At 71.0% G+C, this 57303-nt stretch carries 52 protein-coding genes, 2 tRNA genes and 1 riboswitch (2 of these 55 cut by a window edge); of the genes, 36 read left to right on the forward strand and 18 right to left on the reverse strand.

Annotated features, from left to right (window positions below; genetic code table 11):
* Positions 1–1063, reverse strand: partial view of a GAF domain-containing protein gene (locus ACFWQG_RS00840; RefSeq protein WP_378505675.1) — the 5' portion only. The gene continues 233 nt to the left of window position 1, outside the view; the window shows 1063 of its 1296 coding nt (coding positions 1–1063); it begins with the start codon at positions 1061–1063; the stop codon falls past the left edge of the window.
* A 160-nt stretch (positions 1064–1223) separates the two neighbouring features.
* On the opposite strand from ACFWQG_RS00840, the gene ACFWQG_RS00845 reads away from it, so the two are divergent.
* Complete coding sequence (locus tag ACFWQG_RS00845; RefSeq protein ID WP_378505676.1) at positions 1224–3047, forward strand: flavin-containing monooxygenase; 1824 nt, start codon at positions 1224–1226, stop codon at positions 3045–3047.
* A gap of 25 nt (positions 3048–3072) precedes the next feature.
* On the opposite strand, the gene ACFWQG_RS00850 is transcribed toward ACFWQG_RS00845, so the two are convergent.
* The gene (locus ACFWQG_RS00850) at positions 3073–4242 is read right to left on the reverse strand and encodes an aminotransferase class V-fold PLP-dependent enzyme (protein ID WP_378505677.1); all 1170 of its coding nucleotides are present in this window, start codon (positions 4240–4242) and stop codon (positions 3073–3075) included.
* Positions 4243–4400: 158 nt separating this feature from the next.
* On the opposite strand from ACFWQG_RS00850, the gene egtA reads away from it, so the two are divergent.
* From egtA to egtD, 4 genes are read left to right on the forward strand one after another with little or no spacing between them, the layout of a single operon-like run.
* Positions 4401–5630 carry an ergothioneine biosynthesis glutamate--cysteine ligase EgtA gene (gene egtA / locus ACFWQG_RS00855; protein WP_378506030.1) on the forward strand — a complete coding sequence of 410 codons (1230 nt, stop codon included), beginning with the start codon at positions 4401–4403 and terminating at the stop codon, positions 5628–5630.
* Positions 5623–6933 (forward strand): ergothioneine biosynthesis protein EgtB, encoded by a 1311-nt coding sequence (gene egtB, locus ACFWQG_RS00860; RefSeq protein ID WP_378505678.1) that lies wholly within the window; start codon positions 5623–5625, stop codon positions 6931–6933. Before egtA ends, egtB begins: the two co-directional genes overlap by 8 nt.
* The gene (gene egtC / locus ACFWQG_RS00865; RefSeq protein ID WP_378505679.1) at positions 6926–7696 is read left to right on the forward strand and encodes an ergothioneine biosynthesis protein EgtC; all 771 of its coding nucleotides are present in this window, start codon (positions 6926–6928) and stop codon (positions 7694–7696) included. Before egtB ends, egtC begins: the two co-directional genes overlap by 8 nt.
* Positions 7693–8670, forward strand: a complete 978-nt coding sequence (gene egtD / locus ACFWQG_RS00870; protein WP_378505680.1) for an L-histidine N(alpha)-methyltransferase — start codon at positions 7693–7695, stop codon at positions 8668–8670. The genes egtC and egtD overlap by 4 nt, the downstream gene beginning before the upstream one ends.
* A 72-nt stretch (positions 8671–8742) precedes the next feature.
* Here the strand turns inward: egtD and ACFWQG_RS00875 are convergent, their stop codons facing one another.
* Entirely contained in the window at positions 8743–8877 is a 135-nt protein-coding gene (locus ACFWQG_RS00875; protein WP_378505681.1) for a hypothetical protein, read from the reverse strand.
* A 490-nt stretch (positions 8878–9367) separates the two neighbouring features.
* Between ACFWQG_RS00875 and ACFWQG_RS00880 the strand changes: the two genes are divergently transcribed.
* Positions 9368–9694, forward strand: a complete 327-nt coding sequence (locus ACFWQG_RS00880) for a hypothetical protein (RefSeq protein ID WP_378505682.1) — start codon at positions 9368–9370, stop codon at positions 9692–9694.
* Positions 9695–9728: 34 nt separating this feature from the next.
* On the opposite strand, the gene ACFWQG_RS00885 is transcribed toward ACFWQG_RS00880, so the two are convergent.
* From ACFWQG_RS00885 to ACFWQG_RS00910, 6 genes are all read right to left on the reverse strand, one after another.
* A complete protein-coding gene (locus ACFWQG_RS00885) occupies positions 9729–10217 on the reverse strand; it encodes a GNAT family N-acetyltransferase (protein ID WP_378506031.1) in 489 nt (162 codons plus the stop codon).
* A 25-nt stretch (positions 10218–10242) separates the two neighbouring features.
* Positions 10243–10929, reverse strand: a complete 687-nt coding sequence (locus tag ACFWQG_RS00890; protein WP_378505683.1) for a hypothetical protein — start codon at positions 10927–10929, stop codon at positions 10243–10245.
* A gap of 173 nt (positions 10930–11102) precedes the next feature.
* Positions 11103–11729 carry a DUF2461 domain-containing protein gene (locus ACFWQG_RS00895; RefSeq protein ID WP_378505684.1) on the reverse strand — a complete coding sequence of 209 codons (627 nt, stop codon included), beginning with the start codon at positions 11727–11729 and terminating at the stop codon, positions 11103–11105.
* Between the two features lie 69 nt (positions 11730–11798).
* Positions 11799–12779 (reverse strand): ribose-phosphate diphosphokinase, encoded by a 981-nt coding sequence (locus ACFWQG_RS00900; protein ID WP_378505685.1) that lies wholly within the window; start codon positions 12777–12779, stop codon positions 11799–11801.
* A complete protein-coding gene (gene glmU / locus ACFWQG_RS00905) occupies positions 12776–14251 on the reverse strand; it encodes a bifunctional UDP-N-acetylglucosamine diphosphorylase/glucosamine-1-phosphate N-acetyltransferase GlmU (RefSeq protein ID WP_378505686.1) in 1476 nt (491 codons plus the stop codon). Before glmU ends, ACFWQG_RS00900 begins: the two co-directional genes overlap by 4 nt.
* Positions 14252–14322: 71 nt before the next feature.
* A tRNA-Gln gene (locus tag ACFWQG_RS00910) sits at positions 14323–14393 on the reverse strand.
* A gap of 208 nt (positions 14394–14601) precedes the next feature.
* Here ACFWQG_RS00910 and ACFWQG_RS00915 point away from each other — a divergent pair.
* From ACFWQG_RS00915 to ACFWQG_RS00995, 17 genes are all read left to right on the forward strand, one after another.
* Positions 14602–15192, forward strand: coding sequence for a TetR/AcrR family transcriptional regulator (locus ACFWQG_RS00915; RefSeq protein WP_378506032.1), 591 nt, complete (start codon positions 14602–14604; stop codon positions 15190–15192).
* 53 nt (positions 15193–15245) lie between these two features.
* Positions 15246–16553, forward strand: a complete 1308-nt coding sequence (locus ACFWQG_RS00920; protein WP_378505687.1) for a lipase family protein — start codon at positions 15246–15248, stop codon at positions 16551–16553.
* A complete protein-coding gene (locus ACFWQG_RS00925; RefSeq protein WP_378505688.1) occupies positions 16550–17785 on the forward strand; it encodes a Tat pathway signal protein in 1236 nt (411 codons plus the stop codon). Before ACFWQG_RS00920 ends, ACFWQG_RS00925 begins: the two co-directional genes overlap by 4 nt.
* 93 nt (positions 17786–17878) lie before the next feature.
* Complete coding sequence (gene mfd, locus ACFWQG_RS00930) at positions 17879–21562, forward strand: transcription-repair coupling factor (RefSeq protein ID WP_378505689.1); 3684 nt, start codon at positions 17879–17881, stop codon at positions 21560–21562.
* Positions 21559–22224 carry a MazG family protein gene (locus ACFWQG_RS00935; RefSeq protein ID WP_378505690.1) on the forward strand — a complete coding sequence of 222 codons (666 nt, stop codon included), beginning with the start codon at positions 21559–21561 and terminating at the stop codon, positions 22222–22224. The genes mfd and ACFWQG_RS00935 overlap by 4 nt, the downstream gene beginning before the upstream one ends.
* An 11-nt stretch (positions 22225–22235) precedes the next feature.
* On the forward strand, positions 22236–22955 hold the full coding sequence (locus ACFWQG_RS00940) for a lytic transglycosylase domain-containing protein (RefSeq protein WP_378505691.1): 720 nt from the start codon (positions 22236–22238) through the stop codon (positions 22953–22955).
* A 67-nt stretch (positions 22956–23022) separates the two neighbouring features.
* On the forward strand, positions 23023–24309 hold the full coding sequence (gene eno / locus ACFWQG_RS00945) for a phosphopyruvate hydratase (RefSeq protein ID WP_378505692.1): 1287 nt from the start codon (positions 23023–23025) through the stop codon (positions 24307–24309).
* 14 nt (positions 24310–24323) lie between these two features.
* Positions 24324–25031, forward strand: coding sequence for a septum formation initiator family protein (locus tag ACFWQG_RS00950; RefSeq protein WP_378505693.1), 708 nt, complete (start codon positions 24324–24326; stop codon positions 25029–25031).
* Positions 25028–25609 (forward strand): DUF501 domain-containing protein, encoded by a 582-nt coding sequence (locus ACFWQG_RS00955; RefSeq protein ID WP_378505694.1) that lies wholly within the window; start codon positions 25028–25030, stop codon positions 25607–25609. Before ACFWQG_RS00950 ends, ACFWQG_RS00955 begins: the two co-directional genes overlap by 4 nt.
* Positions 25606–26550, forward strand: coding sequence for an exopolyphosphatase (locus ACFWQG_RS00960; RefSeq protein WP_378505695.1), 945 nt, complete (start codon positions 25606–25608; stop codon positions 26548–26550). Before ACFWQG_RS00955 ends, ACFWQG_RS00960 begins: the two co-directional genes overlap by 4 nt.
* 26 nt (positions 26551–26576) lie before the next feature.
* Positions 26577–26650: transfer RNA gene (locus tag ACFWQG_RS00965), tRNA-Leu, on the forward strand.
* Positions 26651–27201: 551 nt separating this feature from the next.
* On the forward strand, positions 27202–27876 hold the full coding sequence (locus ACFWQG_RS00970) for a M23 family metallopeptidase (protein ID WP_378505696.1): 675 nt from the start codon (positions 27202–27204) through the stop codon (positions 27874–27876).
* A gap of 115 nt (positions 27877–27991) precedes the next feature.
* Positions 27992–28771 (forward strand): M23 family metallopeptidase, encoded by a 780-nt coding sequence (locus ACFWQG_RS00975; RefSeq protein ID WP_378505697.1) that lies wholly within the window; start codon positions 27992–27994, stop codon positions 28769–28771.
* Between the two features lie 45 nt (positions 28772–28816).
* On the forward strand, positions 28817–29497 hold the full coding sequence (locus ACFWQG_RS00980; RefSeq protein ID WP_378505698.1) for a nitroreductase: 681 nt from the start codon (positions 28817–28819) through the stop codon (positions 29495–29497).
* A 19-nt stretch (positions 29498–29516) separates the two neighbouring features.
* Positions 29517–30644, forward strand: a complete 1128-nt coding sequence (locus ACFWQG_RS00985; protein WP_378505699.1) for a class I SAM-dependent methyltransferase — start codon at positions 29517–29519, stop codon at positions 30642–30644.
* A gap of 141 nt (positions 30645–30785) precedes the next feature.
* Entirely contained in the window at positions 30786–31631 is an 846-nt protein-coding gene (locus ACFWQG_RS00990; protein ID WP_378505700.1) for a Bax inhibitor-1/YccA family protein, read from the forward strand.
* Between the two features lie 93 nt (positions 31632–31724).
* On the forward strand, positions 31725–32087 hold the full coding sequence (locus ACFWQG_RS00995; protein ID WP_378505701.1) for a hypothetical protein: 363 nt from the start codon (positions 31725–31727) through the stop codon (positions 32085–32087).
* A 57-nt stretch (positions 32088–32144) separates the two neighbouring features.
* On the opposite strand, the gene ACFWQG_RS01000 is transcribed toward ACFWQG_RS00995, so the two are convergent.
* Complete coding sequence (locus tag ACFWQG_RS01000; protein ID WP_378505702.1) at positions 32145–33014, reverse strand: hypothetical protein; 870 nt, start codon at positions 33012–33014, stop codon at positions 32145–32147.
* A gap of 151 nt (positions 33015–33165) precedes the next feature.
* Positions 33166–34383, reverse strand: coding sequence for an acetyl-CoA C-acetyltransferase (locus ACFWQG_RS01005; RefSeq protein WP_378505703.1), 1218 nt, complete (start codon positions 34381–34383; stop codon positions 33166–33168).
* Positions 34384–34550: 167 nt separating this feature from the next.
* Here ACFWQG_RS01005 and ACFWQG_RS01010 point away from each other — a divergent pair, with 167 nt between their 5' ends.
* From ACFWQG_RS01010 to ACFWQG_RS01050, 9 genes are all read left to right on the forward strand, one after another.
* The gene (locus tag ACFWQG_RS01010) at positions 34551–35936 is read left to right on the forward strand and encodes a cystathionine beta-synthase (RefSeq protein ID WP_378505704.1); all 1386 of its coding nucleotides are present in this window, start codon (positions 34551–34553) and stop codon (positions 35934–35936) included.
* A 24-nt stretch (positions 35937–35960) separates the two neighbouring features.
* Positions 35961–37109, forward strand: coding sequence for a cystathionine gamma-synthase (locus tag ACFWQG_RS01015; RefSeq protein WP_378505705.1), 1149 nt, complete (start codon positions 35961–35963; stop codon positions 37107–37109).
* Between the two features lie 89 nt (positions 37110–37198).
* Positions 37199–38401: a threonine ammonia-lyase gene (ilvA, locus tag ACFWQG_RS01020; RefSeq protein WP_378506033.1), complete on the forward strand. Its 1203-nt coding sequence runs from the start codon at positions 37199–37201 to the stop codon at positions 38399–38401.
* A gap of 186 nt (positions 38402–38587) precedes the next feature.
* On the forward strand, positions 38588–39904 hold the full coding sequence (locus ACFWQG_RS01025; RefSeq protein ID WP_378505706.1) for an NlpC/P60 family protein: 1317 nt from the start codon (positions 38588–38590) through the stop codon (positions 39902–39904).
* A 74-nt stretch (positions 39905–39978) separates the two neighbouring features.
* Entirely contained in the window at positions 39979–40971 is a 993-nt protein-coding gene (locus ACFWQG_RS01030; RefSeq protein WP_378505707.1) for a histone-like nucleoid-structuring protein Lsr2, read from the forward strand.
* A complete protein-coding gene (locus ACFWQG_RS01035; protein WP_378505708.1) occupies positions 40968–42845 on the forward strand; it encodes an SEC-C metal-binding domain-containing protein in 1878 nt (625 codons plus the stop codon). Before ACFWQG_RS01030 ends, ACFWQG_RS01035 begins: the two co-directional genes overlap by 4 nt.
* A 37-nt stretch (positions 42846–42882) precedes the next feature.
* Positions 42883–45384, forward strand: coding sequence for a YecA family protein (locus tag ACFWQG_RS01040; protein WP_378505709.1), 2502 nt, complete (start codon positions 42883–42885; stop codon positions 45382–45384).
* Positions 45385–45421: 37 nt separating this feature from the next.
* A complete protein-coding gene (locus ACFWQG_RS01045; protein ID WP_378505710.1) occupies positions 45422–45625 on the forward strand; it encodes a ribbon-helix-helix protein, CopG family in 204 nt (67 codons plus the stop codon).
* Positions 45622–45999, forward strand: a complete 378-nt coding sequence (locus tag ACFWQG_RS01050) for a type II toxin-antitoxin system death-on-curing family toxin (protein ID WP_378505711.1) — start codon at positions 45622–45624, stop codon at positions 45997–45999. The genes ACFWQG_RS01045 and ACFWQG_RS01050 overlap by 4 nt, the downstream gene beginning before the upstream one ends.
* Positions 46000–46006: 7 nt before the next feature.
* On the opposite strand, the gene ACFWQG_RS01055 is transcribed toward ACFWQG_RS01050, so the two are convergent.
* The 4 genes from ACFWQG_RS01055 to ACFWQG_RS01070 form a co-directional block, all read right to left on the reverse strand.
* Positions 46007–46810 carry an ABC transporter ATP-binding protein gene (locus ACFWQG_RS01055; protein WP_378505712.1) on the reverse strand — a complete coding sequence of 268 codons (804 nt, stop codon included), beginning with the start codon at positions 46808–46810 and terminating at the stop codon, positions 46007–46009.
* On the reverse strand, positions 46803–47603 hold the full coding sequence (locus ACFWQG_RS01060) for an ABC transporter permease (RefSeq protein ID WP_378505713.1): 801 nt from the start codon (positions 47601–47603) through the stop codon (positions 46803–46805). Before ACFWQG_RS01060 ends, ACFWQG_RS01055 begins: the two co-directional genes overlap by 8 nt.
* Positions 47581–48591: an ABC transporter substrate-binding protein gene (locus ACFWQG_RS01065; RefSeq protein WP_378506034.1), complete on the reverse strand. Its 1011-nt coding sequence runs from the start codon at positions 48589–48591 to the stop codon at positions 47581–47583. The genes ACFWQG_RS01060 and ACFWQG_RS01065 overlap by 23 nt, the downstream gene beginning before the upstream one ends.
* Before the next feature lie 8 nt (positions 48592–48599).
* On the reverse strand, positions 48600–49304 hold the full coding sequence (locus ACFWQG_RS01070; protein ID WP_378505714.1) for a TenA family protein: 705 nt from the start codon (positions 49302–49304) through the stop codon (positions 48600–48602).
* Positions 49292–49387, reverse strand: a riboswitch (TPP riboswitch). Its footprint overlaps the gene before it by 13 nt.
* A 130-nt stretch (positions 49388–49517) precedes the next feature.
* On the opposite strand from ACFWQG_RS01070, the gene ACFWQG_RS01075 reads away from it, so the two are divergent.
* Complete coding sequence (locus ACFWQG_RS01075; RefSeq protein ID WP_378505715.1) at positions 49518–51572, forward strand: SEC-C metal-binding domain-containing protein; 2055 nt, start codon at positions 49518–49520, stop codon at positions 51570–51572.
* Between the two features lie 249 nt (positions 51573–51821).
* On the opposite strand, the gene greA is transcribed toward ACFWQG_RS01075, so the two are convergent.
* A complete protein-coding gene (gene greA, locus ACFWQG_RS01080) occupies positions 51822–52316 on the reverse strand; it encodes a transcription elongation factor GreA (protein ID WP_378505716.1) in 495 nt (164 codons plus the stop codon).
* A gap of 245 nt (positions 52317–52561) precedes the next feature.
* Positions 52562–52987, reverse strand: a complete 426-nt coding sequence (locus tag ACFWQG_RS01085) for a DUF4307 domain-containing protein (protein WP_378505717.1) — start codon at positions 52985–52987, stop codon at positions 52562–52564.
* Positions 52988–53202: 215 nt separating this feature from the next.
* On the opposite strand from ACFWQG_RS01085, the gene mca reads away from it, so the two are divergent.
* Genes mca through ACFWQG_RS01100 form a run of 3 tightly spaced genes read left to right on the forward strand, consistent with a single transcriptional unit; the run spans position 53203 to position 56496 of the window.
* Complete coding sequence (gene mca, locus ACFWQG_RS01090) at positions 53203–54114, forward strand: mycothiol conjugate amidase Mca (RefSeq protein ID WP_378505718.1); 912 nt, start codon at positions 53203–53205, stop codon at positions 54112–54114.
* Positions 54111–54425 carry a hypothetical protein gene (locus ACFWQG_RS01095; protein ID WP_378505719.1) on the forward strand — a complete coding sequence of 105 codons (315 nt, stop codon included), beginning with the start codon at positions 54111–54113 and terminating at the stop codon, positions 54423–54425. Before mca ends, ACFWQG_RS01095 begins: the two co-directional genes overlap by 4 nt.
* Before the next feature lie 10 nt (positions 54426–54435).
* Positions 54436–56496 (forward strand): thioredoxin domain-containing protein, encoded by a 2061-nt coding sequence (locus ACFWQG_RS01100; protein ID WP_378505720.1) that lies wholly within the window; start codon positions 54436–54438, stop codon positions 56494–56496.
* Here the strand turns inward: ACFWQG_RS01100 and ACFWQG_RS01105 are convergent.
* On the reverse strand, positions 56493–57303 hold the 3' portion of the coding sequence (locus ACFWQG_RS01105; RefSeq protein ID WP_378505721.1) for an alpha/beta hydrolase. The gene runs 209 nt beyond the window's last position; 811 of the gene's 1020 nt are visible here — the last part of the coding sequence; the start codon falls outside the window, past its right edge; it ends in the stop codon at positions 56493–56495. The genes ACFWQG_RS01100 and ACFWQG_RS01105 overlap by 4 nt on opposite strands.

The raw sequence follows: 57303 nt of genomic DNA on the forward strand, positions 1-57303 counted from the left end.
GGCCGGTGCTGAGGTCGGCAACGGACAGGCCGTCGCGGCCGCTGTGGTGCAGGAGCAGCAGGATCTCCGCGTGCCTGCCCGACAGCGGGGCCCGCCAGGTGGCGTCGTCGCCGGTCACGACGACGACCGGCGGGCCGGACAGGTCCAGTTCCATCGTGATGCGGGTGTCCGGGCCGGCCTGCCGCACCAGCCAGCCGTCGCCGACGCGTTCGGGCGTGCAGACGCCGAGCCCGGGGACGGTCAGGGTGCGGTCCGCGCTGGGAGCCGGGATCCGCTTGGTCGCCGCGACCCCGGCGCAGTGCGCGACCCAGCCGTTATCGTCGACCAGCAGCACCGGCCCCGACGTCGACGCCAGCGCGGGCGCCGCAACGGCGCGCAGCCGGTCGAGCCGCGCCTCGTGATGCCGCCACAGCTGCGCCTCCGCGAGCCGCACCGCGGTCTCGACGAGCGCGGTGACCGCCGGGTGCAGGGTCAGGGCCGGGCCGCTGACGTCGACGACGCCGAGCAGGTCGCCGGTGCGAGGGTCGTGAATCGGGGCGGCGGTGCAGTACCAGGGGTGCTGCGTCTGCTCGAAGTGCTCACCGGAGAACAGTTGCACCGGTGCGCCTTCCGTGAGGGCGGTGCCGATCGCATTGGTGCCGACCGTTCGTTCCGTCCATTCGGCGCCCTCCAGGAAGCCGAGCGCGTCGGCCCGACCGCGGACCCTGGCCGAGCCGGACCGCCACAAAATGATGCCGTCGGCGTCGGCCACCACCATCAGCATGTGCGACGCCTCGGCGACCGCGGCGATCACCCGGTTGAGGTCGGCGATCACCTCGGCCAGCGCGGACCGGCGCCTGCGGTTTTCGATCTCGTCGAGGGGGAGCAGCGTGCGGGTGTTGCCGCCGTCCGGTGCGAGCCCGGATTCGAGGACCCGACGCCACGACCGCTGCACCACCGCGCGCGGCCGCAGTGCGGGGCGGCCGCCTCCGATCACGGCGTCGTGCATGCGGACCAGGTCGCGCGCGTGCCGGGACAGGTCCGTCCCCGGCGTGATCGCGCCGAATCCGCGTGCGCCGACCATCCCCACGACCTCCGCCTTCGTTGGTGGTTCCGCGAGCATATGCCCGCCCTGTGTCGGGTGTCACATGCCTCGCGCCGGTGCTGCAACGCGCTGCAACGCTTGTCCGCCGCCGCGTTCGAGAGTGTGCTCTGCATCACAGCACCAACGGAAGGATGGCGTCATGACCCAGACACTCGATCCGGTCACCACACCCGGCACCGGCACCCCGCGGGAGCGCGTCGACGCCTGGCTGGCAGCGTTCGAGACCGCGCTCGCGGCCAGGAACGTGGCGGCCGCGGCAGGCCTGTTCGCCACCGACAGCTTCTGGCGCGACCTCGTCTCGTTCACCTGGAACCTCAAGACGGTCGAGGGGCGCGAGGGCGTCGCGGCGATGCTGCGGGACCGGCTCGACGACACCGATCCGTCCGGCTTCCGCGTCCTCGAGGAGCCGACCGAGGCGGACGGGGTGGTCACCGCCTGGATCGCATTTGAGACCGCCACCGGCCGCGGGGAGGGACACCTGCGCCTGCGCGACGATCTCGCGTGGACGCTGCTGACCACCCTGCAGGAGCTGAAGGGGCACGAGGAGGGTCAGGGCGCGCGCAGGCCGAAGGGGGCAGCGCACGGCGCCGACCGGGACCGGGTCACCTGGGCGGAGCAGCGGGAGATCGAGGACCGCGAGCTCGGATACACGGCGCAGCCGTACGTGGTGATCGTCGGCGGCGGGCAGGGCGGCATCGCGTTGGGGGCGCGGATGCGTCAGCTCGGGGTTCCGACGCTGGTGCTCGACAAGCACGACCGGCCCGGCGACCAGTGGCGGGGCCGCTACAAGTCGCTGTGCCTGCACGACCCGGTCTGGTACGACCACCTCCCGTACCTGCCGTTCCCCGACAACTGGCCGGTGTTCGCGCCGAAGGACAAGATCGGTGACTGGCTGGAGATGTACACGAAGGTGATGGAGGTGCCGTACTGGTCGAAGACCACGTGCACGTCCGCGTCCTACGACGAGAAGACGGGCACCTGGACGGTCGAGGTGGAACGCGACGGTGAACCGATCACGTTGCGGCCCAAGCAGTTGGTGCTCGCGACCGGGATGTCGGGCAAGGCGAACGTGCCGACCTTCCCCGGGATGGACAAGTTCCGGGGCGACCAGCACCACTCCAGCGCGCATCCCGGTCCGGACGCCTACGCGGGCAAGAAGGCCGTCGTGATCGGTGCAAACAACTCCGCCCACGACATCTGCGGGGCGCTGTGGGAGCACGGCGCGGAGGTGACGATGGTGCAGCGGTCCTCGACGCACATCGTCAAGTCGGATTCGCTGATGGACCTCGGCCTCGGTGACCTGTACTCGGAACGAGCCCTCGCCGCCGGAATGACCACGCACAAGGCGGATCTGACGTTCGCGTCGCTCCCGTACCGGATCATGCACGAGTTTCAGATTCCGATCTACCAGGCGATCCGCGAGCGGGACAGGGACTTCTACGATCGGCTCGAGGCGGTCGGCTTCGACCATGACTTCGGCGACGACGGTTCCGGGCTGTTCATGAAGTACCTGCGGCGCGGGTCCGGCTACTACATCGACGTCGGCGCCGCCGAACTCGTTGCGAACGGCGACATCGCGCTGGCACACGGCAACGTCCGGGAGCTCACCGAGACGTCGGTGATCCTTGAGGACGGCACCGAACTCGAGGCCGACGTGGTGGTCTACGCGACCGGCTACGGCTCGATGAACGGCTGGGCCGCGGACCTGATGGGGCAGGAGGTCGCCGACCGGGTCGGCAAGTGCTGGGGTCTCGGGTCGGACACCACGAAGGATCCGGGTCCGTGGGAGGGCGAGCAGCGCAACATGTGGAAGCCGACCCGGCAGGAGGCGCTGTGGTTCCACGGCGGCAACCTGCACCAGTCGCGGCACTACTCGCTGTACCTGGCGCTGCAACTCAAGGCCCGGTACGAGGGCATCCCCACCCCCGTGTACGGGCTGGCGGAGGTGCATCACCTCAGCTGAGGCGGGGCGCGGCCGTCGCGGGTGGCTACAGCCCCGCGACGGCCGCGACCAGGCGTTCGAGGTCCTCGAAGGTGTTGAAGTAGTGCGGCGACGCGCGCAGGACACCGTCGAGTCCACGTCGGGTCATGTCCACGTAGGTCGAGCCCCGACCGCTGACGGTCACCGTGATGTTCTTCTCCGCCAGCATCTCCCGTGCGGTGGCCGGATCGACGCCGTCGACGGTGAACGAGACGATGCCGCTGCGATGGCCGCCGAGGTCGCGGACGGTCACCCCGGGGAGCGAGGCGAGCTCGGTGCGGGCGAACTCGGCCCGCGCCGACACCGCGGCCGCGACCTCGTCGACGCCGAGGGCGAGCAGGTACCGCACCGCCGCGCCGAGCCCGAGACGCCCGGCGACCGAGCACTCCCAGAATTCGAACCGGGACGCGTCCGGGGCGAGCCGGTAGCCGGACGCCTCCGCCCACTGCGCGCCGTGCAGGTCGAGCGCGGCAGGCTCCATCGTCCGGGCCAGTTCGGGTCGCAGGTACAGGAACCCGGTGCCCCGCGGGCCCCGCAACCACTTCCTCCCGGTGGCGGACAACGCGTCGACCCCGAGGACGCCGACGTCGACCGGGATCTGGCCGACGGACTGGCAGGCGTCGAGCAGCACCAGGGCGCCGACCGCGTGCGCGAGATCGACGACCTCCCTGACGGGATTGAGCAGTCCGCCGTTGGTCGGGGCGTGCACCAGGGAGACGATCCGCACCCGCTCGTCCAGCATCCGATGCAGCGCGTCCAGGTCGACGTCGCCTGCCGGGGTGGACGGCACCACCTCGACGCTTGCCCCCGACGCGCGGGCCCGCTGCAACGCGGCGATCGCGTTGCTCGCGTACTCGACCTCGGTGATCAGGATCCGGTCGCCCGCCGTCAGCGGGACCGCGTAGAAGAAGTCGGACCAGGCCCGGGTTGCGCTCTCGACCAGCGCGAGGTCGGACGGCTGCGCCCCGAGCAGCCGGGCCAGCGCGAGCTTGACCTCGGCGAGGTCGTCGGCGCGTTCGGCGGCGGCCAGGTAACCTCCGATCTCCGCCTCGCGCCGCAGGTGCGCGACCGTTTCCTCGAGCACCGGGGTCGGGGGCAGCGACGACCCCGCACTGTCGAGGAACACCCGATCCAGACAGCCAGGGGTGTCGGTACGGACGCGGTCCTGATCGAGCATCGGGTCCTCCCACGCTGGTCGCCGGCTGGCATCGACGCTACCCGCGCGTTCCGGGTGGCGCGGGTGACACGGACGGCGGAACCGGTCTAGTGTCGGTCACGTTCTGCGATCCGTACTGCCGCACGAGTGCCGTCCGATGATCGGAGCAGGCGATGACCATGGCGACCCACACGGGACCCGGTCGGCTCACCACCAGGGCCGCCGCGGAGGCCTATGTCGGTGGCGTCTGCTTCAAACTCGGCCCGCCGCGCCTGATCGGGGCCGAACTGGAATGGCTGACCCGATCACCCGACGGCCACCGCCCTGCCCTCGCCGACTTCCGGGCCGCGCTCGGATCGCACGCCCCGACCACCGTCGATGCCCGCTCGCCTGCGGATCCGCTGCCCGCGGGTAGCCGCGTCACCCTCGAGCCGGGCGGCCAGATCGAACTCTCCAGCCCCCCACTGCCGTCGGTGGCGGAGCTGTGCGAGGCCCTCGCCTCGGACACCGCGCACCTGCGCGGACTGCTCGACCGGTCCGGGATCGCGATGCATGATGCGGCGGCGGACGTGGAGCGGCGTGCCCAGCGGATCCTTCCCGCCCCCAGATATTCTGCGATGCAACGACGTTTCGACCGGATCGGTCCGTTCGGTCGACTGATGATGTGCAACACCACCGCCACCCAGATCAGCGTCGATGCCGGCGCGGATCCGGCGGACGTGGCGGCCCGCTGGACGGCACTGCACGCGATGGGGCCGGCGTTGCTCGCCGCGTTCGCGTGTTCCCCCAGGCTGCGGGGGGCTCCCGACGGCGAGTGGGCGTCGCAGCGGATGCGGACCTGGTTCGAGCTCGACCACGGCCGCACCTCCCCACCCCCGATGGCAGAGCCGATCGCGGGCTACGCGCGGTGGGCGCTCGACGCCCCACTGCTGTGCGTGCGAAACGGGTGCGGCGGCCGCGGTGACGACTGGTCGCTCGACCGGGACGCCAGCTTCGCGGCGTGGCTCGACGGGGAACTCGACGCGGAGATCGGGCGGCGACCCGATCGCGACGACCTGGACTACCACCTGACCACCCTGTTCCCTCCGGTGCGCGCGGGCGGACACGTCGAGGTGCGGTATCTCGACGCTCAGCCCGGCGGCCTGTGGCGGGTGCCGATCGCGGCGCTCGGTGCCCTGCTCGGCGATCCGCGGACGGTCGCGGCGGCGACGGTGCTGGCGTCGGGGACCGTCGGACGCTGGCGGGATGCCGCCGAGTTCGGCCTCCGGGATCGGGAGATTCGTTCCGTGGCAGCGGATCTCCTCGACCTCGCCGCGGAAGGAGCGGAGTCCTGTGCCGGGGACCTCGCCGCAGCGGCCCGCCGATGTCGTCGCGGTCGCTCGGTCGCCGAGGCGGTCGCCGATGCATGACGAGACGGCGACACCCGAGCGGATCAGGGCGACGCTCGCCGGGCACCTGGCCCGGGCCCGCGACCGCAGTCGAGCGCTGACCGAGTGTGTCGACGATCGGGACCTGATCGCGCAGCACTCCCCGCTGATGTCCCCGCTGGTGTGGGATCTCGCGCACATCGGCAACCAGGAGGAACTGTGGCTGGTTCGGGACGTCGGCGGGCGTGCTCCGCTGCGCCGTGACATCGACGACCTCTACGACGCGTTCCAGCACGCGCGCTCCGCGAGACCGTCACTGCCGCTGCTGGATCCGGGTGAGGCACGCGGCTACGTCGGGCAGGTGCGGGAGATGACGTGGGACGTTCTGGACCGCTCACCGCTGGCGGGCCGACGCCTGGAGCGGGACGGGTTCGCGTTCGCGATGATCGCCCAGCACGAACAGCAGCACGACGAGACGATGCTCGCCACCCACCAGTTGCGCAGCGGCACCCCGGTGCTGACGGCGGCCCCCGCCCCCGGCGCGGTTGTGGACGTCGCCGGAGAGGTGACGCTCCCCGGCGGCGAGTTCGAACTGGGCACCTCCACCCATCCCTGGGCGCTGGACAACGAACGGCCCGCGCACCGGGTCTCGCTGCCGCCCTTCGTGATCGACGCGGCTCCGGTGACCAACGCCCGCTACCTGGAATTCATCGCCGACGGCGGCTACGACCGCCCCGAGCTGTGGAGCACTCGGGGCTGGGCGCACCGGTCGGACGAGTCGCTCGAGGCGCCGCAGTTCTGGGAACGGGACACCTCCGGCACCTGGTGGCGTCGGGTGTTCGGGGTGATGACCCCGGTGAACCCGCGGCAGCCGGTGACGCACGTTTGCTACTTCGAGGCGCAGGCCTTCGCGCGGTGGGCGGGGGGTCGACTGCCAACGGAGGCGGAGTGGGAGTTCGCCGCCCGGTGGGACCCGGCGACGGGACGATCCCGCCGATTCCCCTGGGGCGATGCCGAACCCACCGCGGAGCATGCGAATCTCGGGCAGCGGCACCTTGAGCCGGCGGAGGTCGGTGCCTACCCCGGCGGGGCGTCCCCGTCCGGCGTGCACCAGCTGATCGGCGACGTATGGGAGTGGACGAGTTCGGACTTCCGCCCCTATCCGGGATTCGCGGCGTTCCCGTATCGGGAATACTCGGAGGTCTTCTTCGGCGGCGACTACCGGGTGCTGCGGGGTGGGTCGTTCGGCACCGACCCGGTGGTGTGCCGGAGCACCTTCCGGAACTGGGACCACCCGATCCGCAGGCAGATCTTCGCCGGCTTCCGGTGTGCGCGCGATGTGTAGGCATCTGGCGTATGTCGGCCCGCCGAGGTCGGTGGCCGAGGTGATCACCGGCGGCACCCACAGCCTGCTCCGGCAGTCCTGGGCGCCGACCGACATGCGGGGCGGCGGCACGGTCAACGCCGACGGATTCGGCGCGGCGTGGTGGCCGGACGGCGCCGCCCCCGCGGTGGCGTACCACAACGCGAGCCCGATCTGGTCGGATCCCGCGGTTGTCGGGGTGCTCGCGCAGGTGCGGTCGTCCGCGGTCGTCGGTGCGGTCCGGTCGGCCACCGAGGGGATGCCGCTGTCGCGGGAGGCGTGCGCCCCGTTCCTCCACGAACGGTGGGTATTCAGCCACAACGGGCGGATAGCCGGGTGGCCGGGGTCCGTCGCGGCGATCGCGGAGTGGCTGCCCGCGGTGGAGTTGCTGACGATGCCCGCGTTGACGGATTCGGCGTTGCTGTGGACCCTGCTGCGGCGCCGCCTCGCGGTGTCGTCGCCCGCGGACGCGCTGCGCGAGCTGGTCGTGGAGGTCGTGGCGGCGGCGCCGCGCTCGCGGCTGAATCTGCTGCTCAGCGATGGTACCGGGGTGTGGGCGACGGCCGTCGATCATGCCCTGTCCGTGCGGGTGGACGAGTCAAGCGCGGTGGTGGCGTCGGAACCGACCGATGACCGCGACGGCTGGGTTGCGGTGCCGGACGGGCACGCGGTGCAGGCGCGTCCGGGGCACCTGGAGATCACCGATCTGGCGATACCGGAGTGGGAAGGGGCGGGACGGGCATGATCGAGCCGACGATCGAGGTGCACCTGGTGCCGGAGCAGGTGGAGGCGAACCTGCGAACCGACGCGCAGATCGGGTTGACGGCGACACCGAAGTGGCTGCCACCCAAGTGGTTCTACGATGCGCATGGCAGCGAACTGTTCGAGGAGATCACCCGGTTGCCGGAGTACTACCCGACGCGGACCGAGCGGGAACTGCTGCGGGTCAGCGCCGCGGACATCGCGGCGGCCGCCTCGGCAGAGGTGCTGGTGGAATTGGGGGCGGGGTCGTCGGAGAAGACCCGGCTGTTGTTGGCCGCGCTCACCGACCACGGAACCCTGGAGCAGTATGTCCCGCAGGACTTCTCGGTGGCGGCGCTGGAGTCGTCGGTGCACGAGCTGGCGCGTGACTTCCCGTCGCTGGCGGTCCGGGGGGTGGTCAGCGACTTCACCGACACCCTGAACACCCTGCCGCGGGCGCGGGACGGCAAACGGATGATCGCGTTCCTCGGGGGGACGCTGGGCAACCTTGTTCCGGACGAGCGTGCCGAGTTCCTCGCCTCGGTGGCGGGCGTGCTCGACGAGGGCGAGCAGCTGCTGCTCGGGGTCGGATTGGCGACCGACCCGGCGGTGATGGTTCCGGCCTACGACGATGCGGCGGGGGTGACGGCACGGTTCAACCTGAACGTGCTGGCGGTGCTCAATGACCGGCTGGGTGCGGACTTCGATCCGGACCGGTTTCGTCATGTGGCGCTGTGGGATTCACGCAACGAGTGGATCGAGATGCGGGTGGAGGCGCTCGCCCCGATGCGGGTGCGGATTCCGGCGCTCGACCTGGACGTGAGCTTCACGGAGGGGGAGCAGATGCGGACGGAGATCTCGGCGAAGCTGCACGTCGACGGCATCCGCAAGGAACTCGACGTGGCGGGCTTCGCGGGTGATCGGGTGTGGACCGATCCCCGGGAGCGCTTCGCGCTCGTCCTCGCCGATCGGGTCTGATTGCACCGAGGCCGGATCCGTCGTCGCTGAGGGGGCCTTCGACGGATCCGGCTCGGGGACTCAGACCACGGATCAGGCTGCGCTGAAGGAGGTCAGCGCGATGCCAAGGCCGACAACGGCGCCGAGGCCGACGATGACGCCGCCGACGCCACCGATGACCTTCTGCAGGTCGCCAGCGAGCTTGAGGTCTTCAGCGGTCGATCCCATGTGATTTCTCCTGTGATGTGGGGGTTGGTGACGCAGGTCTCATCGGCCAGCGCCGGGTAATTGGTATCACGGTTTGGGCACGGTGATAACCATGCAGATGAATATCCGGATAACTCTCACCGGGGCATGATGTGAGGGTGGCGAAGGAAATGTGTCTGCTTTGCCCCGTTTGACGGATTCGCGTGAGGCGTCACCTGCGGGTTTGGCGCGTCGGTTCGGGGCCGTGCGCGGGCCGTCCGGCCCGCGGGCGTCCCGGAGATTCATCCCGCTCAGCGGGACTGAAGGGTCGTCGGCGGCGGGTCGGCGTGCCTTCCGCTGCGTTTCGATCCCGTCCACCGGTGTCGTGTGACGGGAATAACGCGCGGTACGGAGAGGTTGTCGCCAGTACGCACATGACGACAGCCCGCCGGATGGCCGGGCGACGCGTCGGCGATGCGGACCTCGATCACCGCTACGCGCCGCGGCCTCCCGCTGGAGGGACGGCACCACCATGACAATGGCAACGACGGCCTGGCTCCTGGGATCGATCACCGCGGCGGCGATCGGCCTGGCGACTCCGCTGCAGGGGGCCACGCCGCCAGCAGGCCCGGACGCGACGACGGTGTCGGCCGCCCCGCGGTCGGCGGACGTAACGGACCGGGACGACGATCAGGATCGGCGCGACCGCATGGAGGAGCGCCGCGAACAGCGGGAGTTGGAGCGTGCGTGCGGGCTGGAGGAGGGCGAGCCGGAACTCGTCCCGCTGCCCGCGCCGGAGGAGTGCGAGCTGCCGGGGGAGCCGATGTGGCTGAGCCCCGCCTTGTCCGCACCGGCCTGACCGGCAGGCAGCCCCGCCGGTCGCGGGCGGTGACCTACAGGATCAACTGCAGGTAGGTCATGTCGAGCCACCGGCCGAACTTGATCCCGACCTCGGGCATCACGCCGACCACCGTGAATCCGAACCGCTCGTGCAGGGCGATCGAGACGGTGTTGCCCGCCTCGATGCTGGCCACCATCACGTGGACCTGCCCGGCGCGGGCCCGGGAGACGAGTTCGGTCATCAGCGCGGACGCGACACCCCTGCGGTGATGGTCGGGGTGCACGTACACCGAGTTCTCGACCGTGTGCCGGTAGCCGCTCTTGGCGCGCCACACCCCATAGGAGGCATAGCCGGCGACGCGTCCGCCGGACACCGCGACGATCACCGGGAACCCGTTGGCGCGTCGATCCTCGAGCCAGGCCCGCCGGTCGGCGACGTCGACGGTCTCCTCGTCCCAGATCGCGGTGGTGTTGCGGACCGCCTCGTTGTGGATCTCGAGGATCCCGGGCAGGTCGGCGGCGCTGGCGTCGCGGATCTCGATGGTCACCGGATCATCGTGCCCGCTGTCAGCGTTGCGCGCTCAGTCGCGCCTTCTCCAGCGCGCCGAGGGTGCGCATGATCGTGGCCTTCTGCTTCTCCAGATCGCTGCGCCGGGCGCGGGCCGCGAGCCCGGACTGCTCGGCCACCTGGGCCAGCTGCGCGTCGACCTGAGTCATCTGGTCCAGCAGCGCAAGGGCGCGGGTCTGGATCTCCTCGAGGTCCACGGCGTCGGAGCGGACCGGCGCGGCAGCAGGCGTGGCCGCCGGGCGCGCGGCGCGGGGGGCCGTCGCGGTGCCGGAGGGGGCGGGTCGCGCTGCGGCAGCGGGGGACTCGGCGACGACGGCGGCGGCGCGGGGGCGCAACGCCTTGCGGACCAACGCCGGATCCGGCGGGGTGGCGAGCTTGATCTGGTTCAGCACCTGGCGGGCGTCACGGGCGGTGACCCGCCACTCGCGCTCTTCCTCGTCGTCGGACTGCAGGGTGCCGCCGAGGGGGCGCAGGCCGTACATCCCGAGGAACCGGCGTGCGCCCTCGATGATCTCTTCCTTCTCGCGGCACGTGCCGCAGCGCGGCTCGTTGCGATACATGTCGACCGACTCGTCGTCACCGCACCAGACGCAGGCTCCGGGAACCCAGGCTCGTCGAGGTTCGCGTCTGGCCGACATCATCGTTGTGGTTTCGGCCGGAGCGTCGAGAGTCTGCGCGTCAATCACGACGCATGACAATAAAGCAGACGATCGGGACCCTTCACACCGGCTCGGCATTGCACCTGGCGTTCTTCCCCCGGTCGTGATCAATCTCATGTTCGCTTGCGTGGAGCGGGCGTCCGTGCGCTGGCAGTAGTTGTCGCGCAAGAGGTTTGCGTCACGTCGTCGCGGGGTGGCGGTCAGTCGAGAACGTCGCCGAGCCAGTCGACGAGGGCCCGCATCGCGCCCCAGGCCTCGCGGACCTCACGCAGCGTCCGGGGACTGTCGATCCAGTCGGGTGAGGTGAACAGCAGGCCCGCGGTGAGCGTGCGGTGCCGCAGCAGCTCGATCCGCGGATGGTCCGCGCGGTAGCCGCGCGGGGCGGTCTTGAGTCGGTCGCCGCCGATCTCGAATCCGGCGGCCTCGAGGTCGGCGGTGATCGTCACCAGCTGGTCGCCGCGCAGGTCGGCGTCGACGGCGGTGCGGTAGCGGGCCAGCCGGTCCGGGGTGTGCGCCCAGTACCCGCCTGCCACGAACAGGCCGCGGGCATCGATCTGCACGTAGAAGCCGGTGCCGGGGCAGGCTTCGATGTACCCGCCCTGATGGGTCTTGTACGGCGACTTGTCCCGCGCGAACCGCACGTCGCGGTACGGCCGAAACACCTTGCCGGAACCGAAGTCCGGTTCCAACTCCTCGAGCAATGCGAGCATTGGAGCCCGCACCGACGCGTCGTAGACCGACCGGTGCGCGGTCCAGAAGCGCTTGCTGTTATCGGACTCGAGGTCCTCGTAGAAGTCGAGTGCCGCGACGGGGAATCCGGTGAACACACGAAAAGGCTACGCCCGTGCGCGCGTGCCGGGGCTCAGCCGCCGGACGCGGGCACGGGCGCCGAACGCCTACGCGATGCCGTTGAACAGCGAGGTCACCGAGCCGTTCTCGAAGACCTCCTTGATGGTGCGCGCGAGCAGCGGGGCGATGGACAGCACCGTCAGCGTCGGGAAGCGCTTGGACTCCGGGATCGGCAGCGTGTTGGTCGCGATGACCTCCTTCGCGCCGCAGGTCGCCAGGCGCTCGGCCGCCGGGTCGGAGAAGACGCCGTGCGTGGTTGCGATGATCACGTCGCCCGCTCCGGAGTCCTTGAGCACCTTCACCGCACCCGCGATGGTGCCGCCGGTGTCGATCATGTCGTCGATCAGGACGCAGGTCATGCCCTTCACGTCGCCGACGACGCGATTGGACTTGACCTGGTTCGGGACCAGCGGGTCGCGGGTCTTGTGCACGAACGCCAGCGGTGCGCCGTCGAGGGCGTCGGCCCACTTCTCGGCGACCTTGACGCGGCCCGCGTCGGGGGAGACCACGCAGATGTTCTCGGTGCCGTAGTTCTCCCGCACATAGCCGGCGAGCTGGCCGAGCGCGTGCATGTGGTCGACGGGTCCGTCGAAGAAGCCCTGGATCTGATCGGTGTGCAGATCGACGGTGATGATCCGGTCCGCGCCCGCGGTCTTGAGCATGTCCGCGATCAGGCGCGCGGAGATCGGCTCACGGCCGCGGTGCTTCTTGTCCTGGCGGGCGTACGGGTAGAACGGCAGGATCGCGGTGATGCGCTTCGCGGAGCCCCGCTTGAGCGCGTCGATCATGATCAACTGCTCCATCACCCACTGGTTCAGCGGCGCCGGGTGACTCTGCAGCACGAACGCGTCGGATCCGCGCACCGACTCCTCGAACCGGACGAAGATCTCGCCGTTGGCGAAGTCCGTCGCCGTCTGCGGGGTGACCTGGATGTCCAGTTCCTTCGCCACCTGCTCCGCCAGTTCGGGATGCGCGCGACCGGAGAAGAGCATCAGGTTCTTCTGGTTGTCGATCCAATTCGCGGTCACTGCTCTTCGCCGTCCTTGTTCGTGTCATCGTTGTGCTGCTGTGCGGTGGCCGCCGCCTCCGCGGCCGCCGTGCCGGGACGATTGCGTTCGACCCAACCCTCGATATTGCGTTGCTTGCCTCCGGAGACGGCCAGCGCCCCCGGCGGCACGTCCTCACGCAGGACGGTGCCTGCGCCGGTGTATGCGCCGTCGCCTACCCGTACCGGTGCGACGAACATGGTGTCCGACCCGGTCCGCACGTGCGACCCCACCACGGTACGGGTCTTGGTGACCCCGTCGTAATTGACGAAGACGCTCGACGCCCCGATGTTGCTGTGCGACCCGATGCTCGCGTCCCCGACGTACGTCAGGTGCGGCACCTTGGTGTGGTCGCCGATGTCGGAGTTCTTGACCTCGACGAACGCCCCGAGCTTGCCCGCGGCGCCGAGCACGGTGCCCGGACGGAGGAAGGTGAACGGCCCGACGGTGGCGCTGGCGCCGATCACCGCCCGCTCACCGTGGGTGCGGACCACCGAGGCCCCCGCCCCGACGGTGACGTCGGTGAGCGTGCTGTCCGGCCCGATCACCGCGTCCTCGCCGATCACGGTCCGGCCGTGCAACTGCACGCCGGGCCGGATGGTGGCGTCGCGCTCGATGATCACGTCGACGTCGATCCACGTGCTCGCCGGGTCGACGACGGTCACCCCGGCCCGCATGTGAGCATCGAGGATGCGGCGGTTCAGGTCGCGGGCCAACGCGGCCAGCTGCACGCGGTCGTTGGCGCCTGCGACCTTGCCCGGGTCGTCGAGCTGCGCGGCGTACACATCCCTGCCGAGCTCGCGGGCGATCCGCAGCGCATCGGTGAGGTAGAACTCACGCTGCGCGTTGCTCGGATCCAGGCGCGCAACGGCGTCCCGCAGCACCTGCGCGTCGAACGCGTACACGCCGGAATTGACCTCGGTGATCGCGATCTGGTCGGGGGTCGCGTCCGCGTGCTCAACGATCTCCAGCACCGCGCCTGCGGCGTCGCGCACGATCCGGCCGTACCCGTTGGGGTCGGCGGGGACGAATGTCAGAACGGTCGCGCCCGCCGGTGTCGGCTCGGCGTGATGCTCGTCGAGCAGCCCCCGCAGGGTGTGCCCGTCGAGCAGGGGAACGTCCGCGGAGGTGACGACGACGGTGCCGGTGAAGTCCGCGGGCACCGCGGCGAGACCGCACTGGACCGCGTGGCCGGTGCCGTTCTGCTGCTCCTGCACCGCGGTCGCGATCTCGATGCCGAGGGCGGTGGCGGTGTCCGCGACGGCCGCCCCGACCGCCTCCCGCTCATGCCCGACGACAACGACGAGGTGGGTCGGCTTCAGTTCCGCCGCCGCGTGCAGCGAATGCGCGAGCATCGAACGCCCCGCGAGGGTGTGCAGCACCTTCGGGGTCTTGGACCGCATCCGTGTCCCCGCTCCGGCGGCTAGGACGATCACGGCGGTCTCGGTTGACATGAAGCTCCTCGTATCGACAGTGTGCCCGAATCGACATGTGCTGGTTCTGCGTCGTGTGTGTCTGTGAGGTGCTCCGCCGCCAGGACTCGAACCTGAACTATCTGAACCAAAATCAGAGGTGCTGCCATTACACTACGGCGGATTGCCTGCGGATTCGCAGAACATCCAGGGGTCGAAACCCCGGCTTCGGCGGTCCGCTGTGCGCCCTAGATCCTCGCATGAGCACCCGTGTCGGTGCTAACCGCCTCGCCGGTTCGGATGCGGTGGGCCGATACGCTGGCACCATGTCGCGACCACCGCAGGCCCCGGCCGACAAGCAGCCCCCAGCCGACAAGCCGCCCCGGACCCGGATGACCGGGACGCAGCGCCGCGAGCAGCTGATCGAGATCGGCCGCAGTGTGTTCGCCGAGCGCGGCTACGAGGCCGCGTCGATAGAGGAGATCTCCGCCCGCGCGAACGTCTCGAAGCCGGTCGTCTACGAGCATTTCGGTGGCAAGGAAGGGCTCTACGCGGTCGTCGTCGACCGCGAGATGTCGGTGCTGCTGGACATGGTGACCCGCTCCCTCGAGCAGAACCGGTCGCGGGTGCGGGTCGAGCGGGCGGCACTGGCGCTGCTCACCTACGTCGAGGAGCGCACCGAGGGGTTCCGGATCCTGGTGCGGGATTCCCCGGTGTCGGCGGAGGAGGGCACCTATTCGAGCCTGCTGAACGAGGCCGTCACCCGGGTCGGGCATCTTCTCGCAGGCGACTTCTCCCGTCGCGGGTTCGATCCGGAGTTGGCGACGCTGTACGCGCAGGCCCTGGTCGGCATGGTCGCGACGACCGCGACGTGGTGGCTCGACGAGCGGACACCGCCGAAGGAGACCGTTGCCGCGCACCTGGTGAACCTGTGCTGGAACGGCCTGACGAACCTGGAGGCGGATCCGCAGCTCGGGAAGTGAACGGGAACCGACCGGTTTGTAACGAATAGGTGTAGCGGTTCGACACAGCAGCCATGATCACCAGGACCGGACTCCTCGGCACCGCCCTCGCTGCCGCGCTCCTCGTCGTCTCGGCGGGCACCTCGGCGGCGTCCGAGCCGGTGCCGCTCGACAAGGTGTTCAACCCGTTCGTGCTGAGCACCCTCGCCGACGGCGGCATCGCGCCGCCGCAGCAGTGGTACCCGCGGCTGGCCAGCGACGACCCCTGGTACGACGCCCCGCCGGTCGGTGACGCCGCACCGGGAACCCTGCTGCGGGCCCGGCCCGCGACGGTCCAGGTCTACGGTGTGCAGCCCGGCCACGTGTCGGCGTGGCAGCTGATGTACGTCACCACCGCCTTCGACGGGTCGCCGACCGTCAGCACCGGCATCCTGATGATTCCGCAGGACGGCACCCCCGCCGGCGAACGCAAGCTCGTCGGATACGCGGAGGCGAACGACAGCCTCGGCCCGAACTGCATGCCGAGCACCCAGTGGACGGGCGGCAACCAGGGCGACCCGTCCCTGTTCTCCGCGCTCGGCCCGGTGGCGCAGATGTTCGGGCACGGCTGGGCCGTGATGATGAGCGACACCGCCAACGACGGGGACACCGCACCCAACGGGTTCGCGGTCGGCAACTTCGCGGGCGCCGCAACCCTGGACGGCCTGCGCGCCGCGCTTGCGCTGCCCGACGCGGGCCTCGCCGCCGACACCCCGATCGGGCTGTACGGGATCGCGGGGGGCGGCGTCGCCGCCGGGTTCGCCGCCGAGAAGCAGGCCAGCTACGCGCCGGAACTGAACGTCGTCGGCACCGTGCTGCAGGCGATGGTCATCGACAGCGCCACCTTCGAGCGGAGCGCCGACGGCGGCATCGGCGCCGGATTCGTGTTCGCGAACTCGCTGAGCTACGCCGCCACCTACCCGGAGATCGACCTCGACCGGGAACTGACCCCGCTCGGCAGGCTCGTCGCCGACGCCTTCAACAACACCTGCCAGCAGAACTACCTGTACATGCCGTTCCTTCCGCTCGGCGCGCTGTACGAGAACGGCCGTCCCGCGGACAACCCGGTCTTCGCCAGGGCATACGCCGAGAACCGGATGGGTCAGCGGGCGCCTGCGGCGCCGGTGCTGATGACCTCCTGCCGCGACGACTTCCTCGTCCCGTACTCGGACGTCGAGAACCTGGTCGCCGCGTACCGGGCAGGCGGAACCGAGGTCACCGTCGACCCGAGCGTGTGCGGCGTGTTCGACATCCTCACCAACCCGTACCGGGTCGGCACCGAACTGCTCGGCATGCAGAACGTGGACTGGTTCGTCGGCCGCTTCGCGGAGGCGCGGCGGTGAGGGCGGCGATCGCGACGGTGCTGGTGGCCGTCGCGGCGCTGCTGACGCCTACGGTCGCCCTCGCCGACGATCTCGCGTACCTCGACGTTCCGCTGTCCAACGCGGACGCCGAAGGCAACGGCGGCGTCGCCCCGGACCTACCGACCGACCCTGCCGTCCTCGGTGCCGCGCTCGACCGGGCCCGCGCGGCGGGCGTCGACCCGACCCGGTACGCGGCACTGCTGCAACAGTTCTGGCTGACCACCGCCACCGTCAAGGCGGGCCTGGACCTGACGAACTGGGACCCGAACCGAGGCCTTGCCGCCAACGAACAGAACCTGGCGAACACCTTCCGGTACTACGAGCGACTCCAACTCGAGAACGCGGACTTCCTGTGGACCGGGCAGGGCGGCATGGCCGGGCCGTCGTTCGCGGCCGGGATCATGGACGTCGACCTCGGCCGGGTGGTCCTCGGTGTGCGGGGCGTCACCGACGCGGTCGCCGCGATCGTCCGGCCGCTCGACGACGCTGCCGCGCCCGCGAAGGCGACCCTCCCCGAGGACCTGCAGGCCCTGTTCGAGGTGGGCCGCACCATCACCGCCGACGACATCGCGCACTTCCAGGTGCAGGTCATCGCGATGAGCAAGCACATCTTCATGGACCTGATCCCGCAGCACGAGGCGTACCTCGCGGCAGGCATGACCGCGATCGACGAGTACCGCGACGCCGGCCTGATCGACGAGAACGCGTACGGCGCGTGGCGGGACATCGCCACCGGCGACCCGGACCTGGTGGTCGAGGGCAACAAGCGGCTGCTGTACCGGGAGCAGTACCAGTCGATCGGCGATCAGTGGGACCGCGCCCGCGCGTACCGCGGCCCGGTCGGGCGGGCACTGACCTACCTGTCCACCGTCGCGGCCGATCCCGCGATCCCCGGGGTGGTCCCGCCGCGGGAGGCAGCCCCGCTGACCCTGACCGCGGGCGACGTCACCGGCCGCCCGGTCACCGGACCGCAGTGGCGGCTGCAGACCCCGCTGCCCGCATTCAACTGGTCCGAGCGGGACGCCCGCTGGGCGTACATCACCGAGCAGATGCTGCCGAAGTACCGGGCGCTCAAGGAGGACCGGCCGCAGCTGTGGCGCGACACCCTCAGCGCGCCGATGGAGCAGCAGATCCTGCAGCAGCGGGCGCTGATGCGGCTCCCGCAGATGCTCACCTCGATGGCACGGACGACGCAGGTCCACTACCGCTGATCTCCGGGCCAGGGCGCCCGGCCTAGAATCGGTCGGGGCCGTCGGGCACGGCGGCCGGTCCTCGTTCGGCGATCCAGGGGCGGTCACATCCACATGCCATCGACGCTGTCCACCGCGGGCCCGGAATCCGGGCAGCCGCATCTTCCGCTCGCGGGCATCGCCCGGGTCGCGCTCGCCGGGGCCGCGTTCGGCCCGGTTCGGGATGCCCTCGGGCGCGCCGAGCTCGCGCTGGTCGCGCCGAACCCGGTTCGGCCCTTCCTCGCGTCCGCGATCGCCGAGCACGGTCAGCTGCTGCTCGTCACCGCCACCGGACGCGAAGCCGACGATCTCACCACGGAGCTGCGGGAGATCCTCGGGGACGCGGTCGCGCAGTTCCCGTCCTGGGAGACCCTGCCGCACGAGCGGCTGTCCCCGGGTGCCGACACCGTCGGACGTCGACTCGAGGTGCTGCGCAGGCTCGCGCACCCGGACAACGCCGACTACGGGCCGCCGCTGAAGGTGGTCGTCACCACCGTCCGCTCGCTGGTGCAGCCGATGGCACCCGGCCTCGGCGAGATCGCACCGGTCACCCTGCGGGTCGGCAGCGAGAGCCCGTTCGACGAGCTGATCGCGCGGCTCGTCGAGATGGCGTACACCCGCGTCGACATGGTCGGCAAGCGCGGCGAGTTCGCGGTCCGTGGCGGCATCCTCGATATTTTCTCTCCGACCGCGGATCATCCTGTGCGGGTGGAGTTCTGGGGGGATGAGGTGACCGAGCTTCGGCCGTTCTCGGTGGCAGACCAGCGGTCCCTGCCGGACCTCGAGGTCGCCGCCCTGATCGCGCCGCCGTGCCGCGAGTTGCTGCTCACCGAGACGGTCCGCGACCGCGCGGCCGCCCTGGCACGCGACAACCAGGCCGACGCGGCACTGGTCGAGATGCTCGACAAGCTGTCCGCGGGTATCCCCGTCGACGGCATGGAGGCGCTGCTGCCGGTGCTGCAAAACGGGGAGCTGGTGCTGCTGACCGAGGCATTGCCCGAGGGCACCCACGTCCTGCTCTGCGATCCGGAGAAAATCCGTACCCGCGCAACAGATCTGGTCCGCACCGGGCAGGAGTTCCTCGAGGCGTCCTGGACCGCGGCGTCGATCGGGGCGGCCGCACCGCTGGACACCTCCACGCTCGACACCTCCGGGGTCGGGGTGTCAGGGGCCGCCCTTGCTGCGTCGGCGTACCGGACGCTGCGGCAGGTGCATGCGAGCGCGACCGCGCAGGGGAGACCGTGGTGGACGGTCAGCCCGCTCGCCTCCGGCAGTGCCGACGAACTGGTCCTCGACGTGCAGGCGGCGCCGGAGGTGCGCGGCTCCGACGATCTGCTTGCCGAGCTGTTCGTGATGCTCCGGGCGCACGTCAGCACCGGTGGCCGGGCCGCGATCGTGGTCGCCGGGGCAGGCACCGCGCAGCGCGCGCTGGAACGACTCGGGGACGCGGAGGTGCCCGCCGCTCACCTCGCGCCCGGCGGCGAACCGCCCCGCGGCCAGGTGTCGGTGCTGTGCGCCACCCTGCAGAACGGCCTGATCCTTCCCGCCGGAGCGGAGCCTGCCGGTCTGGTGTTGGTCTCCGAATCGGACCTGACCGGCAACCGGGTCGCCGCGGCCGGCGACGGAAGGAAGCTGCCGCCCAAGCGCCGCAACCAGGTCGACCCGCTGGCGCTGACCGCGGGCGACATGGTCGTCCACGACCAGCACGGCATCGGCAGGTTCGTGGAGATGGTCGAACGCACCGTCGGCGGCGCCCGCCGCGAGTACCTGGTGATCGAGTACGCGGCGAGCAAACGCGGCCACCCCGGCGACCGGCTGTTCGTCCCGATGGAGTCGCTCGACCAGCTCTCGCGGTACGTCGGCGGCGAGCTGCCCGCGCTGTCCAAGCTCGGCGGATCCGACTGGCAGAACACGAAACGCAAGGCCCGCAAGGCGGTCCGGGAGATCGCGGGCGAGCTGGTGCAGCTGTACGCGGCGCGGCAGGCGGCGCCGGGGCACGCGTTCGGCCCGGACACCCCGTGGCAGAAGGAGATGGAGGACGCGTTCGCGTTCACCGAAACCCACGACCAGTTGACCGTCATCGACGAGGTCAAGGCCGACATGGAGAAGCCGGTCCCGATGGACCGGGTGGTCATCGGTGACGTCGGCTACGGCAAGACTGAGGTCGCCGTGCGTGCCGCGTTCAAGGCCGTGCAGGACGGCAAGCAGGTCGCGGTGCTGGTGCCGACGACCCTGCTCGCGCAGCAGCATCTGCAGACCTTCGCCGAACGGATGGCGAACTTCCCGGTGAAGGTGCGGGGCCTGTCCCGGTTCACCGACGCGGGGGAGTCCAAGGAGATCATCGCGCAGCTCGCCGACGGCGAGGTCGACGTCGTCGTCGGCACCCACCGGCTGCTGCAGACCGGGGTGCGCTGGAAGGATCTCGGGCTGGTGATCGTCGACGAGGAACAGCGGTTCGGCGTCGAACACAAGGAACACATCAAGGCGCTGCGCACCCACGTCGACGTGCTCACCATGTCGGCGACGCCGATCCCGCGCACCCTGGAGATGAGCATGGCCGGGATCCGGGAGATGTCGACGATCCTCACCCCGCCCGAGGAGCGGCACCCGATCCTCACCTACGTCGGCGCGTACGCCGACAAGCAGGTCGCCGCCGCGATCCGCCGCGAGCTGCTCCGCGACGGCCAGGTGTTCTACGTGCACAACCGGGTGAGTTCGATCGACAAGGCCGCCAAGCGGATTCGCGAGCTGGTGCCGGAGGCGCGGGTGGTGGTCGCGCACGGCCAGATGAACGAGGAGACCCTGGAGAAGACCGTGCAGGGCTTCTGGGAGCGCGAGTTCGATGTCCTGGTGTGCACCACGATCATCGAGACCGGGCTCGACATCTCCAACGCCAACACCCTCATCGTCGAACGAGCCGACTCGCTCGGCCTGTCCCAGCTGCACCAGCTGCGCGGCCGCGTCGGGCGCAGCAGGGAGCGCGGCTACGCCTATTTCCTGTACCCGCCGGAGAAGCCGCTCACCGAGACCGCCTACGACCGGCTCGCCACCATCTCGCAGAACTCCGACCTCGGTGCGGGCATGGCCGTCGCGATGAAGGACCTCGAGATCCGCGGCGCCGGAAACGTGTTGGGCGCCGAGCAGTCCGGGCACGTCGCCGGGGTCGGCTTCGACCTGTATGTGCGCCTGGTCGGGGAGGCGGTCGAGGCCTACCGCGCCGTCGCGGACGGCAAGCCGATCACCACCGACGAGGCGCCGAAGGAGGTGCGGATCGACCTGCCGGTCGACGCGCACATCCCACCCGACTACGTGACCAGCGACCGGCTGCGGCTCGAGGCGTACCGCAAGCTCGCCGCTGCCAGCAACGACGACGAGATCACCGCCGTCATCGACGAGCTCGTCGACCGCTACGGGCCGCTGCCCGAGGAGGTCGGCAGGCTGGTGTCGGTCGCGAAGCTGCGACTGCTGTGCCGCGAGTACGGGATCGAGGAGGTCGCCGTCACCGGAACCCAGCTCAAGATCTCGCCGATGCAGCTGCCCGATTCCAAGCAGCTGCGGCTCAAGCGGCTGTACTCCGCCGCCCAATACCGGGCCACCACCGGCCTGGTGCAGATGCCGCTGCCGCGCACCGGCGGTGTCGGGTCGGATCGGGTGCGGGACGTGCAGCTGCTGCAGTACATCGCCGACTTCCTGCTCGCGATGGACGGGCGGGCCGCCGGCGCCGTCGACGTGTCGGTCCCGGTCGGGGCGTCGGCGTGACCGGTGGCAGGCCGGGCGACGGCCTGGTCGAGGCCGCCGAGGTGATGGACCGGCTCTGGTCCTTCGGCGGCTGGGAGGTCACCCAGACGCACGATTCGCTGCGCCGGTACCTGCTGGAGGAAACCTACGAGCTGCTCGACGCGATCGACGCGGGCGACCCGGTCGGATTGCGGGAGGAACTCGGAGACCTGTTGCTGCAGGTGCTCTTCCACGCGCGGATCGCGCAGGAATCGGCCACCGATCCGTTCACCGTCGACGACGTTGCCCGCGGCCTGGTCGCGAAGCTGTCGGGGCGTAGCCCGCACCTGACCAACGGGCACACCGGCCCCGTCGACGTCGCCGAGCAGGAACGCGCGTGGGAGGTCGCGAAGGCCGCGGAGAAGGCGCGGGCGTCCTGCCTGGACGGCATCGCGATGGCCCAGCCCGCACTCGCGTTGGCGGAGAAGGTGATCGACCGGGCCACCCGGGCCGGGCTGCCCGCCGACCTGATACCCGAGGACATTCGGGTGGTGCGGATCGTCGCCGGGGAGAACGCCGAGGACGCCCTGCGCAGGGCGGTGCTCGGGTTCGCCGAGCGGGTCCGGGCGACGGAACGGGCGGCCAGGGAGTCGGGGTCGGTGCCGGGGGCGCTCACGCCGGACACCTGGTCCGCGCTGTGGTGACGCGCCGACCGGTGCCGCCCCGAGCGGCTGCCGTCGGCGGTGTCGCGCTCGCGGTCGCCGTCCTGCTCGGCGGCTGCGCACAGGATCCGCCGATCCCGCAGAACATCCCGCCGCTGCCCGGCGCGGCGTTGCCGCCGATCGACGTCGACGGGCCGGGGCGCACCGCGGACCAGCTCGCCGGCTGGGCGGCCGCACTGTCCGAGGAGACCGGGGTGTCCGCCACCGCCCTCGAGGCGTACGGGTACGCGGCGGCGGTGATGGCCCGGTCCCGCCCCGACTGCGGCATCGCCTGGACCACGATCGCAGGTATTGCGGGCGTGGAGAGCAGGCACGGCACCCACCGTGGCGCGCGGGTCGCCGCCGACGGGACCGTCGCGCCCGCGATCCGCGGGATCCCCCTGGACGGTGGGCCCGGGGTCGCCGAGATCCCCGACACCGACGGCGGCGTCATGGACGGCGACCCGGTCCACGACCGGGCGATGGGTCCGTTGCAGTTCATCCCGGAGACCTGGGTGCGTTGGGGTGTCGACGCGAACGGTGACGGCGTCGTCGACCCCGACAACATCGACGACGCGGCCCTCACCGCGGGCCGCTACCTGTGTGCCCGCGGCGGAGACCTCAACGGCGAGGCGGGCTGGCGGCAGGCGCTGATGGCGTACAACCTGTCCGGCCAGTACCTGCTCGATGTGCGGGACCGGGCCAACACTTACGCGGTCAGGAGTGCGCCGTGACATGCCCTAGGCTCAGACCTGGCACTATGTACCGACATCGTCTACGCCGTTATTAGGAGAACCATTCGTGGCCATCATCGAGCAGGTCGGAGCCCGCGAGATCCTCGATTCCCGAGGCAACCCCACGGTCGAGGTCGAGGTGCTGCTCGACGACGGCACCTTCGCCCGCGCCGCCGTGCCGTCCGGCGCGTCGACCGGTGAGCACGAGGCCGTCGAACTGCGCGACGGTGGCGACCGCTACAACGGCAAGGGTGTCCAGAAGGCCGTCGAGGCCGTTCTCGGCGACATCGCACCCGCGATCATCGGCATCGACGCCAGCGAGCAGCGCGCCGTCGACCAGGCCCTCCTCGACGAGGACGGCACCCCCGACAAGTCGCGGCTCGGCGCCAACGCCCTGCTCGGTGCGTCCCTCGCGGTGGCGCGGGCCGCGGCCGAGTCCTCGGGACTCGAGCTGTACCGCTACGTCGGCGGCCCGAACGCCCACATCCTGCCGGTGCCGATGATGAACATCCTCAACGGCGGCGCGCACGCCGACACCGGCGTCGACGTCCAGGAGTTCATGGTCGCGCCGGTCGGGGCGGCCACCTTCAAGGAGTCGCTGCGTTGGGGCACCGAGGTGTACCACTCGCTCAAGTCGGTTCTCAAGGCCAAGGGCCTGTCCACCGGCCTCGGCGACGAGGGCGGCTTCGCGCCCGACGTCGCGGGCACCAAGGCCGCCCTCGACCTGATCAGCGAGGCCGTCGACAAGACCGGACTCAAGCTGGGCACCGACGTGGCGCTCGCGCTCGATGTCGCAGCCACCGAGTTCTACACCGACGGCACCGGGTACAAGTTCGAGGGCCAGAACCGGACGGCCGCCGAGATGGGCGCCTTCTACGCCGAGCTGCTCGGCCAGTACCCCCTCGTCTCGATCGAGGACCCGCTCAGCGAGGACGACTGGGAGGGCTGGGTCGCCCTCACCGAGGCCATCGGGGACAAGGTCCAGCTCGTCGGCGACGACCTGTTCGTCACCAACCCGGAGCGTCTCGAGGACGGCATCGTGAAGGGTGCGGCCAACGCGCTGCTGGTCAAGGTCAACCAGATCGGCACGCTGACCGAGACCCTCGACGCCGTGGACCTCGCGCACCGCAACGGCTACAAGACGATGATGAGCCACCGGTCCGGCGAGACCGAGGACACCACCATCGCCGACCTCGCCGTCGCCGTCGGCAGCGGCCAGATCAAGACCGGTGCCCCGGCCCGTTCCGAGCGGGTCGCCAAGTACAACCAGCTGCTGCGCATCGAGGAGTCGCTCGGCGACGCCGCCCGGTACGCAGGCGAGCTCGCGTTCCCGCGGTTCTCGTTCGGCTCCTGACCGGCTGACCGACCATGAGCCAGCGCGGCAGGTCCCGACCGGGCGGCAGCCCGGGTGGCCGTGAGCCCCGTCGTCAACGCGACGGGGACGGGACGCGACGCTCGACGTCGCGGACCCGGCCGAGCGGACCTGCCGCGCCCGGCTCCACCGGAGCGGCGGGCCAGTCGACGCCGCCGTCGCCGACCGAGAAGCCGGTCGGCGGAGCGCGTTCCCGCCGCCGCCCGACCGCACCGCAGCCCGAGCGGACCGTGCTGGGGCTGTCCACCGCCCGCGCGGTGATCCTCGCGATGGTGATCTGCGTGGTGGCGCTGACCGTCGCGGTGCCGCTGCGCACCTACCTCGGGCAGCGCAGCGAGGCCGAGCAGGTCGCCGAGCAACGCAGACAGCTTGAGGCGGACGTCGACCAGTTGACCCGGGACAGCGCGCAGGCCGACGATCCGGCGTATGTGCGGGCGCAGGCCCGTGAGCGGTTGCAGTACGTGATGCCGGGGGAGACCCCGTATCAGGTGCAGCTGCCCGGCGCGACCGCCCCGCCGGTCGAGGATCTCACCAAACCCAAGCACGACGGCGACCCCTGGTACACCGACCTGTGGCGTCCGATCGTCGAACCGCAACCCACCCCGACGCCGCCTCCTGCGCCGCCGCCGGCACCGCCCGCGTCGAGCCAGGACGGCGCCGGGTCGATGACCATTCCCCAGGATCAAGGAGGGCCCACCGGGTGACCGAGCCTGCCGAGAACAACGTGCCCAAGGCGGATCTGGATGTCGTCGCCGCGCAGCTCGGTCGCGAGCCGCGCGGCGTGCTCGCGATCGCGTACCGCGCACCCGACGGCACCCCCGGCGTCGTCAAGACCGCGCCGCGACTGCCCGACGGAACCCCGTTCCCCACCCTCTACTACCTCACCGACCCGCGGCTGACCGCGGAGGCCAGCCGCCAGGAATCGGCCGGGGTGATGAGGGAGATGACCGAGCGGCTCGCCCGCGACCCGGAATTGGCGGCAGGCTACCGGCGTGCGCACGACTCGTACCTCGCGGAGCGAAACCAGATCGATTCGCTCGGAACGGATTTCACCGGCGGAGGCATGCCGGATCGGGTGAAGTGCCTGCACGTGCTGATGGCGCATGCGCTGGCGAAGGGCCCTGGCCTGAACCCGTTCGGCGACGAGTCCGTTGCCCTCGCCGCCGACGCCGGGTTGCGGGGCACCGCCATTCCCGCGGACTGGCCGCGGTACGTCGCACCGGAGGCGGCAGGGAACATCACGCCGGAGGCGACAGGGGATAACACCGGGGATACCGAATGACGCGGGTCGCCGCGATCGATTGCGGAACCAACTCGATCCGCCTGCTCGTCGCGGACGCCGACGAGCACGGCCGGCTCACCGACGTCGTCCGGGAGATGCGCGTCAATCGGCTCGGCCAGGGCGTCGACGCCACCGGCCGGTTCACCCCCGAGGCGCTCGAGCGCACCCGCGCCGCGCTCGAGGAGTACGCGGGCATGATCGGCGAGACCGGGGCGTCGAGGGTCCGGATGGTCGCGACGTCCGCTACCCGCGACGCCGCGAACCGCGAGGACTTCTTCGCGCTGACGCGGGAGGTGCTCGGCGCCGTCCTCCCCGGATCCGAGGCCGAGGTGATCACCGGCGACGAGGAGGCCCGGCTGTCGTTCGCCGGTGCGGTCGGCGAACTCGACGCGGCCGCGGGGCCGTTCGTCGTCGTCGACCTGGGGGGCGGATCCACCGAGGTCGTGCTCGGCGACGCGGACGGGGTGCACGCGGCGCACTCCACCGATATCGGGTGCGTCCGCCTGACCGAACGCTGCCTGCACGACGACCCGCCGACCGCCGACCAGATCGCCGCGGCCCGGGAGTTCGCCGCCGTGAAGATCGGCGAGGCCTTCGCCCGTGTGCCCGTCGAGCGGGCGCGCACCTGGGTGGGGGTCGCGGGCACCATGACCACGCTGGCCGCGGTGTCGCTGGACCTGCCGCACTACGACGCCGAGCGGGTGCACCTGTCGCGGATGTCGCTGGACCGGTTGCATGAGGTGAACGCGGCACTGCTGCACCGGACCCACGAGCAGCGGGCCGCGATCGCCACCATCCACCCCGGCCGCGTCGACGTGATCGGCGGCGGCGCGATCGTCGCGGACGTTCTCGGCGAGGAACTCGCCCGCCGCGCGGGCATCACCGAACTGATCGTCAGCGAGCACGACATCCTGGACGGGATCGCGCTCTCGATCCTCTGACCGCACTACAGTCGTCACCGGCGCCCGCCCCCGTAGCCCAATTGGCAGAGGCAGCGGACTTAAAATCCGCCAAGTGTCGGTTCGAGCCCGACCGGGGGCACCGCGTCGGCGTCGACTGGTTGGACGATTGTTCAGTTGAAACCGGCATGTCGGGCGCTTCCGTCCCGTAGCGTCGGCGCCGACAGTACGAACATGCATCAAAGGAGCAATCATGGGCAGTGCGGAAACCATCCTCGTCGGCGTTCTCTCGCAGGTTCTGACCAACCTGGTCAAGGACGCCCTCGGCTCCTAGTACACGCTCGCGATGTCCGTCCCACCCGTCGGTGGGGCGGGCATCGGTCGTTTCGGCGACCGTCGGCCCCCGGCAGCGCCCCGATCTTCGGGTGCGAACCGGGGGCATTTTCGTGCCCTGTACATGCCAGAATCCGCAGCGAAACGGCCCACGTGTGGGTGACGTCACGCTACGGCGTAAGAAACTCGCAAACCTGCTGAGCAGGGCGTTTCGGCTCGAGGGCTCATCAAGATCAAAGTTTGATAAACATTTGATCACGATCGACGTGTCGAGATGACTTCGTTACCTTCATCTGCGTTCCGGGGGATCGCGGTTGCGCTTGGGGATGCGCGCGCCGCGGCACGACGACAGTGAAGGAAATGACTGTGGCCAACACCCACAGGACGGTTACTCGTTCTCACCCGCTCACCCGCCGCCTGACTCTCGCGGCGGCCACCGCCGTGACCGGCGCCATCGCCGTCGCAGGCATCCAGTTCGGGGCGGGCACCGCGGCAGCGCAGCCGCTCGAGGTCCCGGCCGGGCTGCTGCCCGCCGGCGTGCAGGCTCCCGTGCTCGACCTCCCCGCAGGCCCGGCCGCGGACTGGGCGGCCGGACTGCTCGCATCGGTCGACCCGGGCAGCGCCGCCCCGTTCAAGGCGCGCACGGTGCAGCCGGTGTCGGGATCGCTGAGCTCCGGGTACGGCGCCCGCTGGGGCACCCACCACGGCGGCCTCGACATCGCAGCCCCGATCGGCACCCCGGTGCAGTCCGCCGCCGACGGTGAGGTGATCTCCGCTGGCCCGGCGGCCGGTTTCGGGCAGTGGGTGCGGGTCCGGCACGACGACGGCACCGTCACCGTGTACGGCCACGTCGACACCTACCTTGTGCACGTCGGCCAGCGGGTGTCCGCGGGCCAGCAGATCGCCACCGTCGGCAACCGTGGCCAGTCCACCGGGCCGCACCTGCACTTCGAGGCGTGGGACGCGGCGGGCAACCGGCTGAACCCGAACGCGTGGCTCGGAGACCGCGGCGTGGTGCCCACCTGGGGTTCCTGATCAAGCTTCGGTAAAGGTGGACGGGGCCGAGATCATCTTGTTATCTTCGGACGCGGACAAACGGTGCGCAGGAACCTGCTCGCCGCCGACCAAAGAAACGGATGGGGTACCGACCGTGGCAGATCATCGCAGTTCAGGACCGGGAACGATGGCGTTCGCCGCCGTCGATCCCGATGCAGTGCGGGGTCGCCACCGCGTTCCCGCGCAAGGTCACGGAACGGGTGTCAAGGCCGCGACGGTGGCCGCCGCGACCGGTGCGATCCTCGTCGGCGGTGCCCAGCTCGGCGGCGCGACCGCGGCGGCCGCGACGGTCGAGATGCCCGCCCTCCCTGCCGACGTCACCGCGGGCCTGCGCTCGGTCGGCGTCGAGGTGCCCGCCACCGTCGAGGTGCCCGACTTCGCCGCGGACGCCATCCCCGGCTTCGCGACCGCGAAGCAGTGGGCGCAGGACCAGAACTTCGGCTCGGCCAACCCGCTGCCCAAGCGGGCCGTTCAGCCGGTCAACGGGGTGCTGACCTCCGACTTCGGATCCCGCTGGGGCGCGCACCACGGCGGCCTCGACATCGCGGCCCCGATCGGAACCCCGGTCCTCGCCGCCGAGGCGGGCACCGTCATCTCCGCGGGCGAGGCATCCGGGTTCGGGCTATGGGTGCGGGTGATGCACGCCGACCGCACGATCACCGTCTACGGACACATCAACGACTACCAGGTCGCGGTCGGGCAGCAGGTGGCCGCGGGCCAGCAGATCGCCACCGTCGGCAACCGCGGCCAGTCCACCGGACCGCACCTGCACTTCGAGGTGTGGGATCCGCAGGGCAATAAGGTCGACCCCGGGGGCTGGCTGCGCGACAACGGCGTCTCGGTGACCTGGGGAAACAACGGCCGCAACGTCTGACCGGGCCGTCGAGGCCCGGAATTCGACTGTCGAGGATTCGATTTCGTGACCGACACCACCGTGGCGCCCGCCACCCTCGCGGCACTGCTCACGTCCCGCTACAGTTGCCGCGCGTTCCTCCCCGATCCCGTCCCCGAGGACGTGATCGTCGAGATCCTCACGATGGCCCAGCGCACCCCGTCGTGGTGCAACACCCAGCCGTGGCAGGTCGCCGTCACCGACGGTGAGGCGACGGACCGGTTCCGCCGCGGGCTCGCCGAGGCGGTGCGGGTCGCGGGCCAGGCGCCCGACATCGAGTTCCCCAGCGGCTACCACGGCGTGTATCGGGACCGCCGCAAGGAATGCGCGCTGCAGCTGTACTCGAGCCTGGGTATCGCGGGTGACCGGCAGGCCTCCGCGGACCAGACGATGCGGAACTTCGACCTCTTCGGCGCCCCGCACGTCGCGATCGTCACCACCGACGCGGCCCTCGGCACCTACGCCGCCGTCGACTGCGGGCTCTACGTCAACACCTTCCTGCTCGCCGCGCAGAGCCTCGGTGTCGCGACGGTGCCGCAGGCGGCGCTCGCCGGCTGCGCACCCTACGTGCGGGACTTCTTCGAGATCCCCGACGACCGGAACGTGCTGTGCGCCATCTCGTTCGGCTATCCGGACCTGACGCATCCGGCGAACGCGTTCCGCACCGGCCGCGCCGACCTCGACGCCGTCGTCACCTGGGTGTCGTAGCACCTGAGACACTGGTCGGGTGCCGGTCCCCGAGGAACTCTTCGCCGCCCTGCGTCGCCACCCCGACGTCGAGGCGCCCAACCTGTACGCCGTTGACGGCGCCGACCGGCTGATCCTCGACGAGGCCGCGGCCGCGCTCGCGGCGGCCGCGTCGGGCACGGTTGCGGTGATCGGGGACCACTACGGTGCGCTGACCCTCGGCGCCGTCGCCGGCTACGGTGCGAGCGAGGTTCGGGTGCATCAGGATCCGCTCACCGGGGAGCTCGCCCTCGCGGGCAACGCCGAGCGCGCCGGGCTGGCGGGCAGCTACCGGCAGTGCGGGCTGGGGGAGGACCTGCTCGCGGGGGCGACCGTCGTGCTTCTGCAACTGCCGCGTGGCCTGGCCGCGCTCGCCGAGATCGCCGAAACCATTGCGCGGTATGCGGATCCGTCCGTCGTTGTCTACGGCGGCGGACGCGACAAGCACATGGGCCGGACCTTCAACGACGTGCTGGCCGGCTCCTTCGCCGAGGTGCACGCGACCCGCGGACGGCAGAAGTCTCGTGTCCTCGTCGCCGCCGGACCGACCCCGGGCCCCGCGAGCTACCCTCGGCGCGAACACCTTCCCGAGTTGGGTCTCGACGTCGTCGCGCACGGCGCCGCCTTCGCCGGGCCGACGCTCGACCTCGGCACCCGGTTCCTGCTCGACGTCCTGCCGCGCACCGACCCGACTGCCCGGACCGCCGTCGATCTGGGCTGCGGCACCGGGATCCTCGCGGTCAGCCTCGCCCGGCTGCGGCCCGAGCTCGCGGTCATCGCCACCGACCAGTCCGCGGCGGCCGTCGACTCGGCCGCCGCGACCGCCGCAGCCAACGGGGTGGGGGAGCGAGTGACCTGCCTGCGTGACGACGCGATGTCGACCCTCGACGCCCGCTCCGCCGACCTGATCGTGTGCAATCCGCCGTTCCATATCGGTGCCGCCGTGCACACCGGCGCCGCGCAGGCGATGTTCCGGGCCGCCGCCCGGGTCCTGCGTCCCGGCGGGGAACTGTGGACGGTGTTCAACTCGCACCTCGGCTACCGCCCGGCGCTGGCGTCCGCCGTCGGTCCAACCGAACAGATCGGACGCAATCCCAAGTTCACCGTTACCCGGTCGGTGGCACGATGAGTCGGCGTCCGGGACGGTAGAGTCCGAATTGTCCGTCCGAGGGGAACTCGCAGACGGGCGTTAGTCGTTACCCAGGTAGTGAGGTCGGGTCATTCCGGCCCGACCGGCCCATCCGGGCCATCGAAAGAAGGGACACGCACGGTGCGCACCACCAGCAACCCGGTGTTCCGCAACCTCCCGAAGCAGGAGGGCGGATACGCCTCGTTCGGTTCTGCCGCGGCAGGCGCCGGGCAGATGACCCAGCAGTTCGGCCAGCCGCAGTACACGCAGGCCGAGCCCTACACCACCGGACCCGCCCAGCGGGCCATGACCATCGACGACGTCGTCACCAAGACCGGCATCACGCTCGGCGTGCTGACCATCACGGCGATCGTCTCCTACGTGCTGGTCAACCAGAACATCAACCTGGCGGCGCCGTTCGTCATCGTCGGCGGCCTCGTCGGCCTGGTACTGGTGCTGATCGCCAGCTTCGGCAACAAGATGGACAACCCGGCGATCGTGCTGGCCTACGCGGCGGCCGAGGGCGTCTTCCTCGGCGCACTGTCGTTCCTGATGACGTTCCAGATCTCCGGTGTCAGCGCGTCGACGATGATCGCGCAGGCCGTGCTCGGCACCTTCGGCGTGTTCTTCGGCATGCTCGTCGTCTACAAGACCGGCGCCATCCGCGTCACCCCGCGGCTGACCCGGATGATCGTCGGCGCCCTGATCGGTGTCGTGGTGCTCTCGCTCGGCAACCTGATCGCCAGCTTCTTCATGGACGGCGGCCTGGGCCTGCGCGACGGCGGCGCGATGGCGATCATCTTCAGCCTCGTCTGCATCGGCATCGCCGCGTTCAGCTTCCTGCTGGACTTCGACGCCGCCGACCAGCTGATCCGCGCGCAGGCGCCGGAGAAGGCGGCGTGGGGCGTCGCCCTCGGCCTCACCGTCACCCTGGTGTGGCTGTACGTCGAGATCCTGCGACTGCTGAGCTACTTCAACAACGACTAGCAGCACCCCGCCGAACGGGCGGTTGCTGGGGCATCGGCCGAGTGGCCGTCCCGGTAACCGCCCGTTCGGTGTCTCAGGAGGCATCATCGAGGCATGACTCTGAAGGCGGAGCGCTGGTACTGGGTGCTGCTGTTCGTCTGGCTGATCCTGTCCGCGCCCGACACGGTTCAGGGGGTGCGGTCCGACGCGTCGGTGTGGGACTGGGTCACGTTCGCGGTTTGGGCGTTCGCGTTGGTCGGATCGGTGACCTTTGCCGTCGTCATCTGGCGCGGGCGTGGCAATGGACCGGCACCCGAGCGGGTGGACCCCGCCACCGTCCCCGTCGAGGATGTGCGGGACGCGGTGGCCTCGGCACCGTCGGCGGTGCGCGCGGTCAAGGCCCTACGTGAACTGCATCCGGGCCTCGGCCTGCTCGACGCCAAGAATCTCGTCGACGCACACGCGCGCCCGCACTGAACGGGCGGTTGCTGGGGTATCGGCCGAGTGGCCGTCCCGGTAACCGCCCGTTCGGCGCTACACCGGCGCACCGGCGCCGCGGAGGGCGTCGGTGACCCGCTCCACCAACACGGCGCGGCGCCTGTAGAGCAGTTCCGCGCCGACGCGGACCACCGTCCAGCCGAGCGCCTCCATCCGCGCCAGACGCTCGATGTCCCAGGCCCTCTGCCTGCGGTCCGTCCAGTGGTGCTCGCCGTCGTACTCGACCAGCACGCGCCACTGCGGCCACCCGATATCGGAGTGCGCGAAGACGAAACCGTCGTCCTCCGCGATGGGGATCTGCGTTGCTGGCCGCGGCAGCCCCGCGTCGACCATGGCCAGCCGGGTGTGGGTTTCCGGCGGCGACTGAGCGCCCCCGTCCACGTCGATGAGGTGTCGACGAAGATTGCGCACTCCCCGCGCACCCGGGTGCCGGTCCGCGACGTCGGCGATCTGCTTGGGTTCGAGGCCGGTGGCGTTGCAGAGCGCGTCGAGCGCGGTGGTCGCGGCGATGCGAGGCAATCTCCGACCGAGGTCGAACCCGGTGCGAGCCGCGGTGGTGACCGGCACGCCCTCGACCACTGTGACCTCGTCTGGGTCCAGGCGGTAGTCGTGGCAGCGCATCCCGGCAGGGGCTCTCCAGTGCCCGTGCCGGACGACCTCCGCTGGCGTGCAGTCGTCGATCCACTTGGTGCCGTGCAGTGCGGCGGCCGAAAACCCTGCCAGCACGCAGTTGGGTCCGGCGAACAGCCAGGCGGCGCGGGCACGGACCGCCGCGGTGACCGGCACCCGGTTGCCGACGTAGACGTCGCGGTAGATGCGGGTGCAGTCGTGGCGCAGCTGATGCTGGGTCAGCTGCCGCGCCGCGACCGCGCGCGAACCGCGAAACGGTGAGTCGTACACCCCCATCGCCCCACCGTGCCGTCCGCCGCACCCGCCGTACAGCCCTGCGCCGTGGCTGTGGACAACTCGAGAACCTGTCCACAGACACCGAACGGGCGGTTACCGGGGCATCGGCCGAGAGGCCCGCCCGGTAACCGCCCGTTCGGCGGAACGAAAATCAGCTCAGGCGCTCGAGCACCATCGCCATGCCCTGGCCGCCGCCGACGCACATGGTCTCGACGCCGAAGGTCTTGTCCTGCTCACGCAGGTTGTTGAGCAGGGTGTTGGTGATCCGGGCACCGGTCATGCCGAACGGGTGGCCGAGGGCGATCGCGCCACCGGAGACGTTGATCTTGTCCTCGTCCAGGTCGAGGGCGCGGGCCGAGCCGAGCACCTGGACCGCGAACGCCTCGTTGATCTCGAACAGGTCGATGTCGGAGACACCCATATTGGCGTAGCCGAGGGCCTTCTTGACCGCCTCGATCGGGCCCAGGCCCATGATCTCGGGGGACAGGCCGGTCGCGGCGGTGGAGACGATGCGCGCGAGCGGGGTCAGGCCAAGGGCCTTCGCCTTGGTGTCGGACATGATGACCAGCGCGGCCGCGCCGTCGTTGAGCGGGCAGGCGTTGCCGGCGGTGACGGTGCCATCGGGGCGGAAGACCGGCTTGAGCTGGCTGATCTTCTCGTAGCTGGTGCCGGCGCGCGGGCCGTCGTCGGTGGAGACGACGGTGCCGTCCGCGAGGGTGACCGGGGTGATCTCATTGGCGAAGAAGCCGCGGTTGATCGCCTCCTCCGCGCGGTTCTGGCTGCGGACGCCCCAGCGGTCCTGGTCCTCGCGGGAGATGCCGGTCAGCGACGCGACGTTCTCGGCGGTCTGGCCCATGCCCAGGTAGACGTCGGGCAGCAGACCCTTCTCGCGCGGGTCGGACCACGCGATGCCGCCCTCGGCCTCCTTGGCGGAGCGCTCCATCGCCTCGGCGTACTTCGGGTTCTTGGTGTTCGGCCAGCCGTCGGCGTTGCCGGTGGTGAAGCTGGACACCGACTCGACGCCGGCGGAGATGAACACGTCGCCCTCACCGGCGCGGATCGCGTGCATCGCCATCCGGGTGGTCTGCAGCGACGAGGAGCAGTAGCGGTTGACGGTCACACCGGGCAGGAAGTCGTAGCCCAGGTTCACGGCGGTGACGCGGCCGATGTTGAAGCCGGACTGGCCGCCCGGCTGACCGCAGCCCATGAGCAGGTCGTCGATCTCGGCGGGGTCGAGCTCGGGGACCTTCGCCAGCGCGGCGGCGACCATCTGCGCGGCCAGATCGTCGGGACGGACGTCCTTCAGCGATCCCTTACCGGCGCGGCCGATCGGCGAGCGCACGGCGGAGACAATGACAGCCTCGGGCATGAGTACTCCTTGCGTTTCTGTGCAGCGGTGAATCCGAACAGGTGAATCCGAACTCGGGTGTGTGGGAATGACGTTACGTTGCCCCGATCGGGCGCATGTCACACAGTCCGGTCAGCGGGCCGAGGACCAGCTGTTGCCGACACCGCGCACTCTGGGACGATGGGGTCATGCGCATCGCGGATCACGTCGTTGACCTCATCGGAAACACCCCCCTGGTGAAGCTGAATTCGGTGGTCTCACCCGGCTCCGGCCTGGTGGCGGCGAAGATTGAGTACCTCAACCCGGGCGGCAGCTCCAAGGACCGGATCGCGGTCAAGATGGTCGACGCGGCCGAGGCGTCCGGGGAGCTGAAGCCGGGCGGCACAATCGTCGAACCGACCTCCGGCAACACCGGGATCGGCCTGGCGCTCGTCGCGCAGCAGCGCGGCTACAAGTGCGTGTTCGTCTGCCCGGACAAGGTCAGCGAGGACAAGCGCAACGTGCTCAAGGCGTACGGCGCCGAGGTCGTGGTCTGCCCGACCGCGGTCGCCCCGGAACACCCGGACAGCTACTACAACGTCTCCGACCGCCTGGTGCAGGAGATCCCCGGCGCCTGGAAGCCGAACCAGTACGCCAACCCGGGCGGCCCGGACAGCCACTACGAGACCACCGGCCCCGAGATCTGGCGCGACACCGACGGCAAGATCACCCACTTCGTCGCCGGCGTCGGCACGGGCGGCACCATCACCGGCACCGGCCGCTACCTCAAGGAGGTCTCCGGCGGGAAGGTGCAGGTCATCGGCGCCGACCCCGAGGGCTCGGTGTACTCCGGCGGCACCGGCAGGCCCTACCTCGTCGAGGGCGTCGGCGAGGACTTCTGGCCCACCGCCTACGACCCGTCCATCCCCGACGAGATCATCGCCGTCTCCGACGCCGACTCGTTCGACATGACCCGTCGCCTCGCCCGCGAGGAGGGCCTGCTGGTCGGCGGATCCTGCGGCATGGCGGTCGTCGCGGCGCTGCGCGTCGCCGAGCGGGACCCGGACGCGGTGGTCGTGGTGCTGCTGCCCGACGGCGGCCGCGGGTACCTGTCGAAGATCTTCAACGACAAGTGGATGGCGTCGTACGGCTTCCTCCGCACCCCGCTCGACGGCAGCACGGCCGCGGAGCCGACCGTCGGGGATGTGCTGCGCGGAAAGTCGGGCGAGCTGCCCGACCTGGTGCACACCCACCCGACCGAGACGCTGCGCGACGCCATCGAGATCCTGCGCGAGTACGGCGTCTCGCAGATGCCGGTGGTCGGGGCCGAGCCGCCGGTGATGGCGGGCGAGGTCGCGGGCAGCGTCACCGAGCGGGAACTGCTCTCCGCGGTGTTCGAGGGCCGCGCGCAGCTCGCGGACCCGGTGTCCAAGCACATGAGCGCGGCGTTCCCGCTGATCGGCTCCGGCGAGCCGGTCAGCGCCGCGACGAAGGCGCTCGGCGACACCGACGCGCTGATGGTCGTCGACGACGGCAAGCCGGTCGGCGTCATCACCCGGCAGGACCTGCTCGGCTTCCTCAGCGCGGGCGCCTGACGCCCGGCTCGCTAGGCTGTCGCCATGAGCGAGCAGCAGCAGGGATTCTCCACCAGGGCCATTCACGCGGGCTTCGATCCGGACCCGCAGACCGGTGCGGTGAACGTGCCGATCTACGCCAGCTCCACGTTCGCGCAGGACGGCGTCGGCGGCATGCGCGGCGGCTTCGAGTACGCGCGGACCGGCAACCCGACCCGGCGTCCGCTCGAGGCGAACCTCGCCGCGATCGAGGGCGGACGCCACGGGCGGGCGTTCTCGTCCGGTATGGCCGCCACCGACTGCCTGCTGCGGTCGGTGCTGCGGCCCGGCGACCACCTGGTGATCCCGAACGACGCCTACGGCGGCACGTTCCGGCTGATCGACAAGGTGTTCACCGAGTGGGGGATCGAGCACACCCCGGCGCCGATGGGCGACCTCGACGCCGTCCGGGCGGCGATCCGCCCCACCACCAAGCTGGTGTGGGTGGAGACCCCGACGAATCCGCTGCTGAACATCGGCGACATCGAGGCGCTGTCCGCGCTCGCGCACGAGGCGGGCGCGAAGATCGTGGTGGACAACACCTTCGCCTCGCCCTACCTGCAGCAGCCGCTCGCGCTCGGCGCGGACGTCGTGCTGCACTCGACCACGAAGTACCTGGGCGGGCATTCCGATGTCGTCGGCGGCGCGTTGGTGACCAGCGACGAGGAACTCGACACCAAGTTCGCGTTCCTGCAGAACGGTGCTGGCGCGGTGCCCGGACCGTTCGACGCCTACCTGACGATGCGCGGCATCAAGACCCTCGCGCTGCGAATGGAACGGCACAGCGACAACGCCGAGAAGATCGTGGACCTGCTCACCGGGCATGCCGCGGTGGAGAAGGTGATCTACCCGGGCCTGGCGTCGCATCCGGGGCACGCGGTCGCGGCACGGCAGATGCGCCGGTTCGGCGGCATGGTGTCGGTGCGGCTCAAGGGCGGTCAGCAGGCCGCGCTCGACTTCTGCTCCCGCACGACGATCTTCACCCTCGCCGAGTCGCTCGGCGGCGTCGAGTCGCTGATCGAACACCCCGGCGCGATGACGCACGCGTCCACCGCCGGCTCCGAACTGGAGGTTCCCGGCGACCTGGTGCGGCTGTCCGTCGGTATCGAGGACGCCTCCGACCTGCTCGCCGACATCGAGCAGGCGCTCGGCTGACGCCTCCCGTCCGCGCGGCGCGCGGGTCCGCCGGATCCGCACGCCGCGCACGAGCGGCGCCGCCGCCTTAGGCTGACGGCGTGCAGCTCGTGACGCCGGCCCGGATCGCGGCGGCGGAGCGTGCCCTCTCCCCGGTGATCCGCCGGACCCCGCTGCTGGACTCTCGGGTGCTGACCGAGCGGACCGGCAGGCCGGTGCGGCTCAAGTGCGAGAACCTCCAGCACACCGGGTCGTTCAAACCCCGCGGCGCCTACAACCGGATGGTGAACCTCACCGACGAGGACCGCGCGGCCGGGGTGGTCGCGGCGAGCGCGGGTAATCATGCGCAGGGGGTGGCGTGGGCGGCGCGGCAACTGGGCGTCGCCGCGACCGTTTTCATGCCCGTCGGCGCGTCGCTCCCGAAACTCGCAGCCACCCGTGCCTACGGTGCCACCGTGCACCTGCGCGGAGACACCGTCGACGAGGCGCTGTCGGCCGCGTTCGACTTCGCCGCGGAGACGGGTGCGGTGCCGATCCACCCGTTCGACCACCCCGACGTCGTCGCCGGGCAGGCGACCGTCGGCCTCGAGATCCTCGACGACTTCCCCGACGTCGGAACGGTGCTGGTCCCCACCGGCGGCGGTGGGTTGCTCGCCGGGGTCGCGGCCGCGATCCGCTCGGCCCGCCCCGACGTCCGCATCGTCGGGGTGCAGGCCGACCAGGCGGCGGCCTGGCCCGCATCCATCGCTGCCGGCGAACCCGTTGCCGCGCAGTCGATGTCGACAATGGCGGACGGGATTGCGGTCGGGTTGCCGGGGCAGGTCCCGTTCGCGCACGTGACGGAGTACGTCGACGAGGTCGCCACCGTCAGCGAGGACGCGCTCTCCCACGCGCTGCTGCTGTGCATGGAGCGCGCGAAACTGATCGTCGAACCCGCGGGGGCGGCCGCGGTCGCGGCGCTCGGCGGCGATGGTCCGCGCCTGGACGGGCCGGTGTGCGCGATCCTGTCCGGCGGCAACATCGACCCGCTGCTGCTCACCCACGTCATCACTCACGGACTGCGCGCCGCGGGCCGCTACCTCGCCATGCGGGTGCGGATCCCGGACCGGCCCGGTGGTCTCGCGGGCCTGCTGTCGGTGGTCGGCGGCACCGGGGCGAGCGTGGTCGACGTCGTGCACGCGCGGACCGGCCGCGACCTCGGCCTCGATGAGGTGGAGGTCCTGCTGACCGTGGAGACCCGGGGTCGCGAGCACCGCGACGGCGTCCTCGCCGCCATCCGGTCCGCCGGCTTCACCGCGAGGGTCCAGGAGTAGGCGTGGCGCGCGCGGACGGCCGATTCCGGGTATCCGGTACCGCACGTTCCGGACAATCTGAAGGCTGTCTAAGAGTTCGCTCGAAATGCGCCGGATCTCACACCGTGCACCATACGGTGATGCGAGTCACAGATCAGGGGGCGGCCGCGGTGCCGATGCACCTCGGTCGACGTAGGGAGGATGCGAATGCCGGTTGATCCATCGGCGGTCATTGTGGCCGTTGCCACGGCACTGGGCGGATTGGTGCAGGGTGCCGACCTGCCCGCCCCGGTCAAGGAGCAGGCGACGGCCGCCATCGAGTCGTTCCAGGCCACCTCGCCAACGGCGAGTCAACAGGTCGACGACGTGATCGGGTTGCTGCCCGCACCGATGCAGGGGCAGGCGCGGCAGGCCGTCGAGGACGCGTCCACCGCGGCCGTCGACGCCCTCGACCCGTACCTCCCGCCGCCGCCCCCCGCCCCGGAACCCGAGCCGGCTCCCGCGCCGCCCCCGCCGCCCGTTATCGCCCCGCAGGCGCCCCGTGCGGACGCGCGCGGCGCCGACGTCTCGAGTGTCCCGTTCGGCGGCGACCTGTCCCGCGCGGTGTCCTCGCTCGACGCGGCGTTCCCCGGCGGCAACATCGCACCGATCGGGTCGATCGCCGTGTTCGTGCCCTGGTTCACCAAGGCGGGCGAGATCTGCGACGGCATCAGCGCGCCGATCCTCGCCGCGCTGTACAACGCGGAGAACGGGTTCCGGTACGGCCCGACCGCCCCGGTGTCCCGCACCGGCGCCCGCGGCCCCGGCCAGTTCATGCCGGGCACCTGGGAGACGTGGGGCAAGGACGCCGATGGAGACGGCACCGTCGACATCCTCGGCGTCGCGGACCCGGTGATGGCGTCCGGAAACATGCTGTGCAGCATGTACGGGCAGATCGACGAGTGGAAGCGGCAGGGCCTCGTCGAGGGGGGCACCCTGGACCTGACCCTCGCCGGATACAACGCGGGCATCGGGGCGGTCCGACGTGCGGGTGGAATGCCCAGCGGCGCATACGACTACGAGCATCAGACCAAGCCGTACGTGAAGAAGATCCGGGAATCGGAGCCGGTGTTCGCGGCGATCCTGGCCCCGCTCAGCGGGTCCGACGGCACCATCGGTGGCCGGGTTGTCGAGGCGGCGCTGCGGTACCTCGGCCTGCCGTACGTGTGGGGCGGCGGCAACATCAACGGCCCCTCCGGCGGCGGCTTCGACTGCTCCGGCCTGACGTCGTACGCGATGTACTCGGCCACCGGCGACACCCTCACCCTGCCGCGGACCTCGGAGACGCAATGGAACATCGGCACCGAGATCCCGATGGACGCCGCCCGCCCCGGCGACCTGGTGTTCGGGAACTGGCAGTCCGGCGGCCCCGGCCACGTCGGCATCTACATGGGTAACGGGCAGATGGTGCACGCCCCGCAGACCGGCGACGTGGTCAAGGTCGGCCCGGTCTTCGACGGCATGAAGGCCCGCCGCATCGTCTAGCTGCGCTGCGCGCCTGTGCGCGAGTTTCACCCCGACCGGGGGGAAGTTCGCGCACAGTTCCATATGCTGGGCGGGTGCCCGACGACCTGCTGATCGCGCGGAATCCCGACCCGGACTCGACGCTGCCGTACCTGGTTCGAATTCCGCTTGGTCCGAACGGGATCGTGGTGAAGGCGCGGTCGACGTGGCCGCGCGAGTCGAAGGTGTACTGTCACCGCGCCGACGCCTGGCCGGTGGACGCCGAGATCCTCGAACGGCACCAGGTGCGGTCCTGCACCCGCCGCGGACCCGCGATCGACCTGGTGCTCACCCGCGCAAGGGAGAACCGGTCGCAGCTGGTGCTCACCCGGGCCCGCGGGCGGGAGATGATCTTCTGGCAGTCGCCGCGCACCACCAAGCAGGCCCGGCCCGCAGTGACGGTCCCGACCGCGCGCGCCCACGGCAGGGTCCTCGACATCGTCGTCGACACCGGCGAGAAGTACGCCTACTCTTTCGGCCACCAGCAGGCCGCGACCACGCGGCGCCGCCTCGCCGCCGGTGACTACGCCGTCGAGCTCGACGGGGAGGTGGTCGCCGCGGTGGAGCGGAAGTCGTTGGCGGACCTGGCGTCCAGCCTGCTGTCCGGGAAGCTGACCTACGCGGCGGCGGAACTGTCGGCGCTGCCGCGGGCGGCGATCGTCGTCGAGGACAGGTACAGCAGGCTGTTCACGCTCGAGCACGCGCCGGGTGCGGCGGCCGCGGAGGCACTCGCCGAACTGCAGGCGCGGTTCCCGACCGTCCCGGTCGCGTTCTGCGAGACCCGAAAGTTGGCGCAGGAGTGGACGTACCGGTGGCTCGGCGCCTGCCTCGCCGAGCTGGAGGTGTCGGCGGCCACCAGCCGGGTCGAGCAGACGTTCGCGCCCGGCGCGCCGGTCCCCGTCGCCGAGCCGACCCCGGCCGAGATCCGGCGGTGGGCGCGCGAACAGGGGATCGCGGTGTCGGACAAGGGACGCATCCCCGCCGCCGTCACCCGCGACTTCCTCGCCGCGCGGTCCCGGCCGTCGCGGGCGCCTACGATCGAGGGGTGATCGCGAAACCAGAGCCGAGTTCCCCCGCCGTCGACGCCGCCCTCGCGGTGCTGCGCGCGCACGGACCGTTGACGTCCGAGGACTGGGCGGAGATGTTGGCCGACGCCGGGCACGGACCCGCGCCGGAGCTGCTGGAGACGGTCGAACTGCTCGACGACCCCAGCCTCGTGGTCCTCGTCGACGGCCGCCGCGCCCTGATCGACACCCTGCTCGAGGGTCGGGTGTTCACGCATCGGGTCGGCGACCGGGAGATCGCCTCGGGCCTGCTGCACGCCGAACCCGACCTTGCGCCGCTGGTCCTGTCGGTGGTCGCGGCCGAGGACGGCCCGGTGCGGGCGCTGTTCCCCGACTACGACGCCGACGAACTCGACGCGCTCGGCGTCGCGGACGCGGACCTGCCCGACGGCGCGGTCCTGCACGTCGGCACCGATGCCCTGCGCGGGTTCTCCGACGGCGACGTGCTCGCGGTGCGGGTGCGCGGCGGCGCGCTCGCCCTGTCGGCCGTCGACGGCGCCCTCGAGCCCGCCGACCTGCGCGCGGCATTCGACCGCGTCATCGGGGAGGACAACGCGGACAACCTCGAGACCGTCGTCTGGCAGCTGCTCGCCGACGATGCCGACCTCTTCGTTCGGCCGACGGTGCCGCTCGGCGAGCTGATCGATGCCGCGGGCTACGACCGTGAGGGCAGCTACCTTGCGGCGCACGGATTCGATTTCGCCGCACACCATTTCGCGTCGCATATCGCGATGGTGGCCCGCGAGAACGACCTTCATCCCGACGAGGTGAACGCGGTGATCTCGTTCGTCGACCTGGTTGCCGAGGTCACCGTCGACGGCCTCGACCTCGACGCAGCCACGCTGCGGGTCGCGTCTGATCCGGAAGCCTTTGCCGGACTGGAGGACCCGGCGGCGGCCGGCGCAGCGCTGGACGTGGTCGGCGGGTTCGAGGAGGACCAGATGCCCGCGCTGTACACGGCGGCGCTGGCGATCGCGGACCGGGCGCCGCGGCGGGTGAAGGCGTCCGGGCACTGGCTCGCGGGCATGGCCGCGGACTCGCTCGGCGACGTCCGTGAGGCGGAACGCCACTTCGAGGACGCCGCCGCGATGAACGAGGAGTGGACGCCCGCGCTGTTCGAGCTCGCGCAGATCGCGTCCGACCGCGGGGACGCGCAGCGGGGGCTGTCGCTGCTCAGCCGCATCGACGGCGGCGACACCGAGCGGCTACACGCGGTGCTGCAGCGCTTCGCCCCCGCCGACCATCCCGAGCTCGGCCGGAACGACCGGTGCTGGTGCGGATCGGGCCGCAAGTACAAGGTGTGCCACCTCGGGAAGACGGACGCCACCCTCGACGACCGCGCGCACTGGCTGTACGAGAAGGCCGCCCTCTACGCCCAGTCGACGTCGCTGTTCGACCTGGTGTTCGCGCTCGCGGACCTGCGCGCCGACGGCCTGGACGGGGAGGACGCGGCCGCGCGGGCGTTCGAGGATCCGCTGGTGCTCGACGCCGCGTTGTTCGAGGGAGGCCTGTTCGCGCTGTTCGTTGCGCGGCGCGGGATGCTGCTGCCCGCCGACGAACTCGACCTCGCGGGCCGCTGGCTGCTGGCGCGACGGTCGGTGCACGAGGTGGTCGCCGCGGACGGTGCGGCGGCGACCCTGCGGGACCTGCGCACCGGCGAATCGGTCGACGTGACGTGCGCGCAGCCGCTAGCGGTCGGTGACGTCGTGTGCGCCCGCGTGGTGCCGACGGGCGAGCGAACCCAGATCCTCGGCGGCGCCGTTCCGGTGCCCGCGTCCCGCCGCGACGACCTGCTCGCGGTGCTGTCCGCCGACACCGTCGAACCGGAGGATGTGATCGCCCGGTTGGCGGACATCTGAGCGGTGTGGCCGTCTGGATCCTGGCTACGATCGACCGGTGACAGATCAGGCCGATCCCATTGCCGACGCCGTACTCGACCTGCTCCGCGCCAGCGGGCCGTTGACCGTCGATGAGCTTGCCGGCCTTCTCGAAGAGGAGGGGCTCGGTGACTGGGATGAGTTGTGGGACGACATCTACAACCTCGATCACGCGGCGGTGGGATACCTGCCGGGAGAGCGGTACGTGGCGATCGATTCGTTGTTCGCGGGGCGGGTCCTGACGCACCGGCTCAGCGAGTCGGAGATCGCGTCCGGGATCCTCGCCGCAAATCCGGACCTGACGTCGATGACGTTGATCCTCGACGGGGGCCCTGCGGACAGCGACTTCCGCACCGTGATTGCGCCGTTCGACCGCACGTTGTTCGCCGCACGGGGTGTCGATGTGGACCTGTTCGGGGACCAGGAGGGACTGCTGGTCCCGGTGGAGGCGCTGTCGGGGTGCCAGCCCGGCGATCTCGTCGCGCTCACCATCGTGGACGGCGCGCCGCGACTGCAATCTGTGGACGGGGATCCGGCTCCGCCACCGGACCTGGACGCCCTGCTCGCCGCGGTGGTTCCGGACGGGAGGATGGACCAGTTGGGTAGCGTTATCTGGCAGCTGCTATCCGCGCATCCGACGCTGTTCAGGTCTCCGACGCTACCGTTGGGGGAACTACTGGCCACCACGGGATACGACGTGGACGGCGACTACATCGCGGTCGCGGGCTTCGACTTCGCCGCCGCTCGCCGACAGACGTCGGAGGGGCTCCTGGCGCGCGCGTTTGGTCTGGATGGGTCCGGCGAGGACGGTGACCGGATCGACGGGGACGCCAACACGACCGATCCGTCGCCGGGGGTGTCGGCGTTCCTCGACCTGGCCCGGGCGGGTGAGCGGGACGCGACGAGCGGCGGCGATTATGCGGCGGGCGTGCTTGCCGACCTCGCGGATTCCCTCGCCGAACTGGTCGATCCGGCCGTCGCGACGAGTGCGGTCTACGACGCGATCCACGACCTGGGCTTGTCGCCGGAGGCGTTGCGCCGCGCGGGAATCGCCCTGCGGGACCGGGGGCCCCGCCGGGCTGCGGTCGCTGCGCACTGGATCATCGGTCGCGCAGCGGAATTCGGCGGTGATTCCGTTGAAGCCGAACGGCACTACGAGCGCGCGACCATGATTGATCCGGAGTGGAGTCCGGCGCTGGAGGACCTGATCGAGCTGGCGTCCGACCGTGGCGACGCGGTCCGAGCCCTCGCCATGATCCACCGGACGGACGCGATGCTGGACGATCCGCTGCACGACCTCCTGCACGACTTCGAGCCGGTCGAGCATCCCGGGCTCGGTCGAAACGGCAAGTGCTGGTGCGGGTCCGGACGAAAGTACAAGGTGTGTCACCTCGGAAGGACCGACTTCCCGCTCGACCGGCGGGCCCGTTGGTTGTACGAGAAGGCCGTCGCGTTCGCGTTCGGGATGGAGTGGGGTGCGCTGCTGATCGGATTGGCGTCGAGTCGGACACGGTCCGCCGAGCCAGCGGCACTGTTCGAGGCCATGCGCGACCCCCTCGTCGTCGACGTCGGACTCGTCGAAGGTGGTCTGCTGGAACAGTTCCTGCGGCGCCGCGGTGCACTGCTCCCCGCCGACGAGCTGCTCCTCGCGCAGCAGTGGCTGGCTACTCCCCGGTCCGTGTACGAGGTCGACGAGGTGCGGGTTGGGAAGGGAATGACGCTGCGCGACCTGCGCACCGGTGACCGTGTCGACGTCGAGGAGCGTCTCGGCAGCACCCAGGTGAAGACCGGGCACCTGATCGTCGCCCGGGCGGTGTCGACCGGAATCGGGATGCAGATTTTCGGGGGAATCGAGCCAATCACCCTCGCGCAGCGCGGACGCGCGATCGACCTGGTCGGGCGCGAGGACACCGATCCGGACGAGCTGATGATGCTACTGTCCGAACGCTTCGAGCCGGTGCGGGTCGTGACCGGGGAAGGCACGGCGATGGTGGCCTGCAGTGCCACGGTCGAACTCGCGGACACGACGTTGGTGCGTCGCAAGCTCAGCCGCCGGTTCGGCGCCGCCGACGGCGACAGCTGGACGTGGCTGGATGGCACCCGGGTGCTCGGCACCCTGTCCCTCGACACCACCGTCGAGCCGTGGCGGTTGACGGTGGAGACGATGAGCGAGGAACGGTTCGAGGAGTTGCTCGACCGGGTGCAAGACGTCGACCCGGGCATGACCGTCGTCGACGACACCCGGACACCGGCCGCCGATCTCGTCGCCGGTCCTCGGCCCGCGCTGCCGCCCGCCCCCGACGATCCGGAGACCGCGGCGATGCTCGACGAGTTTGTCCGCGGCTACGAGACCCGGTGGCTCGACGACGCGATTCCCGCGCTGGACGGCGTCACACCCCGGCAGGCGGCCACCGACCCGACCCGCCGCGACGACCTAATCCGCTTGCTCGCCTCGTTCCCGCAGGAGGAGCGTCCCGGGGCGATGAGCGTGCGGCGGCTGCGGGAGGCGTTGGGGTTGTGACGACCGTCGAGTGGTATCAGAGCGGTATCATCGCTCCATGAGCATGACGCTGCGACTCACGGCCGAGCAGGACGAGCTGCTCAGCGAACTGGCGCGGTCAGAGGGCGTCAGCAAACAGGAAGCCGTGATTCGCGCCATCGCCGAGCGGGCGGCTCGACTCACCCAGGACAGTGAGGTGCGCACGGCCGCGCGAGCCGCGGTCGCCGAGTACGGCCCGCTGCTCGACCGGCTGTCGAAGTGACCCGATACCTGTCGACCGAGGACCTCCTGGCGATCTGCGAGGAACTCGGCGGACTCCTGGTGCGTGACGTCGGGCTCCTCGACGCCGCCGCGCACCGCCCGGCCTCGACGGTGTTCGGTGACGACGCCTATCCCGACGTGCACACCAAGGCCGCCGCGCTGGTGCAGTCGATCGTGCGCAATCACGCACTCGTCGACGGCAACAAGCGCCTGTGCTGGGTCGCCGCCTACGTCTTCTACGCACTGAACGGTCTGCATCTCGACGCCCCCGAGGATTCCGCCTATGACCTCGTCATCGACGCATCTACCGGGGCCGTTGACCTCGACACGATTGCGGCCACATTGACCGGGTGGACCACGGCCCTCGACGGATGACACCGGGTCACCGTCCCGGCGCGGATTCCTGCTCGGCGAGCGCGCGCCGCGACTCCTCGTGCAGCACCTCCAGCAGTTCCTGTTCCAGCGCGACGAATTCGGGTGCGGTGACGATCGACAGGTCGCGGGGCCGCGGCAGGTCGACGCGCACCTCGCGCCGCACCGTCGCTGGCCGGGCGGACAGCACGACCACCCGGTCGGAGAGGTAGACGGCCTCGCGGATGTCGTGGGTGATCATCAGGACCATCCACCGGTACCGCTGCCACACCTGCTGCAGCCATGCCTGCATCTCGGTGCGGGTCAGCGAGTCCAGCGCACCGAACGGCTCGTCGAGCAGCAGCAGTTCCCGATCCTGGACGACGGTCCGCAGCAGCGCCGCCCGCTGCCGCATGCCGCCGGACAGCTGCGCAGGCCGGGCGTCCTCGAAGCCAGCGAGCCCGAAGGTGGGGAACAGCTCCCTGGCGCGGCGCCGCGCCTCCGCGGTCGGCACACCCTGCACCTGCAGGCCGAGGATCGTGTTGTCGAGGACGGTGCGCCACGGGAACAGCAGGTCCTGCTGCGGCATGTACGCGCAGTGCGCGGTGCCGGGGCCGAAGTCGATGCTGCCCGCATCGGGGGAGTCCAGCCCGGCCAGCATCGCGAACACGGTGCTCTTGCCGCAGCCGCTCGGGCCGATCACGGAGACGAATTCACCCGGCTCCGCGGTGAACGACACCCCGCCGAGGACCTGTCGGTCGGGCCGCCGTCCGGGCTGCGGGAACGACCGGGTGAGGCCGTCGACGACCAGGCGGCCACCGCGCCGCTCACCCATGGCGCGCCCGACCCTCGGCGCGGGCCCACGGCGCGACGACGCGTTCGGCGGCGAACGTCAGCAGGTACAGCGTGATGCTGATCAGCGCGGTCACCAGCACCGCCGCCAGCACCAGGTCGGTGCGGAAGGAATTCTTCTGCAGGCTCATGTAGATGCCGAGACCCTCGCTGGCGCCGACGTATTCGGCGAACACCGCACCGACGACGGCGTAGGTGATCCCGATCCGCAGCGCGGTGAAGAACCGGGGCAGCGCCGACGGCAGCCGCACGTACCGGAACACCTGCCGCCGCGACGCACCCATGCTGCGCAGCAGCGCACCCGCCTCCCGGTCGGCCGCGGCGAACCCCTCGATCAGGCCGATCGCCATCGGGAAGAACGTGACCAGCGCGATGACGAGCACCTTCGGCAGCAGCCCGAAGCCGAACCAGATGATCATCAGCGGGGCGATCGCGATGATCGGCAGGGTCTGGGAGGCAACGAACAGCGGCACGAACGCGCGCCGCAGCCACGGCGAGAAGTCCACCACGATCGCCAGCGCCCAGGCCAGCACCAGCGACACCGCGAACCCGATCAGCGTCACCTGCAGGGTCGCCGCGGCGTGCACCCCGATCTCATCCCGATGCGCCCAGCCCTGCCGGACCACCCGCAGCGGGGACGGCAGCAGCTGCGGACGGATCCCACTGACCTGGACGTACAGCTGCCAGACGGCGACGAGCACGGCCACCGTCACCACCGCAGGCAACGCCAACGGGCTTCTGCGTGCGGTGGGGCTACGGGGCGCCGAGGTAGTCATTGGTGAAGTACGTCGACCAGTCCGGTTCGGTGGTCAGCGGCGCGCCGTCCGGCCCGGTGAGCAGGCCGTTGCGGTACAGGAAACTCGAGTTCCCCGCCCACTGCTCCAACGTCTGGGTGCCGACCCGCCCGTCGGCGTCCTTCATGTACTGCCCGGCCAGCATCCGCTGGCTCTCGACCACCAGCTGCGGGTCGTTGAAGGCACCCGGGTTGGCGTCGATCAGGTCCCGGGCCGCCTCGTCCGGGTGGTCCGCGGCGAACTGGTAGCCGCGCTGCAGCGCCTGCACGAACCTCGCTGCCTCGTCCGGGTTGGCGCTGAGCCAGTCCTCGTTCCCGTCGACGACGATCGCGTACGCGTCCGGGAACCCGAAGTCGGTGTAGCGGAAGTACTTCATCGGGGTCCCGCGGCGCTCGGCCTCGATGCCCTCCCAGGCGAGGTAGGAGACGGTGAAGTCGGCCTGGCCGGAGTAGACCGCCTCGTAGGCGGAGGTGCCGAGGGTGACGGACGTGAACTCGCCGGTGCCGCCATCGTTTCGGATCACCTGCTGCAGGGTTTCCTTCTCGCCCGGCTCGCCGAACCCGGCGTAGGTGGTGCCGTCCAGGTCCTTCGGGCTGGTGATGTCCGCGCGGTCGGCCTTGACGCCGATCCCGGTCGCCCAGTGCTGCAGCGGGGCGAGCACCGACACCGTGTGCGCGCCGGAGGCCCGGGAGAAGGTCGACGAATCATGGGTGCTGATCCCGAATTCGGCGTTCCCGGCGTCGATCACGGTGTCGACGGCGGTGTTGGTGTACGGCAGGATCTCGACGTCCAGACCGGCGTCCGCGAAGTAGCCGCGCTGCTGCGCGACGTACAGCCCGGTGTGGTTGGTGTTCGGTGTCCAGTCCAGCGCGAACCGGATGGTCCCGTCCGACCCCGAATCGCTGCCGCAGGCCGCGAGGAGCGTCGACGTCAGTGCGGCGGCGACGATCCCGGTCAGCGCGCGGATCATGCGGCCCGTCACGACAGCGGCCAGGACTGCGGGTGCAGCGCGGTGTCCCAGAACATCAGCTCGTACCGGGTCGCGACGGTGAAGGCGGTGACCATCGCGGCCCGGTCGGCGTCGGTCGCGGCGGCGGCCGCGGCGTCGACGAGGGCGCGGGCCGCGGCGGCGGACTCCTGGAACTCGGGGGCGTCGTAGGTGGACACCCACTGCGCGTAGGGGTGTCCGGGGTCGGCGGCGAGCACCTTCGCCGCGCGGGCCGCGAGGTCCCGGCCGACCTCGGCGTAGATCCAGAAGCACGGCAGCACCGCGGCGGCGCCGACCGCGTACGGTTCGGTCGCGGCGGCCGCGATCAGGTACGACACGTACCCCAGGCAGGCGGACGAGTGTTCCGGCTCGTCGTCCCGCGGCGGAAGGACGTGCAGCAGGTCCTCGTGCAGCGCGGACTCGACGGCGGCCGCGCTGGCGGCCGAGTTCGCCCAGAACGCGGCGGTCTGCGGGTCCGGCGCCTTGGACGCGAGGATCGCCAGCGCCTTCGCGTAGCCGATCAGGTACAGCGAATCCTGCTCGATGTAGGTGCGGAACACCGCCAGCGGCAGCGTGCCGTCGCCGAGTCGGTGCAGGAACTCGAGGTCGTCGATCGCGACCCGCAGCGCCTTCGTCTCGTCCCACAGGTGGTCGGTGAAGCGGTCCGTGGTGGTGGCATGCGTCAACACAGCCATGACATCCCTTCGTCAGCATTACCTGGACAGGTTCTCGGGTCTCATCTCAGCCCCGCAGTCGCGGAGCACCCCGTGTCAGAACACCGTCGACGGTAGCAGGTCGGTCTGCGCCGGCCCGGCGGTTGCCGGACCGTCGGCCGAGAGCCGCACCCGACAACCGCCCGTTCGCGTCCGGTCGGCGACGCCGCGGGGTGCGTCGCCTACGATCACCGGGTGATCGCCTCGACCGAATCCCGTGGTGACCGGCACCTCGAGATCGTGGGTCGCCGCGCCGCCGACCCCCGCACCGAAGCGCGTCCGGATCCCGCACCCGAACCCGACCCTCGCGAACTCGATGTACCGGAACCCGATGCGCCCGAACTTGATGTGCCCGAACTCGATGCCGCCGGGCACGCGATCGCGGAACTGCGCCGCCGCGGCCCGCTCAGCACCGACGACTGGGTTGCCGCGCTCGTCGAGCGGGGGCTCGGCACGACCGCGGAAATGGCCGCGGTGGTCCGCGCCCTCGACGACTCGCCCGTCGGGGTGCTCGCCGACGGCCGGGTTGCCGCGCTCGACGGGCTGCTCGAGGGCCGGGTGTTCACGCATCGGCTGTCCGCGGAGGAGGTCGCGTCCGGGGTTCTCGACATCGACCCGGACCTGTCCGCGCTTTCCGTGCTCGCCGGATCCCGTTCCCGCGGAGGCGAATGCGAGGTCGCCGTGGTCTCCCCGACCGCGGACGCCGCCGCTCTCGCTGCCCGCGGCCGCACCGAGTTCGCTGCCCCGGAGATCGAGCGGCTGCTGCTCGACCCGGACCTGCTGCACGCGGCGACCGCGGGCGACCTGATCGGCCTCGGGCTGGCTGGCGGTCGGCTGCGGCTGGTCCGCGTGGACCGGACCGCACCCGCCCCCGACCTCATCGACGCCCTGCGGGAGGTGATCGCCGACGGCGCCGTGCACACCGACCCCGTCGTCTGGCAGTTGGTCGCCGAGCATCCCGACCTGTTTACCGCGCCGACGGCGCCGCTGACCGAACTGCTCGCCGCCGCGGGCCACGTCTGCGAACGGAACTATCTGGCGCCGAACGGTTTCGACTTCGACGCCCATCACCGGACCGCGCTCGTCGAGTCGATCGCTCGGGAGAATCGGCTGAACGTCGCCGAGGCGGGGTCCGTCGTCGACCTCACCGACCTCGTCCACGAGGTCGCCGACGCGGTCGAGCGGGGCGAGGATCCGTCCGAGGTCGCCGCTGCCCGGGTGACCGTGGACCCGCGGGTCTTCCGTGGCCTCGCGGATCCGTCGGCGGCGGCGGTCGCGTTCGACCTCGCCACCCTCGGGGACGACCGCGCCGAGGCGCTGCACGCGGTGGCGTCGGCGCTGATCGAGCACGCGTCCCGCCGGGTGCGCCCCGCCGCGCACTGGTTGGCGGGCAAGGCCGCCGACCAGTGCGGCGACGTCCTCGTCGCGGTCACCCAGTTCGAGCTGGCGCTGGACCGCGACCCGGACTGGACACTGGCCGCGTTCGATCTGGCCCTGCTCGCCGCCGACGCGGGCGACGTGCCGCGCGCGCAGTCGCTGCTGGCCCGCATCGAGGGCGGCGACGCGGACACCCTGCAGGAGGTGTTGGCGCGGTATCAGCCCGCCGACCGCCGCGAGCTGGGGCGCAACGACCGCTGCTGGTGCGGGTCCGGCCGCAAGTACAAGGCCTGCCACCTCGGCCGGTCCGACCTGACCGCCGACGCCCGCGCCTCCTGGCTGTACACCAAGGCGCTGATGTTCGCCCGGACCCCGGAACTGTTCGACCTGGTGCACGAGCTCGCCGAGATCCGGGCCGCGCACACCGACGACGAGGACGCAACCATCACCGCCCTCGAGGGTGGCCTGGTCATCGACGCCGCGCTGTTCGAGGGCGGGGTCCTCGAGCAGTTCGTTGCCCGGCGCGCGCAGGTGCTGCCCGCGCAGGAACTCGAGCTGGCCCGGCAGTGGCTGGGCGGCAGCCGCGGCGTGTACGAGGTGACCGCGGTGTCACCGGGACGGTCGCTGACCCTGTGCGACGTGGCGGGCGGCGAGCCAATCGAGGTGGTGGACGCGGTGGCGGGCCACCACTTCGCGGTCGGCGGGCTGGTCTGTGCGCGGCTGCTACCGACCGGGGAGTCCGTCCGCGCGTTCGGGGGGATCGAACCGATCGACCCGCGGTACCGGGGCGAACTGGTGGAGATGTGCGGGTCCGCGGAGACCGAGCCGGACGAGCTGGTCGACGTCCTCAGCCTGGCGTTCATGGCGCGCTGATCGTCGCGCGACAGATCGGTCTGTCCCCGGGTGGAACCGATCCGGGCATTGCCGCGTCTGAATCGTTGTGAGCCGATGAGCACGGCCCCTGGGGGAAGGGGACCGGCGCCCGGCGGTTCCGGTGGCCGGTGGGGCAGTCGAGCAGGGGGTGACTGCCCCACCGCGCATTCGCCCCATCTTCGCGCCGAGACAAGTGAACCCCGGTCCGGCACGCTGCCGGGTCCGGGGTTCACTTGGGTGCGGTCGGGCTCAGCCGTGGTACGGCTCGGCGCTGACCAGGGTGACCTTCATCGTCTTGCCGTTGGGCAGGATGTACTCGCGGGTCTCGCCGACCTTCGCGTCGAGCAGGGCGCCGCCGAGCGGGGAGCTGGGGGAGTAGACCTCGAGCTTGTCGTTGCGGGCACCCTCTTCGCGGGTCGCGATCAGGAAGGTCTCGGTGTCGGACTCGTCACCGTCGTAGTACACCTTCACGACCGAGCCGGGCAGGGCGACACCGGACTGGGTGGGGGCCTCGCCGACCTTCGCGCTGTTCAGCAGTTCCTGCAGCTGGCGGATGCGGGCCTCCTGCTGGCCCTGCTCCTCGCGCGCAGCGTGGTAGCCACCGTTCTCCTTGAGGTCGCCCTCTTCGCGTCGCTCGTTGATCTCGGCCGCGATGACCGGACGGTTGGCAATGAGCTGGTCGAGTTCGCTCTTGAGCCGGTCGTGGGACTCCTGGGTCAGCCAGGTCACCTGGGTCTCGGTCATGCTCGATCACTCCTCGTAGTCGGAACCCGGGGACGGGTCCCCTGGACGGACCACCGATACCGGTGGTCGTGCATCGGAGTCCGCGTCGCACGCGCATCCGGATGCAAATACAGCACCACTGCAAATGCAGCAATACACGGTTCCTGCCCGGAACCGTGTATCACCGTATTTTAGCACGAGCTGGGATTTTCCCGGCGAAGGTCGAGGCAGCGCCACCCGCACGACCGGGACGGACCCGGCGGGACTCAGCCCGCGGTCAGGTAGGACGGAACGGTCGATCCGCAGCCGTAGATGTCGGCGACGCCGGGGGGCTGGGAGGTCGTGACCTGGGTGTCAATCTGGACGGTGCCATGCTCGGACGGTTGCACGACGATCTCACGCCGACCGGTCTCGGAACCGTCCCGTGACCGGACGCGGACGATGCACAGCGCCGCCTCGGACGGCTCCTCGCGGGTGACGGTGAAGCTCATCGCCATCGTCGAGTCGTCGACGATCGAATACTGCACCATCTCGGACGCGATGTCCTTCGCGGCGAACTTGTTGTACCCGAGCCAGGCGACGGCGAGGCCGAGCAGGACGACGCCGATGGTCAGCACGATCGCGGTGATCCGGGATCCGCGGACGCTGCCCTGCGGCATCGGATAGCGGTCGGAGGGGATCGTCTCGGTCATCTGCTCGACTCTCGTGCATCGGTCCGGGCAGGCGCGCGTGCCCGGCGGGGCGCCCTCCGTCGGCCGATCCGGACAGGGTCACGGTGACGCTGGAGGTGTCGGGTGGAACTATAGGGGAAGGACACCGGGCCCCCGCCCGCGCGGTCGACGCGACGGGTGGACGGTGTCCGGAAGGCCCGATCGAGTTCCAGGCGAAGCTGAGGTGAAGGAAGACTGTGAGCGGATTACGTCTCATGGCCGTGCACGCCCACCCCGACGACGAGTCGAGCAAGGGTGCTGCGACGATGGCCCGCTACGCCGCCGAGGGCAACGAAGTGCTGGTGGTGACGCTGACCGGCGGCGAACGCGGCGACATTCTCAACCCGGCGATGGACGTCCCCGGCGTCCGGGACCGGATCAGTGAGGTCCGCAAGGAGGAGATGGCGGAGGCCGCGCGGATCCTCGGCGTCCGGCAGACCTGGCTCGGGTTCGTCGACTCCGGGTTGCCGGAGGGCGACCCGAAGCCGCCGCTGCCGGACGGCTGCTTCGCGCTGGTTCCGTTGGAGGAGTCGACCGAGGCGCTGGTCCGGGTGGTCCGCGAGTTCCGTCCGCACGTGATGACCACCTACGACGAGAACGGTGGCTATCCGCACCCGGACCACATCCGCTGCCACGAGGTGTCGATGGCCGCGTACGAGGCGGCCGCCGACCCGGACCGGTTCCCGGACGCTGGCGCGCCGTGGGAGGTGCAGAAGGTGTACTACTCGCACGGATTCATCCGCAAGCGTCTGCAGCTGTTCCAGGACGAGTACGACGCCCGCGGCGAGGAGTTCCCGATGGCGGAGTGGCTGAAGAAGTGGAAGACCGAGCAGGGTGACCTGATGGCCCGGGTGACGACGCAGATCACCTGCGGCGAGTACTTCCCGCAGCGGGACGACGCGCTGCGCGCGCACGCCACCCAGATCGACCCCAACGGGTCGTTCTTCGCGGTGCCGCTCGACATCCAGCAGAAGATCTGGCCGACCGAGGAGTTCGAGCTCGCCAAGACCCGGGTGACCACCGCGATCCCGGAAACCGACCTGTTCACCGGCGTCGACCACGTCGGGGTCGCGTCGTCGGGGCAGCCGGACCAGGAGGAGAAGAAGTGAATCTGGCAAGCGCGTCGGTCGTGTGGCTGGCGCAGACCCAGGGGACGCCGACCGGCCCCGAGTTCGGCAAGGCATCCCCGGTCGGGCTGGTGCTGATCGTGCTGCTGCTGATCGGCACCGTGCTGCTGATCCGGTCGATGAACAAGCAGCTCAAGAAGCTGCCGGAGACGTTCGAGCCGGAGCATCCGGAGGCGGACCAGGAGGCCGACGAGGGCACCGACCGCGGGGCGGCTGCGGCGCCAGCGGCGGGCGCACCCGGCGCCGCGCGCACCGGGGACGAGCCCGAACCGCCCGCGTCGTCCCCGAAGTAGGGCGCACGGGGTGACGAGGTCCCGAAACGCCCTCGGCGACGCGACCAGCCCATACCTGCGCCAGCACGCCGACAACCCGGTGCACTGGCAGCAGTGGGGTCCCGACGCGCTGGCCTGGGCCCGCGAGCGGGACGTCCCGGTGCTGCTGTCGATCGGGTATGCGGCCTGCCACTGGTGCCACGTGATGGCGCACGAATCGTTCGAGGACGCCGCGACCGCGGAGCTGATGAACGAGCACTTCGTGTGCATCAAGGTGGACCGGGAGGAACGCCCCGACCTCGACGCGCTCTACATGAACGCGACCGTCGCGATGACCGGGCAGGGCGGCTGGCCGATGACCTGCTTCCTCACCCCGGACGCGGAGCCGTTCTACTGCGGCACCTACTACCCGCCCGCGCCGCGCGGCGGGATGCCGTCCTTCACCCAACTGCTCGAGGCGATCGCCGACACCTGGCGCACCCGCCGCGACGACGTGCAGCGGGCGTCCGCGTCGATCACCGCGGAGCTGCGCGGCGCGGGCGGCGCCCTGCCCGCGGGCGCCGCGGTGCTGGACGCGGTGCTGCTCGACCGGGCGGCGGCCGCGGTCCGCGCCGACGAGGACGTCGCGCGGGGCGGCTTCGGCGGGGCCCCGAAGTTCCCCCCGTCCGCGCTGCTGGAGGGCCTGCTCCGCGGCCACGAACGCACCGGCTCGGCGCTGGTGCTCGACTCGGTGACCCGGACCGCGGAGGCGATGGCCCGCGGCGGCATCTTCGACCAGCTCGGCGGCGGCTTCGCCCGCTACGCCGTCGACGCCGACTGGGTGGTGCCGCACTTCGAGAAGATGCTCTATGACAACGCCCAGCTGCTGCGGGTGTACGCGCACCTGGCGCGGCGCACCGGGTCGCCGCTGGCGCTGCGGGTCGCCGAGCAGACCGCGGAGTTCCTGCTCCGCGACCTGCGAACCGACTCCGGCAGCTTCGCGTCCGCGCTGGACGCCGACACCGATGGCGTCGAGGGGTCGACCTATGTGTGGACGCCGCAGCAGCTGATCGACATCCTCGGGTTCGAGGACGGGGTGTGGGCGGCCGGCCTGCTCGCGGTGGGCACCGCGGGCACCTTCGAGGCGGGCACCTCGGTGCTGCAGCTGCCCGCCGATCCCGACGATCCGGATCGCTGGGATGCGGTGCGCCGCAGCCTGTTCGAGGCGAGGTCCGCGCGGCCGCAGCCGCACCGGGACGACAAGGTGGTCACCGCGTGGAATGGGCTCGCGATCACCGCCCTCGCGGAGGCGGGGGCCGGGCTGGGCAGGCCGGAGTGGGTGGACGCGGCAACGGACTGCGCCCGGGATCTGCTCGCCACGCACCTGGTCGAGGGCAGGCTGCGCCGCGCGTCCCTCGGCGGGGTGGTCGGGGCGGCGGCCGCGGTGCTCGACGACCACGCCGCGCTGGCGACCGGTCTGCTGTCCCTGCACCAGGCGACCGGGGACCCGGTGTGGCTCACCAACGCCATGCGCCTGCTCGACCTGGCGCAGCGGCACTTCGCGGACCCGGACGCGCCGGGCTGCTGGTTCGACACCGCCGACGACGCCGAGACCCTGATCGCCCGGCCCCGGGACCCGGTCGACGGCGCGACCCCGTCCGGGGCGTCGTCGATGGCGGAGGCGCTGCTGACCGCGTCGGTGCTGACCGGGCCCGCGGACGCGCACCGGTATGCCGCGGCGGCCGCGGCCACCCTCGACCGGGGCGCGCTGCTGCTCCACCGCGTCCCGCGTTCGGCCGGGCACTGGCTCGCGGTCGCGGAGGCCGCGGTGCGCGGGCCGCTGCAGGTGGCCGTCGCCACCACGGGCGGGGCCGGCCCGAACGATGCCGCGAACTCGGACGCGGGGCTGCTCGGCGACTCTGGGCTGCTCGGCGTCGCGCGCAGGCACGCGCCGGGCGGTGCGGTCGTCGTCGGGGCGGCGCCGGATTCCGTTCCACTGCTGGCCGATCGGCCCCTCGTCGATGGGCGGGCCGCCGCCTACGTGTGCCGCGGCGCCGTGTGCGAGCGGCCCGTCGTCGAGGTCGAGACCCTGCTGGAGTCGCTGGCCCGCTAGCGGGTTGCGGCCTCGATCACCGGCCAGGAGCGGGCCAGCTCGTCGCGCCAGTACGGCCAGGCGTGGTTGCCGACCGGGGCGGCGCTGCGGGTGACGTCCGCCCCCGCAGTGCGCAACGCCTGCGCCAGCTGATCGGTGCACAGGTTCGCGCCCACCTCGAGCGCCCCACCGACGACCACGGTCCTGGCGAAGCCGGGGTCGGCCGGATCGTCGTGCGGGCCGGGCAGTCCGGTCCCGGACGAGAGGTACACCGGCTTGCCCGCCAGCGCCGGGGCGCCCGCGATCGGGTCGTGCGCCCGCCAGGTCGCCCCGCCCTGCGGTCCCCACATCAGCTCGGAGTCGGCGCCGCCGTTGATGACCACGAGATCGGTGACGGCCTTGCCGACCGGACCCTCGGTCAGGTAGCAGCCGCTGTAGCCGACCGCGCCGTCGAAGACGTCCGGGTACTGCTCGGCGAGCAGCACCGCGCCGGTGGCGCCGGACGAGATACCGCCGACCATCGTCCTGCCGTTGGTGCCGAGCCGGGCGTCGAGCAGCGGCGGCAGTTCCTCGCCGAGGAAGGTGGCCCATCGGGTGCGGCCGAACGTGGGATGCTCGCGCTCCCAGTCGGTGTAGTTGGTTCCGGTCCCGCCGACCGGGAGCACCACATTGATGTTCTTGTCCGCGAAGAACTCCCGCGCGTTGCCGCGCTCGGGGTCGAGCCAGTTGTTCTCGGTCACCTGACCGGAGTTGCCGTCGAGCAGCAGGTAGCTGCCGCGCGGGCGGCTGTCGTCGGCGGGCAGCAGCACCTTCACCGGCACCTGACGG

Source organism: Rhodococcus sp. NPDC058532 (assembly GCF_042719255.1).
GTDB lineage: Bacteria > Actinomycetota > Actinomycetes > Mycobacteriales > Mycobacteriaceae > Rhodococcus_G.

Bases quoted from the DNA above. Each gene is read 5' to 3' on its own strand.
- ACFWQG_RS00845 (WP_378505676.1), top strand. From the start codon at position 1,224: ATGACCCAGACACTCGATCCGGTCACCACACCCGGCACCGGCACCCCG.
- ACFWQG_RS00850 (WP_378505677.1), bottom strand. From the start codon at position 4,242: ATGCTCGATCAGGACCGCGTCCGTACCGACACCCCTGGCTGTCTGGAT.
- egtA (WP_378506030.1), top strand. From the start codon at position 4,401: ATGGCGACCCACACGGGACCCGGTCGGCTCACCACCAGGGCCGCCGCG.
- egtB (WP_378505678.1), top strand. From the start codon at position 5,623: ATGCATGACGAGACGGCGACACCCGAGCGGATCAGGGCGACGCTCGCC.
- egtC (WP_378505679.1), top strand. From the start codon at position 6,926: ATGTGTAGGCATCTGGCGTATGTCGGCCCGCCGAGGTCGGTGGCCGAG.
- egtD (WP_378505680.1), top strand. From the start codon at position 7,693: ATGATCGAGCCGACGATCGAGGTGCACCTGGTGCCGGAGCAGGTGGAG.
- ACFWQG_RS00875 (WP_378505681.1), bottom strand. From the start codon at position 8,877: ATGGGATCGACCGCTGAAGACCTCAAGCTCGCTGGCGACCTGCAGAAG.
- ACFWQG_RS00880 (WP_378505682.1), top strand. From the start codon at position 9,368: ATGACAATGGCAACGACGGCCTGGCTCCTGGGATCGATCACCGCGGCG.
- glmU (WP_378505686.1), bottom strand. From the start codon at position 14,251: ATGTCAACCGAGACCGCCGTGATCGTCCTAGCCGCCGGAGCGGGGACA.
- ACFWQG_RS00915 (WP_378506032.1), top strand. From the start codon at position 14,602: ATGACCGGGACGCAGCGCCGCGAGCAGCTGATCGAGATCGGCCGCAGT.
- ACFWQG_RS00920 (WP_378505687.1), top strand. From the start codon at position 15,246: ATGATCACCAGGACCGGACTCCTCGGCACCGCCCTCGCTGCCGCGCTC.
- mfd (WP_378505689.1), top strand. From the start codon at position 17,879: ATGCCATCGACGCTGTCCACCGCGGGCCCGGAATCCGGGCAGCCGCAT.
- ACFWQG_RS00950 (WP_378505693.1), top strand. From the start codon at position 24,324: ATGAGCCAGCGCGGCAGGTCCCGACCGGGCGGCAGCCCGGGTGGCCGT.
- ACFWQG_RS00960 (WP_378505695.1), top strand. From the start codon at position 25,606: ATGACGCGGGTCGCCGCGATCGATTGCGGAACCAACTCGATCCGCCTG.
- ACFWQG_RS00970 (WP_378505696.1), top strand. From the start codon at position 27,202: ATGACTGTGGCCAACACCCACAGGACGGTTACTCGTTCTCACCCGCTC.
- ACFWQG_RS00995 (WP_378505701.1), top strand. From the start codon at position 31,725: ATGACTCTGAAGGCGGAGCGCTGGTACTGGGTGCTGCTGTTCGTCTGG.
- ACFWQG_RS01000 (WP_378505702.1), bottom strand. From the start codon at position 33,014: ATGGGGGTGTACGACTCACCGTTTCGCGGTTCGCGCGCGGTCGCGGCG.
- ACFWQG_RS01005 (WP_378505703.1), bottom strand. From the start codon at position 34,383: ATGCCCGAGGCTGTCATTGTCTCCGCCGTGCGCTCGCCGATCGGCCGC.
- ACFWQG_RS01010 (WP_378505704.1), top strand. From the start codon at position 34,551: ATGCGCATCGCGGATCACGTCGTTGACCTCATCGGAAACACCCCCCTG.
- ACFWQG_RS01015 (WP_378505705.1), top strand. From the start codon at position 35,961: ATGAGCGAGCAGCAGCAGGGATTCTCCACCAGGGCCATTCACGCGGGC.
- ACFWQG_RS01025 (WP_378505706.1), top strand. From the start codon at position 38,588: ATGCCGGTTGATCCATCGGCGGTCATTGTGGCCGTTGCCACGGCACTG.
- ACFWQG_RS01045 (WP_378505710.1), top strand. From the start codon at position 45,422: ATGAGCATGACGCTGCGACTCACGGCCGAGCAGGACGAGCTGCTCAGC.
- ACFWQG_RS01055 (WP_378505712.1), bottom strand. From the start codon at position 46,810: ATGGGTGAGCGGCGCGGTGGCCGCCTGGTCGTCGACGGCCTCACCCGG.
- ACFWQG_RS01060 (WP_378505713.1), bottom strand. From the start codon at position 47,603: ATGACTACCTCGGCGCCCCGTAGCCCCACCGCACGCAGAAGCCCGTTG.
- ACFWQG_RS01065 (WP_378506034.1), bottom strand. From the start codon at position 48,591: ATGATCCGCGCGCTGACCGGGATCGTCGCCGCCGCACTGACGTCGACG.
- ACFWQG_RS01070 (WP_378505714.1), bottom strand. From the start codon at position 49,304: ATGGCTGTGTTGACGCATGCCACCACCACGGACCGCTTCACCGACCAC.
- greA (WP_378505716.1), bottom strand. From the start codon at position 52,316: ATGACCGAGACCCAGGTGACCTGGCTGACCCAGGAGTCCCACGACCGG.
- ACFWQG_RS01085 (WP_378505717.1), bottom strand. From the start codon at position 52,987: ATGACCGAGACGATCCCCTCCGACCGCTATCCGATGCCGCAGGGCAGC.